Annotated in this window: 55 protein-coding genes, 4 tRNA genes and 2 pseudogenes (1 of these 61 running past the window's edge); 24 read left to right on the plus strand and 37 right to left on the minus strand. The window is 64.4% G+C overall.

What is annotated here, in order from left to right:
- From AC1DIO_RS12360 to AC1DIO_RS12405, 10 genes and pseudogenes are all read right to left on the minus strand, one after another.
- On the minus strand, positions 1 to 323 hold a 323-nt coding region (locus AC1DIO_RS12360), incomplete at its 3' end, for a GTP-binding protein (protein WP_476853460.1).
- 291 nt (positions 324 to 614) lie between these two features.
- Positions 615 to 1301, minus strand: coding sequence for a hypothetical protein (locus tag AC1DIO_RS12365; RefSeq protein ID WP_441506141.1), 687 nt, complete (start codon positions 1299 to 1301; stop codon positions 615 to 617).
- A gap of 126 nt (positions 1302 to 1427) precedes the next feature.
- Positions 1428 to 2720 (minus strand): nicotinate phosphoribosyltransferase, encoded by a 1293-nt coding sequence (gene pncB / locus AC1DIO_RS12370; RefSeq protein WP_441506142.1) that lies wholly within the window; start codon positions 2718 to 2720, stop codon positions 1428 to 1430.
- 923 nt (positions 2721 to 3643) lie between these two features.
- Positions 3644 to 5080 (minus strand): HlyD family type I secretion periplasmic adaptor subunit, encoded by a 1437-nt coding sequence (locus tag AC1DIO_RS12375; RefSeq protein ID WP_476853461.1) that lies wholly within the window; start codon positions 5078 to 5080, stop codon positions 3644 to 3646.
- A gap of 119 nt (positions 5081 to 5199) precedes the next feature.
- Entirely contained in the window at positions 5200 to 6912 is a 1713-nt protein-coding gene (locus AC1DIO_RS12380) for a type I secretion system permease/ATPase (protein WP_441506144.1), read from the minus strand.
- 600 nt (positions 6913 to 7512) lie between these two features.
- Complete coding sequence (locus AC1DIO_RS12385; protein WP_476853462.1) at positions 7513 to 9018, minus strand: hypothetical protein; 1506 nt, start codon at positions 9016 to 9018, stop codon at positions 7513 to 7515.
- Between the two features lie 174 nt (positions 9019 to 9192).
- Positions 9193 to 9682, minus strand: a pseudogene (locus AC1DIO_RS12390) (DDE-type integrase/transposase/recombinase); the annotation flags it as partial.
- Between the two features lie 82 nt (positions 9683 to 9764).
- Positions 9765 to 9838: transfer RNA gene (locus AC1DIO_RS12395), tRNA-Gly, on the minus strand.
- Positions 9839 to 9888: 50 nt separating this feature from the next.
- A tRNA-Tyr gene (locus tag AC1DIO_RS12400) sits at positions 9889 to 9973 on the minus strand.
- 186 nt (positions 9974 to 10159) lie between these two features.
- Positions 10160 to 10720, minus strand: coding sequence for an AAA family ATPase (locus tag AC1DIO_RS12405; protein WP_441506146.1), 561 nt, complete (start codon positions 10718 to 10720; stop codon positions 10160 to 10162).
- Positions 10721 to 10850: 130 nt separating this feature from the next.
- On the opposite strand from AC1DIO_RS12405, the gene rlmB reads away from it, so the two are divergent.
- The gene (rlmB, locus tag AC1DIO_RS12410) at positions 10851 to 11654 is read left to right on the plus strand and encodes a 23S rRNA (guanosine(2251)-2'-O)-methyltransferase RlmB (protein WP_441491377.1); all 804 of its coding nucleotides are present in this window, start codon (positions 10851 to 10853) and stop codon (positions 11652 to 11654) included.
- A gap of 3 nt (positions 11655 to 11657) precedes the next feature.
- On the opposite strand, the gene AC1DIO_RS12415 is transcribed toward rlmB, so the two are convergent.
- Entirely contained in the window at positions 11658 to 12143 is a 486-nt protein-coding gene (locus AC1DIO_RS12415) for a hypothetical protein (protein ID WP_441491378.1), read from the minus strand.
- 323 nt (positions 12144 to 12466) lie between these two features.
- Between AC1DIO_RS12415 and AC1DIO_RS12420 the strand changes: the two genes are divergently transcribed.
- From AC1DIO_RS12420 to AC1DIO_RS12440, 5 genes are all read left to right on the plus strand, one after another.
- Complete coding sequence (locus AC1DIO_RS12420) at positions 12467 to 14143, plus strand: MFS transporter (RefSeq protein ID WP_441491379.1); 1677 nt, start codon at positions 12467 to 12469, stop codon at positions 14141 to 14143.
- A 119-nt stretch (positions 14144 to 14262) separates the two neighbouring features.
- Positions 14263 to 14337: transfer RNA gene (locus AC1DIO_RS12425), tRNA-Thr, on the plus strand.
- Between the two features lie 86 nt (positions 14338 to 14423).
- Positions 14424 to 14900, plus strand: a complete 477-nt coding sequence (locus AC1DIO_RS12430; protein WP_441491380.1) for a hypothetical protein — start codon at positions 14424 to 14426, stop codon at positions 14898 to 14900.
- A gap of 202 nt (positions 14901 to 15102) precedes the next feature.
- Positions 15103 to 15972, plus strand: coding sequence for an MBL fold metallo-hydrolase (locus AC1DIO_RS12435; RefSeq protein WP_441506148.1), 870 nt, complete (start codon positions 15103 to 15105; stop codon positions 15970 to 15972).
- 136 nt (positions 15973 to 16108) lie between these two features.
- The gene (locus AC1DIO_RS12440; RefSeq protein WP_441506149.1) at positions 16109 to 16882 is read left to right on the plus strand and encodes an NAD kinase; all 774 of its coding nucleotides are present in this window, start codon (positions 16109 to 16111) and stop codon (positions 16880 to 16882) included.
- Between the two features lie 18 nt (positions 16883 to 16900).
- On the opposite strand, the gene AC1DIO_RS12445 is transcribed toward AC1DIO_RS12440, so the two are convergent.
- The gene (locus tag AC1DIO_RS12445) at positions 16901 to 18115 is read right to left on the minus strand and encodes a DUF2336 domain-containing protein (RefSeq protein ID WP_441506150.1); all 1215 of its coding nucleotides are present in this window, start codon (positions 18113 to 18115) and stop codon (positions 16901 to 16903) included.
- Positions 18112 to 19179: a lytic transglycosylase domain-containing protein gene (locus AC1DIO_RS12450; RefSeq protein ID WP_441506151.1), complete on the minus strand. Its 1068-nt coding sequence runs from the start codon at positions 19177 to 19179 to the stop codon at positions 18112 to 18114. The genes AC1DIO_RS12445 and AC1DIO_RS12450 overlap by 4 nt, the downstream gene beginning before the upstream one ends.
- 137 nt (positions 19180 to 19316) lie before the next feature.
- Between AC1DIO_RS12450 and AC1DIO_RS12455 the strand changes: the two genes are divergently transcribed.
- Together AC1DIO_RS12455 and AC1DIO_RS12460 are read left to right on the plus strand one after the other, a co-directional pair.
- Positions 19317 to 19814, plus strand: a complete 498-nt coding sequence (locus tag AC1DIO_RS12455) for a MaoC family dehydratase (protein ID WP_476853463.1) — start codon at positions 19317 to 19319, stop codon at positions 19812 to 19814.
- A gap of 4 nt (positions 19815 to 19818) precedes the next feature.
- On the plus strand, positions 19819 to 20697 hold the full coding sequence (locus tag AC1DIO_RS12460) for an HpcH/HpaI aldolase/citrate lyase family protein (RefSeq protein ID WP_441506152.1): 879 nt from the start codon (positions 19819 to 19821) through the stop codon (positions 20695 to 20697).
- A 42-nt stretch (positions 20698 to 20739) separates the two neighbouring features.
- Here AC1DIO_RS12460 and AC1DIO_RS12465 read toward each other — a convergent pair whose 3' ends face one another.
- From AC1DIO_RS12465 to AC1DIO_RS12475, 3 genes are read right to left on the minus strand one after another with little or no spacing between them, the layout of a single operon-like run.
- A complete protein-coding gene (locus AC1DIO_RS12465; protein ID WP_441491387.1) occupies positions 20740 to 20886 on the minus strand; it encodes a hypothetical protein in 147 nt (48 codons plus the stop codon).
- A 45-nt stretch (positions 20887 to 20931) separates the two neighbouring features.
- A complete protein-coding gene (locus AC1DIO_RS12470) occupies positions 20932 to 21537 on the minus strand; it encodes a flavin reductase family protein (RefSeq protein WP_441506153.1) in 606 nt (201 codons plus the stop codon).
- 4 nt (positions 21538 to 21541) lie between these two features.
- Entirely contained in the window at positions 21542 to 22111 is a 570-nt protein-coding gene (locus tag AC1DIO_RS12475; protein ID WP_441506154.1) for a nitroreductase family protein, read from the minus strand.
- A gap of 195 nt (positions 22112 to 22306) precedes the next feature.
- On the opposite strand from AC1DIO_RS12475, the gene AC1DIO_RS12480 reads away from it, so the two are divergent.
- Positions 22307 to 23203: a hypothetical protein gene (locus AC1DIO_RS12480; protein WP_441491390.1), complete on the plus strand. Its 897-nt coding sequence runs from the start codon at positions 22307 to 22309 to the stop codon at positions 23201 to 23203.
- A gap of 36 nt (positions 23204 to 23239) precedes the next feature.
- Here the strand turns inward: AC1DIO_RS12480 and AC1DIO_RS12485 are convergent, their stop codons facing one another.
- The 6 genes from AC1DIO_RS12485 to yidD form a co-directional block, all read right to left on the minus strand.
- Positions 23240 to 24085, minus strand: a complete 846-nt coding sequence (locus AC1DIO_RS12485) for an SGNH/GDSL hydrolase family protein (RefSeq protein WP_441506155.1) — start codon at positions 24083 to 24085, stop codon at positions 23240 to 23242.
- Entirely contained in the window at positions 24007 to 25212 is a 1206-nt protein-coding gene (locus tag AC1DIO_RS12490; RefSeq protein WP_441491392.1) for an OpgC family protein, read from the minus strand. Before AC1DIO_RS12490 ends, AC1DIO_RS12485 begins: the two co-directional genes overlap by 79 nt.
- Before the next feature lie 340 nt (positions 25213 to 25552).
- The gene (locus AC1DIO_RS12495; RefSeq protein WP_441506156.1) at positions 25553 to 26173 is read right to left on the minus strand and encodes a GDYXXLXY domain-containing protein; all 621 of its coding nucleotides are present in this window, start codon (positions 26171 to 26173) and stop codon (positions 25553 to 25555) included.
- Positions 26173 to 27459, minus strand: coding sequence for a DUF2157 domain-containing protein (locus AC1DIO_RS12500; RefSeq protein WP_441506157.1), 1287 nt, complete (start codon positions 27457 to 27459; stop codon positions 26173 to 26175). Before AC1DIO_RS12500 ends, AC1DIO_RS12495 begins: the two co-directional genes overlap by 1 nt.
- 58 nt (positions 27460 to 27517) lie before the next feature.
- Positions 27518 to 29518 carry a threonine--tRNA ligase gene (thrS, locus tag AC1DIO_RS12505; RefSeq protein ID WP_476853464.1) on the minus strand — a complete coding sequence of 667 codons (2001 nt, stop codon included), beginning with the start codon at positions 29516 to 29518 and terminating at the stop codon, positions 27518 to 27520.
- A gap of 189 nt (positions 29519 to 29707) precedes the next feature.
- Positions 29708 to 30046: a membrane protein insertion efficiency factor YidD gene (gene yidD, locus AC1DIO_RS12510; RefSeq protein WP_441506287.1), complete on the minus strand. Its 339-nt coding sequence runs from the start codon at positions 30044 to 30046 to the stop codon at positions 29708 to 29710.
- 44 nt (positions 30047 to 30090) lie between these two features.
- On the opposite strand from yidD, the gene AC1DIO_RS12515 reads away from it, so the two are divergent.
- The gene (locus AC1DIO_RS12515; RefSeq protein ID WP_441491396.1) at positions 30091 to 30840 is read left to right on the plus strand and encodes a phosphatase PAP2 family protein; all 750 of its coding nucleotides are present in this window, start codon (positions 30091 to 30093) and stop codon (positions 30838 to 30840) included.
- Here AC1DIO_RS12515 and AC1DIO_RS12520 read toward each other — a convergent pair.
- The gene (locus AC1DIO_RS12520) at positions 30833 to 31303 is read right to left on the minus strand and encodes an iron-sulfur cluster assembly scaffold protein (RefSeq protein WP_441491397.1); all 471 of its coding nucleotides are present in this window, start codon (positions 31301 to 31303) and stop codon (positions 30833 to 30835) included. The genes AC1DIO_RS12515 and AC1DIO_RS12520 overlap by 8 nt on opposite strands.
- Before the next feature lie 203 nt (positions 31304 to 31506).
- Between AC1DIO_RS12520 and folE the strand changes: the two genes are divergently transcribed.
- The 3 genes from folE to AC1DIO_RS12535 all read left to right on the plus strand — a co-directional run bounded on the left by folE (position 31507) and on the right by AC1DIO_RS12535 (position 33825).
- A complete protein-coding gene (gene folE, locus AC1DIO_RS12525; RefSeq protein WP_441491398.1) occupies positions 31507 to 32148 on the plus strand; it encodes a GTP cyclohydrolase I FolE in 642 nt (213 codons plus the stop codon).
- Positions 32149 to 32238: 90 nt separating this feature from the next.
- On the plus strand, positions 32239 to 32649 hold the full coding sequence (hisI, locus tag AC1DIO_RS12530) for a phosphoribosyl-AMP cyclohydrolase (RefSeq protein WP_441491399.1): 411 nt from the start codon (positions 32239 to 32241) through the stop codon (positions 32647 to 32649).
- Between the two features lie 198 nt (positions 32650 to 32847).
- A complete protein-coding gene (locus AC1DIO_RS12535) occupies positions 32848 to 33825 on the plus strand; it encodes a patatin-like phospholipase family protein (protein ID WP_441491400.1) in 978 nt (325 codons plus the stop codon).
- 33 nt (positions 33826 to 33858) lie between these two features.
- On the opposite strand, the gene AC1DIO_RS12540 is transcribed toward AC1DIO_RS12535, so the two are convergent.
- Complete coding sequence (locus tag AC1DIO_RS12540) at positions 33859 to 34290, minus strand: CBS domain-containing protein (RefSeq protein WP_441491401.1); 432 nt, start codon at positions 34288 to 34290, stop codon at positions 33859 to 33861.
- A gap of 196 nt (positions 34291 to 34486) precedes the next feature.
- Entirely contained in the window at positions 34487 to 35308 is an 822-nt protein-coding gene (locus AC1DIO_RS12545) for a rhomboid family intramembrane serine protease (RefSeq protein WP_476853465.1), read from the minus strand.
- Between the two features lie 439 nt (positions 35309 to 35747).
- On the opposite strand from AC1DIO_RS12545, the gene AC1DIO_RS12550 reads away from it, so the two are divergent.
- The 3 genes from AC1DIO_RS12550 (at position 35748) to AC1DIO_RS12560 (ending at position 38111) form a co-directional block, all read left to right on the plus strand.
- A complete protein-coding gene (locus tag AC1DIO_RS12550; RefSeq protein WP_441491403.1) occupies positions 35748 to 36311 on the plus strand; it encodes a PAS domain-containing protein in 564 nt (187 codons plus the stop codon).
- A 59-nt stretch (positions 36312 to 36370) separates the two neighbouring features.
- Positions 36371 to 36985 carry a PilZ domain-containing protein gene (locus AC1DIO_RS12555; RefSeq protein ID WP_476853466.1) on the plus strand — a complete coding sequence of 205 codons (615 nt, stop codon included), beginning with the start codon at positions 36371 to 36373 and terminating at the stop codon, positions 36983 to 36985.
- A gap of 502 nt (positions 36986 to 37487) precedes the next feature.
- The gene (locus AC1DIO_RS12560) at positions 37488 to 38111 is read left to right on the plus strand and encodes a transglutaminase-like cysteine peptidase (RefSeq protein ID WP_069880063.1); all 624 of its coding nucleotides are present in this window, start codon (positions 37488 to 37490) and stop codon (positions 38109 to 38111) included.
- Between the two features lie 264 nt (positions 38112 to 38375).
- On the opposite strand, the gene AC1DIO_RS12565 is transcribed toward AC1DIO_RS12560, so the two are convergent.
- On the minus strand, positions 38376 to 38906 hold the full coding sequence (locus tag AC1DIO_RS12565) for a gamma carbonic anhydrase family protein (RefSeq protein ID WP_441491405.1): 531 nt from the start codon (positions 38904 to 38906) through the stop codon (positions 38376 to 38378).
- A gap of 58 nt (positions 38907 to 38964) precedes the next feature.
- Positions 38965 to 39294: a DUF6949 family protein gene (locus AC1DIO_RS12570; RefSeq protein ID WP_069882633.1), complete on the minus strand. Its 330-nt coding sequence runs from the start codon at positions 39292 to 39294 to the stop codon at positions 38965 to 38967.
- Between the two features lie 184 nt (positions 39295 to 39478).
- Here AC1DIO_RS12570 and AC1DIO_RS12575 point away from each other — a divergent pair, with 184 nt between their 5' ends.
- Positions 39479 to 40192 carry a hypothetical protein gene (locus AC1DIO_RS12575; RefSeq protein ID WP_441491406.1) on the plus strand — a complete coding sequence of 238 codons (714 nt, stop codon included), beginning with the start codon at positions 39479 to 39481 and terminating at the stop codon, positions 40190 to 40192.
- A 14-nt stretch (positions 40193 to 40206) separates the two neighbouring features.
- Here AC1DIO_RS12575 and AC1DIO_RS12580 read toward each other — a convergent pair whose 3' ends face one another.
- Complete coding sequence (locus AC1DIO_RS12580) at positions 40207 to 40419, minus strand: DUF3126 family protein (protein ID WP_441491407.1); 213 nt, start codon at positions 40417 to 40419, stop codon at positions 40207 to 40209.
- A 204-nt stretch (positions 40420 to 40623) separates the two neighbouring features.
- Here AC1DIO_RS12580 and AC1DIO_RS12585 point away from each other — a divergent pair, with 204 nt between their 5' ends.
- Positions 40624 to 42000, plus strand: a complete 1377-nt coding sequence (locus tag AC1DIO_RS12585) for a serine hydrolase domain-containing protein (protein ID WP_441506160.1) — start codon at positions 40624 to 40626, stop codon at positions 41998 to 42000.
- Between the two features lie 137 nt (positions 42001 to 42137).
- On the opposite strand, the gene AC1DIO_RS12590 is transcribed toward AC1DIO_RS12585, so the two are convergent.
- Positions 42138 to 43460: a serine hydroxymethyltransferase gene (locus tag AC1DIO_RS12590; protein WP_441506161.1), complete on the minus strand. Its 1323-nt coding sequence runs from the start codon at positions 43458 to 43460 to the stop codon at positions 42138 to 42140.
- A gap of 127 nt (positions 43461 to 43587) precedes the next feature.
- On the opposite strand from AC1DIO_RS12590, the gene AC1DIO_RS12595 reads away from it, so the two are divergent.
- Complete coding sequence (locus AC1DIO_RS12595) at positions 43588 to 44490, plus strand: LysR family transcriptional regulator (protein ID WP_476853467.1); 903 nt, start codon at positions 43588 to 43590, stop codon at positions 44488 to 44490.
- On the opposite strand, the gene cysE is transcribed toward AC1DIO_RS12595, so the two are convergent.
- Positions 44481 to 45329: a serine O-acetyltransferase gene (gene cysE / locus AC1DIO_RS12600; RefSeq protein ID WP_476853468.1), complete on the minus strand. Its 849-nt coding sequence runs from the start codon at positions 45327 to 45329 to the stop codon at positions 44481 to 44483. The genes AC1DIO_RS12595 and cysE overlap by 10 nt on opposite strands.
- A gap of 184 nt (positions 45330 to 45513) precedes the next feature.
- On the minus strand, positions 45514 to 46281 hold the full coding sequence (locus AC1DIO_RS12605; RefSeq protein WP_476853469.1) for an alpha/beta fold hydrolase: 768 nt from the start codon (positions 46279 to 46281) through the stop codon (positions 45514 to 45516).
- A 92-nt stretch (positions 46282 to 46373) separates the two neighbouring features.
- On the opposite strand from AC1DIO_RS12605, the gene AC1DIO_RS12610 reads away from it, so the two are divergent.
- The 4 genes from AC1DIO_RS12610 (at position 46374) to AC1DIO_RS12625 (ending at position 49318) form a co-directional block, all read left to right on the plus strand.
- Entirely contained in the window at positions 46374 to 47339 is a 966-nt protein-coding gene (locus tag AC1DIO_RS12610; RefSeq protein WP_476853470.1) for a heparan-alpha-glucosaminide N-acetyltransferase, read from the plus strand.
- A gap of 73 nt (positions 47340 to 47412) precedes the next feature.
- Complete coding sequence (locus AC1DIO_RS12615; protein WP_069880056.1) at positions 47413 to 47664, plus strand: zinc-finger domain-containing protein; 252 nt, start codon at positions 47413 to 47415, stop codon at positions 47662 to 47664.
- A gap of 85 nt (positions 47665 to 47749) precedes the next feature.
- Positions 47750 to 48937 (plus strand): FAD-dependent monooxygenase, encoded by a 1188-nt coding sequence (locus AC1DIO_RS12620; protein WP_441506165.1) that lies wholly within the window; start codon positions 47750 to 47752, stop codon positions 48935 to 48937.
- Between the two features lie 63 nt (positions 48938 to 49000).
- Entirely contained in the window at positions 49001 to 49318 is a 318-nt protein-coding gene (locus AC1DIO_RS12625; RefSeq protein ID WP_441506166.1) for a hypothetical protein, read from the plus strand.
- Positions 49319 to 49618: 300 nt separating this feature from the next.
- Here the strand turns inward: AC1DIO_RS12625 and AC1DIO_RS12630 are convergent.
- Together AC1DIO_RS12630 and AC1DIO_RS12635 are read right to left on the minus strand one after the other, a co-directional pair.
- Positions 49619 to 50057: pseudogene (locus AC1DIO_RS12630) on the minus strand (chromate resistance protein ChrB domain-containing protein); the annotation flags it as partial.
- A 270-nt stretch (positions 50058 to 50327) separates the two neighbouring features.
- Complete coding sequence (locus AC1DIO_RS12635) at positions 50328 to 51590, minus strand: hemolysin family protein (protein WP_441491564.1); 1263 nt, start codon at positions 51588 to 51590, stop codon at positions 50328 to 50330.
- Between the two features lie 239 nt (positions 51591 to 51829).
- Between AC1DIO_RS12635 and AC1DIO_RS12640 the strand changes: the two genes are divergently transcribed.
- Positions 51830 to 52441 carry a DUF938 domain-containing protein gene (locus tag AC1DIO_RS12640; protein ID WP_441506167.1) on the plus strand — a complete coding sequence of 204 codons (612 nt, stop codon included), beginning with the start codon at positions 51830 to 51832 and terminating at the stop codon, positions 52439 to 52441.
- A 23-nt stretch (positions 52442 to 52464) separates the two neighbouring features.
- Here the strand turns inward: AC1DIO_RS12640 and AC1DIO_RS12645 are convergent.
- From AC1DIO_RS12645 to AC1DIO_RS12660, 4 genes are all read right to left on the minus strand, one after another.
- Positions 52465 to 52550 (minus strand) — tRNA-Leu (locus tag AC1DIO_RS12645).
- A gap of 43 nt (positions 52551 to 52593) precedes the next feature.
- Positions 52594 to 53250, minus strand: coding sequence for a DUF1190 domain-containing protein (locus AC1DIO_RS12650; protein ID WP_441506168.1), 657 nt, complete (start codon positions 53248 to 53250; stop codon positions 52594 to 52596).
- Between the two features lie 36 nt (positions 53251 to 53286).
- Positions 53287 to 54900 carry an AMP-binding protein gene (locus AC1DIO_RS12655; protein WP_441506169.1) on the minus strand — a complete coding sequence of 538 codons (1614 nt, stop codon included), beginning with the start codon at positions 54898 to 54900 and terminating at the stop codon, positions 53287 to 53289.
- 236 nt (positions 54901 to 55136) lie between these two features.
- Positions 55137 to 56144: the 3' portion of a hypothetical protein gene (locus AC1DIO_RS12660; protein WP_441506170.1), read on the minus strand. The gene runs 342 nt beyond the window's last position; only the last 1008 of its 1350 coding nucleotides appear in the window; its start codon lies off the right edge, out of view; the stop codon is at positions 55137 to 55139.

The following is a 56144-nucleotide window of genomic DNA, read 5'->3' on the forward strand; positions in this document are numbered from 1 at the left end:
GCCGACACGACCAGGATCGCGCCGTCCATCTGCRCCGCACCCGTGATCATGTTCTTCACGTAGTCGGCGTGGCCGGGGCAGTCGACATGCGCATAGTGACGGTTCGCAGTCTCGTACTCGACGTGAGCCGTCGAGATCGTGATGCCGCGGGCCTTCTCCTCAGGCGCCTTGTCGATCTGGTCATACGCCGTGAACGACGCACCGCCAGACTCGGCCAGAACCTTCGTGATCGCAGCCGTCAAAGACGTCTTGCCATGGTCAACGTGACCAATCGTTCCGATATTGCAGTGCGGCTTCGTCCGCGCAAACTTCTCTTTGGCCATGACACCTTTTCCTCGACGACGGCCATCCCCGGCCGGAAAACGGGGTCGCATTAGGGGGTTTTGCGCGTCGATGCAAGCTGTGGCGGGCGAGATGACGCCAGCCGCGCACCGCGTCACCCCAACCGCATGCGTCCTGCGCACAGGGCATCGTCACGAGACCGCCGCCCTCAGTGAGCCGGCACTGGAATCTGTTCGCGAGAAAGCTCCCCGTCCGTGGCCTTGGCGAGCAACCGCAAGCCGGCCAAGGCCGGAGCCCCTAAATGCCCCTCACGAACCACGCCCCCGCCACGGCTACTCGCGCAGGAGCCAGGCGGAAAACGACGCGGAGGCACTGTCGATCGCCTCATACGCTGGATCACCCCGGATCTGGTCGGCAATKGCGAGCGCAGCAAACCCGATGAGGATTCCCACGGGCGTGGCAGGCACKACCGCAGTCGATGCAGCCCTGACGCCAGTCAGGTTAGGGTATTGCGTCAGCGGCCGCCCCGTCACCCCATCGAGCACGATCACGTCCGCGCTGAAATTCGCCTGCCCACCGGGAGCTATCAGCGACCTCACCACGACCTTCAGCTTGGCCGCGTGCTTGCCCGAAGGCTGTTCGGTAAAGCGCTTTCGGAAGCTGTCGCGAGTGATCTGCGCCAGCGTGCTGTACATCTGCGTCCGAGCAGCCGCGCTCCGGCTGAGAGCCATGAATTTCTCATCCCACGCAGCCTCCTCCTGCGTCGGCCCATTGCCCGCTCCGGCAGGATCACGCCCCAGGGAAACGGGACGGGTCGATGCCGGCCTCTGCGTGCCGGCATAGGCCATTCCAGCCTTCGGCCAGACTATGGCTGTCTGGCCGTCGACGGGCTTTGGCGTTTCGACGATAACGTCGACGATCCTGAGATCGCGTATCTCCGAGAAGGTCAGTCCTCGGTCCGGCGTAACGCAGCCGGCAAGCGCCGTGCCCAGAACGGCTGCAAGCAGAAATCGAATCACGGCGTCGAAATGCCCCCTGCGCAAAATGCGACTGGCGGGCGTTAACGATCCCGAAATCATCGCGCCAGTTGAACCAAGGTATTGGGCACGCAGGAAAACCGCCCCCGTGCCGGCACTCGCCTCGCCCTATTGCGAAGATACGGCGTGCGCCCCGAACACCCGCCGATAGCGGCCGACTTCGCCTGGCTCGCCCGAAGCCTTGTCGGGATTGTCGGAGAGCTTCACCGCCGGTTGGCCGTTCACCCGCGTCACCTTGCAGACCAGCGACATCGGATCGAGCGCGCGCGAACCGTCCGGCGAGCATCCGACGAGATCGTTGGTGAGATCGGTGCCCCAGCCGAAGGCCATGCGCACCTTTCCATCGAAATGCTGGTAGACCCGTTCGATCGCGGCGACGTCGAGCCCATCCGAGAAAACCAGCAACTTTTCGCGCGGATCGCGCCCCTTCTCGCGCCACCAGGCGATGATCTGCTCGCCGGCGGCTATCGGCGGGGCACTATCGGGACGGAACCCAGTCCAGTCCGCAACCCAGTCGGGCGCACGCCGCAGGAAATCGGTGGTTCCGAAGGCGTCAGGCAATGCGATCAGCAGATTGCCACCATAGACCTTGCTCCATTCCTCGAGCACACGGTAGGGCGCACCCAGCATCGTCTCATCGCTGTCTGCCAGCGCCGCGAGCACCATCGGCAGCTCATGCGCGTTGGTGCCGATCGCCTCGAGATCATTGTCCATGGCGAGCAGCACATTCGATGTGCCCGTGAAGCGTGGGCCGAGCCCCTCCTTCAGCGCCTCCACGCACCAGCGCTGCCAGAGATGCCCATGGCGGCGCCGCGTGCCGAAATCCGAGAGGCGCAGTTCCGGCAACTGCTGCAGACGCTCGACCTTCGCCCACATCTTCGCTTTGGCGCGGGCATAGAGCACATCGAGCGAGAAGCGCTTCTGACCAACCATCACCCGGCGCGCACGCAACTCGTTGATGATCGCCAGGGCCGGCACCTCCCACATCGTGCTGTGCGTCCAGGGGCCGCTGAAATGCAGTTCGTACTGGCCGTCCACCCGCCTGAGCTCGTATTCCGGCAACTGGAATTCGGCGAGCCAGGCCAGGAAATCCGGCGAGAACATCTGCGTCCTGCCGTAGAAGCTGTTGCCCGCGAGCCAGATCAATTCCTTCTTGCTGAAGCGCAAACCGCGGGCATGATCGAGCTGCGCCCTGAGCTCGTTCTCATCGACAAGATCGGCAAGCCGGATATGGCGGGACCGGTTGATCAGCGAGAAGGTGACTTGCACATCCGGATGAAAGCTCCGGATCATCTGCAGCATCAGCAGCTTGTAGAAATCCGTATCGAGCAGGCTGCGAATGATCGGGTCGAGCCGCCAGCCGTGGTTGTAGGTTCTCGTCGCGATATCGGTCAGGGTCATGCGGCGCGCGTGTCCGTGCGGCTGAAGGGCCGAAAAGAACTAGGCGAGATCGCGAGCCTTGAACATCCACCCGAATTCGCGTCGGGGGCGAGCGGCGTGCAGGGCAAAGCCCGGCCGCAGGCAAACGCTCTGCACGCAAATGGTGATCCCGCAGAAGCCAAAACGGGGCGGCCGCGCCATCCTCGCGCTGACGCAAGTCTCGTCGAAGGCGAACCTGCCGCAGGCAGCAATGTGCGGGGTCAGGGCTAGGGGCACCACCAGACATGGCGGGCGGCGTGCGTCCKCCCCTCGGCTAGTTCCTAATAGCGCTTCGCATAATAGCCCGAGGACGAATAGACCGACTGGCATTCAAGCCAGTACATGGATTGAACTGTCCGATTGACCGGAATCGCGCAGACAGGAGCAAGCTGCGCAGCCCTCTCTTGCGTCACCTGGCAGCCCGACAACACAATCCCGCAGGCGATCAGCAGGCATGCCCGTTGAACCGTTCCCATCGTCMTGTCTCCTGTTGCGAGCTATATTCGACAGCTTCGCCGCCAACAGATCCAATTTGTCCTGTTACCCGGCAGTGCGATCTCGATAGCCATGCGAGGCACAGTAATTTCTTAGATAGACGTTTTCTCCGCCGAAGTTGAGGGATCTATCGTTCGATAACTCCACATTTTTTCGATATTCCACGCTGCGGCACCCGCCCGCGCGCCGAAACGTCATCGTGTCCTGTTATCGATAGAGAACAGGCCGGGACCTGACCATCCGGGCCGGACATGGTCCGGCTCGGCTGTCGACCCCGGGCAGACACCAGTCAACGATGACGATGCAGGGCGAACGGAAGGTTCTTCTGCTTGTCTTCTATCTTCTCGTCGAGAAGAGCATCAAACCGATCATAGTCGAGGCGAAGCTTTCCGAAAAACTCGCCCCCCGTGTCAGCGCTCGATAAAGGCACGTTGCAGTTGATCGGAGATCGGCTTCAGCAGGTAGCTCATCATTGTGCGGCTCCCTGTCTGCATGAAGACCTCCGCCGGCATCCCCGAAACGAGCGGCGAGTCGGCCAACCGGCGACGTTCATCGTTAGGAAGGGCGACCCTCACCGTGAAAAACGGAGCATTGGTCTGCTGGTCGCGGCTGATATCGGCAGAAACATACGATACGACACCCGTCAGCTGCGGTGTCACACGTTGGTTGAAGGCGGAAAAGCGGATGAACGCCTTCTGACCCGACCGCACCTGGTCGATGTCGTTGGGCTGGAGCCGCGCCTCGACCTGCAGATCGTCGGAATCCGGCACGACTTCCATGACCGTGTCGCCGGCGCGGACGACACCGCCGATCGTGTGCGCGGCAAGCTGGTGAATCACGCCCGAGGTCGGTGCACGAATATCGATCCGGTCGAGGAGGTCTCGCGCGGAAACGCCACGCTCGACGAGCTCGGCCTCCTTGCCCCTGGCCTCGCCGAGTTCCTTCACGACATCGGTCCGAAAGTCCTGATCGATCCTTACGATCTGAAGCTGTGCCTCGCCGATTTTTGCCTTTGTCTCGGCGATTGCCGAGATCAGTTGCCCCCGCTCGCCCTCGATACGTGCGGATTCTCGCTGCAGGGTCGTAAATCGCGTCAGCGGCACAAGCTTCTTGTCATACAGCGTCTTGATTCCAGAGAGTTCGCCCCCGATCAATTCCAGCTGGCTTGCCTTGGATTTGAGCTGGGCATCGAGGCCTGAAATCTCTTCGCCAAGCTGCGCGACACGACTTTGCAGCAAGTCCTTCTGGCTTTGCCGCGCATTCGCACGAGCCTTGAACAGCGACTCTTCCGACGCCAGGAGCGCGTTGACACCGGTCTCTGCCGATCGCGCGGCCATCTCGGGCGGCGTTTCGATCTGCGCGTGAGCGTCGCGCTCGGCCATCAGCCGTGCAATCCGAACCCGGAATTCATCAAGCTGCTTGCTCACCACCTGGAGACTCGCCCGCGCCTGGGTTGCATCCAGTTGCAGCAGCAGATCGCCAGCGTTCACCCGCATGCCATTATGGACCGGAATCTGCGCGACAATTCCGCCGGTCGGATGCTGGATCGCCTTGACGTTCGATTGAACGACCAGATTGCCGGGAACGGCGACCGCGCCGGCCAGCGGMATCAATGCACTCCACGCACCGATCAAGACTCCGCCACCGATCAAAACCCGAAGGCCAATCCTGAGCTCGCGGTTGAACGCGCGTTCGACCCGCGACGCCAGAGTATCATTCCGGGCATCCGCCGTGCCAGCCGTCAGCTCGGCGCGGCGCCTGTCGATCAATCGGTCACTTGCCGGCGTAGCCGCGGCGTCGCTTCCCCTGGGGGGAACAGTCGATCGGGATGTATCGATATGCAACATTTGCCGTTGAGCTCCATTGGCCGACGCGACATGGGCTGGCACGGGCGCCAACGGCGTCGGGTCGACAGGTGCGATGGGCGGGCTGAGATGCGCCGGAGGCTGCGTGGGGCCACTGCGGTTCACGAGGGAACGACCTCGGCAACCTGTGTCTGGCCAATCTGGTTCGCGCTTGACACTGTCGCAGGTCGGCGCGTTGCCACGGTCTTCTCTGTGTGAACGCGCGCAAAGATCTCGTCGCGGGGGCCGAATGCAACCGTCTTGCCCTCGTGGAGGACCATCGCCATGTTCAGTTCGGAGAGAGCGCTGGGACGATGCGAGATGACGATGACAATGGATTTGTCGCGACGCAGGATCTGAATGGCGCGCGCTAATGCGCCTTCCCCCTCCGCATCAAGATTGGCATTGGGCTCATCGAGCACGACGAGGAACGGATCACCGTAGACCGCGCGCGCCAATCCAATCCTCTGGCGCTGCCCCGCCGAGAGCGACATGCCGCCTTCGCCGATGCGCGTTGAATATCCCTCCGGCAAACGCAAGATGATGTCGTGCACGCCCGCTATCTGCGCGGCCTTCAAAATGGCCTCGGACGTCGCCTGATCTTCAAATCGGCAGATATTTTCTGCGACGGTGCCGTCGAACAAGGCCACATCCTGCGGGAGATAGCCGACATGACGCCCCAGGTCCTCATTGCGCCACTGATCGATCGCTGCGCCGTCAAGCCGCACCACGCCATTGCTGACCGGCCAAATTCCGACCAGGGCCTTCGACAGCGAGGTTTTTCCCGATGCGCTCGCGCCGAGAAGCGCCAATCCCATGCCCGCCGTGAGCGAAAATGAAATATGCGAGACGATCGCTTTATCCGTGCCTGGTGCGGTAACGGCGAGGTCCTGAACCAGGAGTTCGCGGTAAGGGCGCGGGAGCATCACCGGTGGCGCGGGAGGAGCAGCGGTCACCTTGAGGATTTCGCGCAAGCGGGCAATGCTCTGACGCGCAGCGACAAGTTGTTTCCAGGTGCCAAGCGCCACCTCGATGGGCGCAAGCGCCCGCCCCATCATGATCGACGAGGCAATCATGATGCCCCCCGACGCCTTGTCGGTCACGACGAGATAGGCGCCGATGCCCAACATCCCGGATTGCAGCACGTAGCGGAGAACCTTCGCAGCTGATCCGAGATTGGCATAGACGTCGCTGGCCCGGCCATTTTCGCGCAGACAGCGTTCATTGGCCTGCGACCAACGCGCCGTGAATCGGTCCTGCATTCCAAGCGCCCGGATCACTTCGGCATTTTGCCGGGTCGCATCCGCCAGGACCTGGCGCTGCGCGCTGCTGTCCATGGCGGCCCTGGCTGCCCCACGCGACACGCGCTCGGTCAACACTGTCATCGCAATGATGGCAACGGTCCCAAGCACGGCCGTGACGCCAATCGCCGGATGGAACAGAAACAAGGCGATGATGAAGATCGGGATCCACGGCATGTCCAGGAACGCCGTCGGCCCCATGCCCGACATGAACGCCCGAATCTGATCCAGATCGCGGAGCGGCTGCTGCATCAGGATGGGCTTCACGCCGCGCAGAGGGAGCGTGGCKAGCGCGGTGTGGATCGCTTCCTGCAGGCCGACATCGAACAGCGTTCCGACGCGGGAGAGCATGCGCGAGCGCAGCGCGTCGGCATAGCCTTGAATGAGATAGGCCAGCAGAACCACGAGCGAAAGACCAAGCAAGGTCGCGATGTTGCGGCTCGGGATCACCCGATCATAGACCTGCAGCATATAGAGTGAGCCAGACAGCATCAGCAGATTGATCACGCCGCTGAACACGGCGATTCCGGTCATGCGACGCGCACTGTCGCGCAACCCGCGTGCGACCGGATCGTCAGATGCCGGTATCGAGCGCCCCTCAGATATCGTGCCGGATTGAAATATCTCTGGTCCGTAGCTTTGAGCGAGACTCATGCCTCTTCTGCGCCTTTTTGTCCGGCCGATACGTGTCGGCGATCACATGTGCTTGACGGGCGATACCGCCCCATTTTCCGGCAAGAATGCGCCGGTTCCCGTCAAGCCGCGCGGCGCGATGAAGCGACCGCCATGAGCGAGACACAGAGCCGGCTCGGGCAATCCAAGGCAGGTCGGCTAAGTCGAGTTTGCCTGAACGCGGCAGGTTGGCCGTGAGCAGGAGAGGCCACGAAGCGCCGGACATGTCGGAACCACAGACCGGCTTTCAAGGCAAAGGTGTCGTTGCCGGCGCTGAAAGGCGACGGGACGCTTCCGGAGTTGGCGCGGCAGTTCGACGTCCGCGCCAATCAGATCACGCAATGGCGGGGGCAGCGCTGCTTTCGGGCGCCAACAATGACGTCCTCCCGTCTGCGGCCGCTCGGCCGAGTCGGCTTCCAACACCATGGATGAACCAGGAGTTGGAAGCCTGCCCGCGCGACGTCATCCCCACATGTGATGGAGATGATGTGCCGTATCGACAATCGGTGAATGATGGATGTCGGCTGTCGCGTGATCGTGTGACGAAGGCGGGGCAGCGTCAGCGACCGTACCCGGAGGTGTCGGCGTTGGTTTCGGATCAGCGGCTGCGGTCGCGGGCGCAGTGACCGCCGTCGACAGCACCTGGGCCACGGTCAGGCCATCCGGGTTGAAATGGCCGCCGGTTATCGGAATGTTGTTGCCACCCACGTCTGCGGCATTGTCGTGGATGACCTCGGCAGCTGCCGTGACCAGGGCAGCATCGCCGGTCTTGAGACCTTTGATCATCGCATCGACTTCGGCCCCGAGCGTGCTGCTCGGTGTCAATTCATTGTCGAAGCGTGCCCCGAAGATCCCACCCTGCGCCAGATCGAACTTGGTTGCGTTCTTTTCGAAGGTTTGAAACTCGCTGATCAGGGCATTGATCGCATGCGTATCGCCCGATCCGACAAGTTGTTCTGCCCGCTGGCCCAGCGAGTTGCCTTGCGCGATGAAGTTTGCCCAGAAAGCCGTTTGAGCGGCATTGTCCTGATATCTCGGGGTTGGATTGAGAGCGTCAGGAAATTGGGAAAAGCCCGATACGCCTCCCTGGCTGGCCAAACCAGCCAGATTTGCATCCCCCTGGATGATATCGATCATGTCCAGGATATTGTCGTTGCTGCCCCGGCCGGCGTCCGGGTCGATGCCAGCCTGGTTGATATAGGTGATTTCGAGTTGCGCCTGCCTCATGACGGTGTCGGCATKAATGCCGGTGAGACCCTCGAACTGCGCGGGCTGCGCGTCGATCAAATGCTTGAGGCCGCTGACGACGGCGTTCATGTCACTGGTGATGATCGCCTTGTTGTCCGAATTGACACCGCCGAGAATGCGATTGGCCGCATCGTTGAAGATGGCACCGATCTCGGCCAGGGTGGCATGAGGCGCAGTCGCCGCAGTCACGCCGTCGGGTAGCGTCTCCGGCGCCGCGAGAAATCCGGTCGCGCCATTCTGCGTGGCCAAGGTCGAAAGCGTGTGATCGTTATTGACGGTATCGAGGATTTCGAGATGGCTTGCACGCAGAGCAGCCTCGGCATTTGCGACGCTGCCGAATGATCCGCCGMCATTCACGGATGCTGTCGCGGCCGAAAGCGCGGTCGTGATATCGGACAAGACCGTCTGGATATGCGTGAGCGTGTCGCCGGAAAATTGACCTGCCTTTATCTCGGACTGGAGACCGCTCTCCACCGCTTTGAGGTCGTCCACATATCGCACCACGCTGCCATGGCCTTGGCCGCCTTCCTCGACTGCGTTTTGCCATAGGCCGCCAACGAGCGCGCGGGTCGCGTCGTTGAACGTGGCGCCGAGATCCGAAAATTCCGGAGCAGATGAGGTGGGGGGAGTGGGCGTCTCGGGCGGTTGGGGCGGATTGTGATCACCGTGCTGGTGATGGTTGTCGTGTCGTTGATGCGTATCATGCGCGAAGCGAGCCAAGGCGGTCTTCCCTCTCTCTGGGTGCCGTGAGCGATAGCCACGGGTGGGGGAGCGTCGTGTACCAAAACGGTACGAGGCGGCCGGAAGATTGTTTACCTTCATGGCGTCAATCAGCCGAGATCGAGGCTAATCTGCGCAGAAGCAAAGGCGATTGGCCGACGAACTTGTGGCGAGCCAGGTCAGATACCACCTGATCGAGGCGCGAGCCTCGGACACGCCGCCATGGGCGCGCAGATGGACCTCTTCAACTTTCATTGATCGCCGGAGGCGTTAGACGAAGACGTTGGCGCGCCAGGCGTCTCTGCCGTCCATGCTGATCTTGACGCTGGCGCCGATAAGCAGAGCGGTGAACTTCCGGCTGGTGAACCGCGGACCTGATGCGTGTTGGCGATGTCAGGCTTGCCATGGCGAGCCATCGCTTCTTCGACCGTCTCGATGCAGAACGCGACATCCATGGTGATCGACAACGCCCGGCCAGAACCCGGCGTCTGAACCAATCGACGACAGCCCTCAGGTAGACGAAGCCGCGCGCCATGGGGATGTAGGAGACATCCATTTCCCAGACCTGATTAGGCCGCGTAACCGGCTGCTTGCGCAGAAGGTGGGGGAAGATCTTGTATCCCGGCGCCGGCTTCGAGGTGTTCGGCCGGCGATGGAGCACCTCGCCGTGTTCAGGCAGGAGCTACACTTATCCGACCTGTCTGGATGCACCGAGCCGGCTCTTCGCCATTCTGAGGCGAGAGTGTTGGAGCGGGTGAAGGGAATCGAACCCTCGTATTCAGCTTGGAAGGCTGCTGCTCTACCATTGAGCTACACCCGCGCCGGGTGCGACACCGCCTGAACGGCGACATCAACATAGACAGGACACGGTGGTGGGGGAAGCAGGACTCGAACCTGCGAAGGCATAGCCAGCGGATTTACAGTCCGCCCCCTTTGCCGCTCGGGACATTCCCCCGCCGTGTCGTGGACGCGCGCCGTGAAGCAACGTTGTCCAAGCGCMTGTTTCACTTTCGTGACGGGCAACAGGTGCGGGCGGACTTATGGTGACCGGGCTCCGGCGTGTCAACGGCAAAAAGCCGGTTCACCCACGTTTCCTTGTATCCGTCCCCAGCCCCTTTCCGGGGCCGGCATGGCCAGAGCCTCAGAAACCAACTGTAATCCAAGCCTCGATGAAATCCGCGCGCGCCTCCACGCTCAACCGCGGTACCTCGCACAGCCGGTAGCCATAATCGTCATAGGCCGCGACCATCGCCTCGTAGGTTCGCTCAGCCTCGGCGAAATCCTGCTTGCGCTCCTCGTCCTGCCCAAAGATCTCGCGCCAGGGCGGCGCGACGAAGACCTCGCTTCGGTAGCGGAACCGTCTTGCCGCGTTGTCCACATGCGCGGGAACACCAAGTCCCGAGAGCCTCAGATAACCCGCGATATCGGGAACCCCTCGATCAAAAATGACCAGCCCGGCCTGCTCCCTCGCAGCCTGATGGGAACGCAGCTCCCAACTCAGCATCAGCTCGGCGAAGAGCTCGCGATCGGCCCAGGGCAATGCCTGTCCCTCGATCGCCACCTGATCGCGAATGATGGCGCGGCCGGCTTCCGGAGACGTCGCAAATCCTCGCTTTGAGAGCGCCTCGATCAACGTCGTCTTGCCGGAACCGGGCCCACCGGTAATCACGACGAAGCGCTGGATATCCTCGGTCCTAGCCATCCCGTTCCCTCTCAATCCCTCTTGCCTGCGACAGCGTCCGCTGCTGCTCGACACCGAAAATCCGTCGTCCGGGCTGGCAAAGCGCCGCCCGCCGTGGCAGGGCATGGGCCGTCACGCTTCGGAGGTCCCCATGCCCGCGCCGTTCCGCCCCAAGCCGGCCAGGCCCGGCGGCAAGCCCTTCGCACGCCGCGACCGCGATGCCGGCCCCCCGCCACACCGGCCCGGCGATATCGACGAGGCCGTGCTCTACGGCGTCCATCCGGTCATCGAGGCACTTCGCAATCCCAATCGACGCTTTCGACGCCTCCTCGCCACGGAGAACGCCCTGAAGCGGCTGAGCGAGGAGGTCGGCACGCTGCCGCTCGAACCCGAGCTGGTCCGCCCGTCCGAGATCGACCGCCTGCTCACTCCAGATGCCGTGCATCAGGGCCTCTATCTGGTCTGCGATCCCCTGCCCTCGCCTGATCTGGACAGCCTTCCCGACGATGCGATCGTGCTCGCGCTCGACCAGATCACCGACCCGCACAATGTCGGAGCGATCCTGCGATCGGCCGCCGCGTTCGGCGCTGCCGCGGTGATTGTCACGATTCGCCATTCTCCGGCAGCAACCGGCGTGCTGGCAAAATCGGCATCCGGCGCGCTCGAGCATGTTCCGCTGATCGCCGTGCGCAATCTCGGCGATGCGTTGGATCAGCTTGGCAAGCGCGGCTTCCAGCGAATCGGCTTTGATTCGGAAGGGGCGACTGCCTTCGACGAAATCGCCCTGCAGCGGCCACTCGTCATGGTGATGGGTGCGGAAGGGAAAGGCCTGCGTCAGCGCAGCCGCGATCTCTGCGACCATCTCGCAAGGCTGGAAGTGCCGGGTGCGATCACCAGCCTCAACGTCTCAAACGCCACCGCGATCGCGCTCTATGCGGCAAGCCGGCGGCGCTGACACTCAGCGCCGGGGCACATTGCGGATGCGGGCGCCGTCCTCGTCGCGGGCATAGCTCCCCTGCTCGCCGACACGGATGATGCGCACAATCGGCCGCTGCCGTGAACCTTCCAGCCGGTAGATCACCGGCTCGGGCGTCGGGGGCTGCGGAATCCCCACCATCACCGGCGTATAATCGCGCGAGCGATCGATAGTCCGCTCTGCCTCGCGCTCCTGCAGGATCACGGTGTCGCGGCCGAAATCGGAGGGGGAATACCAGGGGCCGCCGATGAACCCCGGGTTGCCCAGGAAACGTCGGGCACGATCATGCCGGAATATCGGTCCATTCTGGCGCGCCAAATGCCGAAAGCCAGGAGCCATTCGCGGCGCAAAGGACGGCGGCCCGGCCGGCGCGAAAGCCCTGCCTGACCCAGCTGCCACAACCTCGCTGACCGGGCTCAGGAAAACCAGGAATGCCAGCAGCGGCAACGTTGCATGGATGCGCGGCATCAGCGCGCTCCCCTTCCCCGCATCATGTCGGCCTCGCGCTGACTATAGGACAGTCAGCGCCGCACTGCCAATCCGGGAAAATCCGCCGCGTGCGGGAACGAGGGAAAGACCTCTACGCCTTAAGTCTTACGTCGAACGATGCAAGACCAAGTGCTTGATTGCACAACATTTCGCGTCAGCGCATTCCTGTGCAATTGCCGGATTGGTGCAAGCGAAACTTCACCCGGCAGGCAGTGGCATCGTGTCGCAAGAAATCGAGCCACAGGGAAACGGGCGGCCCGGGGGATAGTCCCGATGCCGGGCATTATTCAGGGGAGAACGCCATGAGCATGGCAGCACAGACATCGGGGGCTGCGGCGACGCGACGCCCCATGACGAAGGAAGAGAAGCGCGTCATTCTCGCTTCGTCGCTCGGCACCGTCTTTGAATGGTACGACTTCTATCTCTACGGTTCGCTCGCCGTGATGATCGGCGCGCATTTCTTCTCGGCCTTCGATCCGAATACGCGCGCCATCTTCGCGTTGCTCGCCTTCGCCGCCGGCTTCCTCGTCCGCCCCTTCGGTGCGCTGTTCTTCGGCCGCCTGGGTGATCTTATCGGCCGCAAATACACCTTCCTCGTCACGATCGTGATCATGGGCGCCTCGACCTTCCTGGTCGGCCTGCTGCCGAGCTACAACTCGATCGGCTGGATCGCACCGGTGATCCTGATCGCGTTGCGCATGCTGCAGGGCCTGGCGCTCGGCGGTGAATATGGCGGCGCAGCGGTCTATGTCGCCGAGCATGCGCCTCCGGGCCGTCGCGGCTTCTACACCTCCTGGATTCAGACCACGGCGACGCTCGGCCTGCTGCTTTCGCTGATCGTCATTCTCGGCATCCGCACCACCATGGGTGAGGCCGAATTTACTGCCTGGGGCTGGCGCATTCCATTCCTGGCCTCGATCTTCCTGCTGGCGATCTCGGTCTGGATCCGCCTGCAGATGCAGGAATCGCCGGCCTTCAAGAAGATGAAGGAAGAGGGCAGCGGCTCGAAAGCACCGCTTTCCGAGGCCTTTGGCCAGTGGAAGAATGCGAAGATCGCGCTGCTGGCGCTGTTCGGCCTCACCGCCGGCCAGGCCGTCGTCTGGTACACCGGTCAGTTCTACGCCCTGTTCTTCATCCAGAGCATCCTGAAGGTCGATCTCTATTCGGCCAACGTGCTGATCGCCTGGTCGCTGATCCTCGGCACCGGCGGCTTCATCCTGTTCGGCTCGCTTTCGGACAGGATCGGCCGCAAGCCCGTCATCCTGGCCGGCTGCCTGATCGCGGCGCTGACCTATTTCCCGCTCTTCGGCGCGCTCACCAAGGCAGCCAATCCCGGCCTCGCCGCAGCCCATGAGAACGTCAAGGTTCAGGTCGTCGCCGATCCTGCCAGCTGCGGCTCGGTCTTCGACCCGGTCGGCGTGCGCACCTTCACCCAGCCTTGCGATGTCGCCCGCCGCACGCTCGCCTCGCAGGCGATCCAGTACACCCAGGTCCCGGCCCCGGCCGGCACCGCGGCCAAGGTCACGGTCAACGGCAAGGATGTCGCGATCGATGCCGGCTTCGCCGCCAACATCGCCAAGGAAGCGGTCGCCGCCGGCTATCCCGCGGCGGGCGACGCCCGGATCGTCAAGACCGGCTTCATGAACGCGCTGTTCAACGCCCAGTCGCTGACCATCATCGGCATCCTGACGATCCTCGTCATCTATGTGACGATGGTCTACGGCCCGATCGCCGCCGCCCTGGTCGAGCTCTTCCCGACCCGTATCCGCTACACCGGCATGTCGCTGCCCTACCATATCGGCAACGGCTGGTTCGGTGGCCTGCTGCCGGCGACCTCCTTCGCCATGGTGGCTGGCACCGGCGACATCTTCTACGGCCTCTGGTACCCGATCGTGATCGCGATGATGACCTTCGTCATCGGCATGCTCTTCGTGCCCGAGACCAAGGATCGCGACATTCTCACCTACGACAACAACTGATCGGCCCATCACCGACAGGTACGAGCCCCGCCTCCCTGGAGGCGGGGCTTTTCTTTGGGCAAGCGGTAACCGATCTTGCCCTCGCCGCGCGCGGCTGGTAACCGCATCTGGCTGACCGGGCCGGATTAGCTCAGCGGTAGAGCAGCGGTTTTGTAAACCGAAGGTCGGGGGTTCAATCCCCTCATCCGGCACCACACATCTCTGGCTCGCTTCGCGCGACCGGTTAGCGGCACGAACGTGCAAGCGATGGTGTGAGAGCCTCCGGGCTGGGCGAACGGCCATGGACAGACGGGAACACTTGCTCGCGCTGGCCGAGCGTTGCGAGACGGCCGAAAAGCCCGATCGCGCGCTCGATGCCGATATCTATGAGGCGCTGGGCTTCACCGTACGGCGCAAGCCGAGCCATCTCGTCGGCCGCCGCACGCCCATGGGCGGCATCTATCAGCAGGGTTCGCTCTGGAAGGCGCTCGGCCTGGTCAGCGCTAATATCGACGTCGCGATCAACCTCCTGCGCCAGAAGGCTCCGGAGTGGAGCTGGAGCCTGCAATGCCTGGCCGAGGAGGATAGCGCTGCCTTCCAGGCCCTGGTCGCGGAATGTTCGGGCAACGCCATGCTCGGCTCATTGGCCCTTTGCGCGGCCATGCTGCGGGCCCTCGCACGTTATGACGGACTGCTGGCTGCCAGCGCCCCTTCGCACGACCAACGCATCCCCGCAGACGGCCAGCGCACCATAAACGCACCGCTCACGGAAAGTTGACCCCGCAACAATCCCGCGCGGTTGAAGCCCCCGAACCGGACGCTAGGCTGCTGCCCAGGCCGAAGACGCGCCTAGGGAGACTGCAATGCCGCCTTTTAGTCCGTCGCGCCGCACCGTGATTGCCGGTGCCGGCGCACTCGCTGTTGCCACCACGTTGGATTTACCCGCCGGGTTCACACCGGCTCAAGCGCAAGGAGCCCCCGTGAATCAGGCCCCCGGATACTATCGCTACAAGATCGGGGACATGGTCCTCACCGCGATCAATGACGGCTTCGCCCGTCGTCAGCTCGAGGGCTTCGTCCGCAATGCCGAACTCGCGGAGGTCAAGGCGGCGATGGCGCAGGCCTTCCTGCCAGCCGATGCCTTGAACATCACCTTTACGACGCTCGCCATCCAGAGCGGCGGAAAGCTCATCCTGATCGATACCGGCAATGGCGATTCGGGCGCGCCGACCTCCGGAACCTGGCTCGCCAATTTCCGTGCCGCCGGTTTCGATCCCAAGGATGTTTCGACGGTCGTCTTCAGCCATTTCCATGGCGATCATATCAACGGCTTCCGCCTGAAGGACGGCACGGCCGTTTTCCCCAATGCCGAGGTCATGGTCCCGGCGGCGGAATGGGCCTTCTGGATGGACGACGCCAAGATGAACGCCGCGCCCGAGGCCATGAAGGGGGCATTTGGCGGCGTGCGCCGCGTCTTCGGCCCTGTCTCCAAGGATGTGAAGCAGTTTGAGGCCGGCAAGGAGATCCTGCCGGGCATCACCGCCATCGCGGCGCCTGGCCATACGCCCGGCCACACCACCTTCGCGCTCAGCTCCGGCACGGCAAGGATGATGGTGATGTCGGACACGACCAACCACCCAGCCCTCTTCGCCCGCAATCCCGACTGGTCCGCGGTGTTCGATATGGATGGCCCGCAGGCTGCCGCCACGCGTCGCAGGCTGCTCGACATGGTCTCTGCCGACAAGATGCAGGTCGCGTTCTACCATGCGCCATTCCCGGCCACCGGCTACATCGCGAAATCGGGCAACGGCTTCGAGCTCGTGCCCGTGCAATGGACCACGTCCATCTGAGGCATGCGGCATCGTCGCGCATCGAGCCGGGGGCGACCCCGGCTCTTTTTATGCCTGCCCTGGCTCGCCCCTTCCGTCACCGCCGTGCTATGCCAACCGCTCCCTGCCCCTGAGCCTGGCTGATCCGGACCCCCTGATGACCGCGCGCTTCGCAGCCATCTCCTTCGTCGCCAGTGAGACGCCAGAGGCCGAAGCCGCGCTGGAGAAGCTCGTCGCGCGCTATGGCAATGCCGATTGCGACAGCGCCGATGTCATTGTGGCGCTTGGTGGCGACGGGCTGATGCTGCAGACGCTGCATCGCTTCATCGGCACAGGAAAGCCGATCTACGGCATGAATCGCGGCTCGGTCGGCTTCCTGATGAACGAGTTCCGCGAGCGAGGCCTGACCAAGCGATTGGAAGCCGCCCATCGCAGCATCGTCCACCCGCTTTCGATGCTCGCGATCGACGAGAATGGCCGGGAATACCGTGCCAAGGCGATCAATGAAGTGTCCCTGCTCCGGCGCTCCTACCAGGCGGCGAAGCTGCGCCTGTCCGTCGATGGCCAGGTGCGGCTGGAGGAACTGATTTCCGACGGTATCCTGCTCGCGACGCCTGCGGGCTCGACAGCCTACAATCTCTCGGCCAATGGCCCGATCCTGCCGCTCGATGCGCCTTTGCTGGCCTTGACTCCGATCGCCGCCTTTCGCCCGCGGCGCTGGCGCGGCGCCCTGCTTCCCGACCAGGCGCAGGTGATGATCGAGGTCCTGGAAGCGCCAAAACGCCCCGTCAGTGCGATGGCCGACCATATCCAGATCGACAATGTCGTCTCGGTCGCGATCGCGATCGACCGCAACATCGACCTCGTCATGCTGCACGATCCCGGCCACAGCCTGGATGAACGCATCCTGCGCGAGCAATTCGGCTACTGACCAGCCGGCGACGACGCCTCAGGCAGCGTTTCGAATATCCGCCTCGTCGAGTTCGACGAGCAGGGACGGATCGGCCTCGACCAGCAGGGCGAGCGCCGCATCATCTGCAAACGAATCCGCCATCAGCCGCGCTTCCTCGCGCGCCGCCTCGGCATCGAGCCGCCGCAGCAGACCGTTCAGCGAATCGGCCTCACTGCTTTCAAGGCTCTCGCAGCAGCTCATGACGCTGGCCATGATGGCGCGGTCGATGCCCTGCGTACCGCTCACCCGTTCGAAGCCGGACATGTTCAATGCGGCGATTGCTGCCGCAAAGGCCGGCAGCAACGAGCCCGGCATGCCGGCCTTCCGATACAGCCCCCGCAAGCTCGCGCCACTCCGGTCCCGGAGGATCGCCGACACGCGAGCGAGCGGCAGACCGGAAAGGGACGAGAACGCCGCCTCCGCCAGGGCCGGCTCTGCACTGAGGAGCGAGCGCAGCATCAACCCCGGCGTCAGCCGGCCGTTCTCGCGCAGGCACTCGACGATCGCAGGCGCATCGCTGTCTTCGCCGCCTGCTGCGAGAGCGACGGCAACCCGCTCGGTCGACTCGCGCGCCAGCCTTGCGCTGCGCTCCGGCGTCAGCCAGCCGCAGCCGGAGACGAAGCTCGCCAACGCATCCGACATCCGCCCTGCAATGGCCTGGCGTAGTCCTGCGGGCAGATCGTTTCGGGCAAGCAGCGCCTCGCGCAAGGCACCGGAGCCGCCCGCGCGCTCGAACATGCGCTCAAGCGAGAAACTCGGCATCCATGCGCTGCGATTGCCTGCCAGGGCCAGCAGCGCTTCCTCGCAGCCGACTTCGGCGAGTGCTGCCGCAACACTGGTCGGCAGGCACGGCCGCTGTGCAATCGCGCGTTGCGCCAGAGCATCCCCGACGGCAGCCGCATCGACCAGGTCCGCCTCGGACAGCACCGGTGAATGCGCCAGAACCAGTGCATTCACGTCGCTTTGCTCGGCGATGAGGTTGAGGATCAGCGCACGCGGCGCACGCGGCGAGGTCGCGACCTCCTCGGCGATGGCGCGGCGAACCAGGGGCGACGGATCGTCGATCAGGGCGATCAGCGCCGTTTCGGCCTCGCGGCGATCCTCGTCGGACATACCGGAGTGCAAATAGGCACCCGCAAGCGCGGCTGCGCCGGAGGCACGGGCTTCGGCATTGGCGGTCCGGGCCCAGAGCAGGAAACGGCGAACGATCATGTGCCGCTCCGCTCGACCATGAAGGCGGAAAGATCGAGCGGGGCACGACGCGGCTTCGCCGCGGACTTGGGTACGGTGTTCCCAGCCTGGGTCAGGTCGAGCGGGCGCGATGGCGGCAAGGGAGCAGTTGTAGCAGTCGGTGGGTTCGCGGGCACCGGTGAGGCGGACGGAGGAGACGGAGCGGCGTCGCTTGCGCCCTGCCGCGGGAAATAGCGGTCGGCCGGATCGAGCGCCGCCAGACGCGAAGCATCGCTACGCGGCGTCGTCCAGAGATTGGCCACCGCCTTGGAGACCGGCTGGCGCGAGCCCTCGGTCGAGAACAGCCCGATCAGCCCCTTGGCCCGGCCAGGCGCCAATGCGGCAGCAATCGGCACCGGCTGGTCAGTGCCGGCCGCGGAGTTGACGCTCCCGGTCGTGGTTGCTGCGGCAAGCTGCGTGTTGGCATGGCTCGCCGCCAGCACGCCGTAGACCTCCTGGGCCGTGCGGGCGCGGCCGGCCTTGTCGAAGAAGATGTTGCGATTGGCCGAAGCGGCCTCGGGAAAGTCCTTGGCTGCGACCCGCGTCGGATCGTTGCCGGCGGCGCGAATGAGGTCGCTCGCGCCACGCGAGCCGAGCACATGCGCCATGTAGAGTTCGCCGGCATTCGGCTGGCGACCGAGCGTCGAGGCAAGCTGGTCGCGGTTCTTCTGGGTCAGTGCCCCGGCCATGACGGCAGCCACCTGCGGATCATTGCGCAGTTGCAGGATCTTTTCTCGCGTCGCGGCGTCCGGCACGCTGAGCCGACCGGTCTCGTCGGCGCTGATCGCATTGGCGTAATTGGAAAGCCCCTGCTTCGGCCCCTCCTGCTTCACCATGGAAAGCCAGGTCTGCTCGATGAACTGGAACAGCCCGGTGGCGCTCGAGGTCTTGGCCTTCGCATCGGGATCAAGCGCCGATTCGCGCTGCGCCGTCTTCAGCAGGTAATCGAAACCGGCACCGCTCCGTTCGGCGCCGTCGCGAATGGCATTGACGACCGGATTGGCCGGTGCAGTCTCGCGCGTCGTAGGCGTAGTGAACAGGAACATGCAGACTCTCGGGCAGCCCGAGCGCAAGGTGCCGGAGCTCCTGTGGAGACTGCCCCGATTATGGTAAGCGAACCGTTAAACACGCGGAATCACCGAGCCGGCTTGAAGCGCCGGAATGCGGCATTGGAGGAGCGTTCATGACCKAGGTGAAACGGCACAAGCGCGGCGGGATCTATTTCGAGGATTTCCAGGTCGGCGCGGTCATCGAGCACGGGCTTACGCGCACCGTGACCCAGATGGACAACATGCTCTTCTCGAACATGACCTTGAATCCGCAACCTCTTCATATCGATGCGCATTTCTGCGCGACCGAGACGGAGTGGGGCAAGCCGCTGATGAACTCCCTGTTCACGCTGGGGCTGATGATCGGCATCTCCGTCAACGACACCACGGTCGGCACCACCATCGGCAATCTCGGCATGACCGACGTGACCTTCCCTGCCCCGCTCTTCGAGGGCGACACCGTGAACTGCGTCACCGAAATCGTCGGCAAGCGTGAGTCCCGCTCGCGACCCGATGCCGGGATCGTCGAGTTCCACCATCGCGCCTTTAAGCAGGACGGCACCCTGGTCGCCCAATGTCGCCGCCAGGCCTTCATGCGCAAACACCCCGAACCCACGACGATCGCGGTCTGACCGGATGCGTTCGCTCCTTTTCGTACCGGGCGACAGCCCGAAGAAGCTCCAGAAGGGCCTGGAGAGCGGCGCCGATGCGCTGATCCTGGACCTGGAGGATTCCGTCGCACTCGACGGTAAGGCCCAGGCCCGCACCATCAGCCTGGATTTCCTCAAGGCGGCTCGCCAGCAGGCGAAGCGGCCCCTCCTGATCGTGCGCATCAATGCACTCACGACCGGGCTCAGCGATGCCGACCTCGACATGATCATGCCGGGTGCCCCCGATGCGATCATGCTGCCGAAATCCGAGGGCGGCACCGATGTCTCGCATCTCGCCGCCAGGATCGCTGTTCGGGAGGCCGAATGCGAACTCCCGGACGGCGCGACGCGGATCATTCCGATCGCCACCGAGACCGGAAAGGGCATCTTCGGCCTCGGCAGCTATGCCGGCGCGACCCATCGGCTCGCGGCTCTGACCTGGGGAGCGGAAGACCTGTCCGCTGATCTCGGCGCCGAGACCAACCGGCTGAGCGACGGCTCCTATGCCGATCCCTACCGCCTTGCCCGATCGCTCACGCTCTTCGCCGCCGCATCCTCGCAGGTCGATGCGATCGACACCGTCTTCACAAACTTCCGTGATGCCGATGGCTTTCGCGCCGAATGCATCGCGGCTCGCCGGGACGGCTTCACCGGCAAGATGGCGATCCATCCCGCGCAGGTCCCGGTCATCAACGAGGTCTTCGCTCCAGCGCCCGAGGAGGTCGCCAAGGCCGAGGCCATCATCGCCCTGTTCGCGGCCAATCCGGGTGTGGGCGTGATCGGGCTCAACGGCGAGATGCTCGATCGCCCCCATCTTGTCAGGGCACAGCGCCTGAAGGGGCGGGCTGAGAAGCTGGGTCGATGAACCTGGGAAACCGATTCTGAAGAATCGGTTTCCCAGGTTCGATCAGGGAACGCGGATCTGGCGGCAGTTGCGCTGTGTCGAGGACAGGCAATCCTGCGCCTTCCGCGCGCGATCGAGTCCGAAGAGCAGCCAGATTCCGGCGCCAAGCAGCAGAAGCGTGGCGATGATCGCAAGCAGATTGACGGTCATTCGCCAGTCGTCATCCTCGTCCGGCGGCCGCGGCACGGGCCCTGCTCAGCCGCCGGTCGGGCGGATGATCGAGAACAGGTGGTCGACCTCGGCATAGTCCGCATAGCCGCAGCGGGCGATCGGATGGGCCGCCGCCGTGTCGAAACGTCCGTCCCGGACATAGGCGTCATCCATGAAGATCCCGACGACCTGACCCAGCACCATCCAGCGCGGCACCGGCTTGTCGTCGAGATCCTTGAGCTGCTGGATGGAGAGCAGCTTGCACTCGAGCGCGGCCGGGCTGCCGGCGACACGCGGAGCCTTGACGAATCTTGACTCGGCCATTGCGAGCCCGGAATGCTCGTATTCGCTCGCCCCGCGCGGCAGCGGCGCCGATGTCAGGTTCATCTGCTGCGCCAGTGCCTTGGTGACCAGCGAGCAGGTGAACTCGCCCGTCTCCTCGATGAAGGAAACCGCGTCCTTCTTGTCCTCGGAGGAGAACATCACGATGTGCGGCCGCGACGAGACGGCGTTGAAAAAACTGTAGGGCGAGAGATTGATCTCGCCCTTGGCACTCAGCGCCGTGATCCAGCCGATCGGACGCGGCGTCACGATCGCCTTGAACGGGTCGTGCGGCAGGCCGTGGTCCTGGAGCGCGGTCGAGTAGATCATCGGCTCAGGCCCCGTAATTGCTGACGATGTCGGCGAGCACCGGCCGGTCCCGGTCGGCGGGGACGGTTTCGGGCGTGCCGATATGGATGAAGCCTGCCATGCGCTCATCATCAGCGAGGCCGAACGCAGAGAGCACGTCGCGGTCGAACGAAAACCAGTTGGTCAGCCAGGAAGCACCGAAACCCATCGCGTGAGCAGCCACGAGGATGTTCATGCAGACGGCCCCGGCGGAAAGCTCCTGCTCCCATTCCGGAATTTTGACATGAGGCCGCGCACGCGAGACCACGCCGATGATCAGCGGCGCATGGGTCAGGCGCTTCCGCTCGAACGCCACCTTCTCGTCGTCGGCATCAGGATTCCTGGCGCGAAACACCTTTGCGACCACATCGGCGGCCGTCTCGCGGGCAGCGCCCTCGAACAGAACGAAGCGCCACGGCGCAAGCTTGCCGTGATCGGGCACACGCGTGCCAATGGTCAACAGGTCGCGGAGTTGGTCGGCGCTGGGGCCGGGAGCAGACAGGAATTGCGGCGGCACCGAACGGCGCAGCTTGAGCAGGGCGAGCGTATCGGTCATGAGACTTCCGGGCGAGAGAAACGGCCGGCAGAGCCTATGGGGCCGCCAGCGCTATTGGCATCTGAACTAGTGGTTTGCCATGAAGAGGACAAGCAAGCCTGCTCAGACGCGGGCGCAAGGGCGTCAAGGACCATGAGCATGTTTGAATTGGATCGTTTCCAGAGACGGGCCCCGACCAGCGCGCCGTGCGCGCGAATGCTCGCGCGCCTGTCATCGGCTGCCCTCGCGCTGCTCCTCTCCCTAACGGCTGCGATCGCACAGATCGTTCCGCTGTCACCCTCGCCACCGAATATCCCGGAGATCTCCCCCCCGCCGGCGCCGGGAAGCACCGCGACGGTCGGCTCGGCCAATCTCAGCGCCAGCGCGCAATTCGCTAATGACCGCAAGCCGATCCGCTCCGGCCTCGTCTGGCGCGTCCTCGTCGAGTCCGTCGACGGCTCGCCGCCACGCATCGTCGCCCGCTCGAATGATGCGGAACCGGTGTTCTCCCTCGAGCCTGGCTCCTATGTGCTGCACGCGGCCTATGGCTTCGCCAGCGGCACCAAGCGGGTGGTGCTCGGCCCGCAAGGAACGCGCGAACAGATTCCGATCAGCGCCGGCGGCCTCACCCTCGCAGGCTCGATCGGCGAGACACCGATCCAGGCGGCGCAGCTTTCATTCTCGATCTTCGTGCCGTTGCAGGGGAACTCGGAAGGTCGCCTCGTCGGCAATGCCAAGGCAGGCGAGCTGATCCGCTTGCCTGAAGGCACCTATCACGTGGTCTCGACTTACGGCGATTCCAACGCGATCCAGCGCGCGGATGTGACCGTGGAATCGGGGAAGGTCACCGACGCCACCCTGCACCACCGGGCCGCGCGGGTAACGCTGAAGCTCGTCGCGTCTCCCGGCGGCGAGGCCTTCGCCGGCACCGCCTTCAGCGTGCTTACACCCGGCGGCGACGTCATTCGCGAAGCCATCGGTGCCTTCCCGCAAGTGATCCTGGCCGAAGGCGACTACGTGCTGATTGCACGTCAGGAAGGCCAGATCTTCTCGAAGGACTTCAAGGTCGAGAGCGGACTCGATCGCGATATCGAGGTCATCGCCACGAAGTGAACCCGTCCTCCGCCGGGAGGACCGCAGCCGCAATGCTCAGTTGCTGGCGCTGGGAGCTTCCGCGAGGCCGAGCTTGGCCCCTGTCAGCTCGGCGGCAATCCCGTCCGCGATTCTGACGGCGAGGCAGCGATAGCCCGCATCGACCATATGGAGCCCGTCCATGCCAACGAGTTCCTCGGCCGTGAACTGCTTTGATCTCGCCCAGCTCTTCATGATGCCGTAGCGCGGGAACACCGCAGCACCCTGCTCCTCCGCGACCTTTGCCAGGACAGCCCGGTAGTCGTCATATTTCGGATAGCGCTCTTCGCGCGGCAGCCAAGGCAGATCGATCAGGACGGTGTCGACATCGGCATCGCGGAGCTTGCGAATTCCCTTCCGCAGGATTTTCGCCAGCTTCTCCTCGCCGATGTCGCGGACGGCGTCGTTGACCGCCGTCTGCCAGATCACCAGCGCCGGCTTCTCTTCCAGGACCTCAGTGTCTATCCGCTGCAGCATGTCATAGGCCGACTGGCCGCCAACACCCTTGTTGACGACCTTGACCTCGGCCTCGGGCAGCCGGCGCTTGAGCTCGGCCTCGAGAACCGCGGGGTAACTGTGGCTGATCTCGCTTGCCCCGGCTCCGGCGGTGGCCGACGAACCGAGCGCAACGATGGTGAGCTTGCCTGTGTCCCGAAGAACCCGCTTGGCGGCCGGCAGCATCGGTTGGAAGGGAAACTGGGCTGCTCCCGAACGGCAGCGCAGATCGGCCCGACCGGCAAGCGTCAGGGGCCCGGCCTGAACGGAACTGGTGACAAGTGCGGTCGTCAGGATTGCGGCGCAGAACTGTGCAGCCCGGAAGCCGGCTTCTCTGCGGAACCACGGAGCGCGTTGGACTGATACCACGACAGGAAATTTCCTAGCACTGTCAGTATCGTAATGCCACCGAGACAAACCAGCAACTGAATGCTCAAGGCGAAATAGGTTTCCGCCAGAATGATCTGTCCGATAATCGCGAGGACGATACCGGTGCAAAAGATCTCAAGGGAATGCCGGCCCAATACTGCAAGTCGCCGCCCAACCACTCCGCAAACCAGCGCCGACTGCGCCGGCACGAAACGCACGAAGAGCCAGGTGAGAGCCGCCAGATGCAGCAGGCGGGTCCAGGCCAGATTGGTCTTGTCACTGCCGATCTGCAGGTTCTCGATCCATTCGTTCAAGGCGGTAATGCCAAACGGATTTCCCGCTGAAACCTTGATGATCAGGGCGAGCCCGACAACAGCAAATGCGAGGGCATCGATGATGGCTGACCTCGGCATGACGACGCCCATCTGCACACCGCGGCCGACCACCACGCCGAGCGTGAAGACGAGCTGCCAGGCGAAGGGATTGAAGAACCAGCCCGGCGTACCCGTATTCGGCAGATTCACCTCGAAAGTGACCGCGACCTGCCAGATCAACACCGAACCCAGGAGCGCCAGCGCAGGATTGAAGCGCACGGCCCGATAGATCAGCGGAAAGGCGGCCAGCAGCACGATATAGAGCGGCAGGATGTCGAGATAATTCGGCTGGTAGGTCAGCGTCAGCGCATCCACCAGTGCCGAGAGCGTGTCGTTGAAGAAGGGCTGGATATTGATCGCCTCGATATAGAGCGGGTTCTGGGTGGTCGTTACAGCCCGCGCCACAACCCCGCAGACGATCACGAAAACTGCGATATGGGCGATGTAGAGCGTCCAGATACGGCCGCCGATACGGAGCGCTCCCATGCCGAGACCACGGCGCTCGATGACCGAGCCATAGGCGAGCGTGGCCGAGACGCCAGCCAGGAGAACAAAGATGTCGGCCGCATCCGAGAAGCCGAAATTATGCGGCATCACGGCAGCAACGACGTTTCCCGGCATGTGATTGATGAAGATGACCAGCAGGGCGAGCCCGCGGACGGCATCGATCCGCATGTCGCGTCCCACCGGTCTCGCAGCCAGCGCACCCGCGCCGCGAAGAAGGTAGTGCCCGAAGGACGGGAAATGCGACACCAGCAGCTTCTCCGGAACGCGAGGAACACGGCCATCGGTGTTTCAGGCCAACCACCCGGACCGCCAAGGCCGGGCCAAGCATGAACGGATTCTGCTGATTCCGTTCATCTCACGTTCATATAACGCTATCGATGCGGCCGCCATGGGGAAGCGGGATCACATCTATGTGTCTCCGGAATATGCGCGGAAGATGGCAGCCGTCGCGTGCCTGCTGGAAAGCCGGCGGATCGATCAATCACGACTCCGCGACCGAGCGGGGCTTCGCCGTGAACGCCTTGATTCTATTGATATTCGAACGCGGCCTCGCATTGCCCCAAGGCAATGCCGACGCGAGCCAGCCCTAGAAGGGTGGCTCGGCGTGGACCAGTCTGCCGTCGATCAGCAGCCGCTTGATCGCAGAACTGCCCGAGGGTGCGACGGCCGCAACGACTTCCAGCCTGCTGCGTTCCGTGCGCTCGATCGCGAGCCCGGTCCCTTGCGGCACGAAGTAGCTCTCGAGCCCATAGGCGACACGCATTCCGTTGCGGGTTCGTGAGCAATCAACGATCCCGTTCTCCGCTCGCGGGCACACGCCAGTGGTGAGCACATGGCCCTCGATCACCACATCCGACCCGCTTGTCGGCGGCCTGATCTTGTAGGCTCCGACCGGCCGGGCGAAGCCATCGGTGCCAGGGGTGAGCTGCACATGGATGGGATCGCCGCGGCTGAAGTCGCGGTCCCCCTGGAGGCCGGCAAGATCGAGCGTGCTGATATCGTAATTCAAGATGACGTAATCACCTCGAAACAGGTCACGCGGATCGACTGGCGCCGTCCTCAACCTCACCTCGCTGCCGGAACGCAGGATGCGGGCTCGGCCTTCGACAAGCATCCCGATCGCGCCGCAGAGCACGATCATCGAGACGAGGGCCCGCAAGGTCGCCGGCACGCGGGCAACGATCCGGTCGGCGACGAGCGCGCCCATCACGCCACCTCCCCCACCGGCCGGGCAAGGCGCGCGAAGAGCCGTCGCGCACCACTGGCAAGCAGCAGCAGCACCGCGCCTGCGATCAGGAAGAACAGCGACTGGTCGAGCAGGCTGCCGATGGTCTGCCAAAGCAGGATCAGGATGGCGACACCGAACAATGCCGCACCGGCAACGACCAGACGCCGGACTCCGCCGATCGCTCCGGCGGCAATCAACCCCACGGCGCTCGCAAGGACGAGGCTCGCCACCACGACCTTGCCGGACAGGCGCATCGCACCACCCATCCAGAAGATCGTCGGCACCAAAAGTGCAAACAGGAGAGCGATGCCCAGAGGAACAGCAAAACGCCGCTCGCGCGCCAACGCAACGAAGGCGCACACGCCAGGGACAACGACGGCATAGGCGAGATAGACCGGCCAGCTCGCGTGCCCGCCCCGCGACCAGCTGGAATCGAGGATGCGGATCAGCTCAACATTGAGCACCACCATCAGCCCGAGCAGCCCCCAGGGCAGGCAGGCGCTCAGAAGAGTCGGCCCGCCGCGATCCAGCGCCACCGCACCGAGCACGATATAGGAGGTCGAGAGCGCGAGCCCATAGGCCAGGAGCCAGTAGTCGAAGGAGCCACGCAGCCAGTCACCGGGCACGAGCGCCAGCCAGCACGCGAGCGAGAGGACGGCGACATGATGCACGAGCCGGGCCCGGCGCCCCAATGCCAACCACAGCGCCGGCAGATAGCCGAGCAGGAAATAGAACTGGAGCGAGCCGCCGCTATCCTGCCAGCGCCCCCAGCTCCAGCTTGCCAGAGCGATGAACGCAACGATCAGAGCACCGTCCGAGCGCTGCAGAAACGCGACGGCCAATGCGCCGAGCGCGATCAGGAGCGCCCCCCCCGGCCAATCCGTCGGCAAATGATACATCTGGCCKACCAGAGCGACACCGGCGGCAAAACAGAGGACACCGCAGGTCGAGGCGGCATCAGCACCAAGCTTGGAACCTCGGATCTCGAGGCTGGCTGAAATCCCGAGAGCGACCACGATACTGGCCAGGATCATTGCCAGCTTCGTCAGCCGCGGAATCTCCTCCCAGTTCGCCGCGACGAAGGCTGCAACGCTTGCCGCGATGAGCAACCCGCCCAGCATTCCGAGCAGCCCCGGAAGCCGAAAGCCCCCGTCGCGCCGCAGCGAGCCACGAATTGCGGTCGCACTGTCGGAGCTGACAAGCCCCTCAGCGACCCAGCGACTCAAATCGGCTTCGAGCCGCTTGCGATAAGATCCCGTCAGCATCCCCGGCACTCTGGCATGCGGGGCCCGGATTTGGCGAGCCCCGCATGAACGAGCGTCTTCAGGATGCTGCCATCTCGGCCCTGCGGCGAACCAGATCCGGAGGCATCGCCTCGGTCGTGAAGGCCACGAGTGCCTCGTCCAGGCTCATCACCGTCTGCTGCTGGCTGCCGAGACGGCGCACGGTCACCGTGCGCTCCTCGGCCTCGCGCTTGCCGACGGCCAGAATCACCGGGACCTTGGCAAGCGAGTGCTCCCGCACCTTGTAGCTGATCTTCTCGTTGCGAAGATCGGCACGTGCCCTGAGACCCTGGTTCATACAGGCAATCGTGACCTGCTCGGCATAGGCATCCGCCTCGGAGGTGATCGGACAGACCAGGATCTGTTCCGGCGCGAGCCAGAGCGGAAAATGGCCGGCATGATGTTCGATCAGGATGCCGGTGAAGCGCTCCAGCGAACCGCAGATCGCGCGGTGCACCATGCTCGGCGTCTTCTTCTCGCCATCGGAGCCGATATAGAAGGCGCMGAAGCGCTCCGGCAGGTTGAAGTCGACCTGTGTCGTGCCGCACTGCCAGTCGCGCCCGATCGCATCGCGAAGGACATACTCGAACTTGGGGCCGTAGAAGGCGCCCTCACCCGGGTTGATCTCCGTCTTGATCCGGTTGCCGGATTGCCGGGCGATCAGATCCAGCACCTTCGTCATCACGTCTTCGGCGTGGTCCCACATCGCATCGGTACCGACGCGCTTCTCCGGACGGGTCGAAAGCTTGATGACGAGATCGTCGGTAAAGCCGAAATCGGCATAGACCGAGAGGATCAGGTCATTGATCTTCAGACACTCCGCCGCCAGGTCGTTTTCAGCGCAGAAGATGTGCGCGTCGTCCTGCGTGAAGCCGCGCACACGCATCAGCCCATGCAGCGCGCCAGAGGGCTCATAGCGATGGACCGCGCCGAACTCGGCGAGCCGGATCGGCAGGTCGCGATAGCTCTTGAGCCCATGCTTGAAGATCTGGACATGGCCGGGGCAGTTCATCGGCTTCAGCGCGAACATGCGCTGGTCCTTCTCCGGATCATTCGGATGCTCGAGCGCGCCGGCCGATTTCACCGCGAACATGTTGTCCTGATACCAGCCCCAGTGGCCTGAGGTTTCCCAGAGCGACTTGTCGAGGATCTGCGGCGCATTGACCTCCTCGTAATCGGCGGCGAGCCGCCGGCGCATATAGGCGATGATCTCCTGGAACAGGCGCCAGCCCTTCGAGTGCCAGAAGACGACGCCCGGCCCTTCCTCCTGGAAATGGAACAGGTCCATTTCCCGGCCGAGCTTGCGGTGGTCGCGCTTCTCCGCCTCCTCGATCTGCTTGAGATGCGCGTCGAGCTCCTCCTGCTTGGCGAAGGCGGTGCCGTAGATCCGCGTCAGCATCGGATTGTTGCTGTCACCGCGCCAATAGGCGCCAGCCACCTTCATCAGTTTGAAGGCGTTGCCGACCTTGCCGACCGAGGTCATGTGCGGCCCGCGGCAGAGGTCGATCCAGTCACCCTGAGCGTACATCTTCAGGGTCTGGTCTTCCGGGATCGCATCGACGAGCTCGACCTTGAAGGCCTCACCCTTGTCGCGGAAGAATTGCTTGGCCCTGTCGCGGCTCCACTCTTCCTTGGTGAAGGCTTTGTCGCGCGCGATGATCTCGCGCATCTTCTTCTCGATCGGCGCGAAATCCTCTGGAGAGAACGGCTCGTTCCGGAAAAAATCGTAGAAGAAGCCGTTCTCGATCACCGGGCCGATGGTGACCTGCGTGCCGGGATAGAGTTCCTGCACGGCTTCGGCGAGCACGTGGGCGCAATCATGGCGGATCAACTCGAGCGCGCGCGGATCCTCGCGGTTGAGGAACTCGATCTTCGCATCGCGGTCGATTGCATCGCCGAGATCGACGACGGTGCCGTCGAGCGCCATGGCGACGGTGCGCTTCAGCAGAGAGGGGGAAATGCCGCCGGCAATCTCCTTTCCGGTGATGCCGGAAGGAAACTCGCGCGTGGCGCCATCAGGAAAGGTCAGGGAGATCGTCATCGATCGCGCTCCTGCTCACTCGGGGAAACGAACCCCGTAAGCCAAGGCCGGATACTGTTCGGGGAAACGCGTGAAGACCCGCATCCGGTTCAAGGGCTTCACGCTTTGCGAAGCGCCGAGTGGGATCGAGCCGATTTCGCCCGCCTCGCCTATACCAGCCGGCAGCCGCAGGCAATCGATGTAGCAGGATCACTCGTCGAGCGGAGGCGGGGCATTCACGCCGCGCCAGCGACCATAGGACCAGGGCTGGTACCAGGCGGAGTTCGGCGGCAATTCCTCGCAGACGAGATCGATGCCGCTGGTGCCGAGCGGCGTACAGCGGCAGATCCGCGCGGCACCGACCCAGCCACCGCGCCAGAGCCCGAAGCGCTGGATCGCCTCATCCGTGTAACTCGAGCAGCTCGGCCAATGCCGGCATTGGCGTCCAATCAGCATCGAGATGCTCAGCTGGTAACCGCGGATCAACCAATGCGCGCCAGAACGTGGTGCACGCGCAAAAAGACGTGACAACACGCGCACCGATGTCATTTCATCATTCTTCGTCATTACCTGTTTCATTTTGAGATTCGCTCATGCTTTGCTCCGCTCCGCGATCGGCCTCCCGTTTCCGCATCGGCGCGACCTCCATTCTGGTTCCCGCTGCCTTGCTTTTGTCGCTGACATCAGCGCCTGCCCAGCAGCGGAACAGCCTCCTCTGGCTTGAGCCCGGCAAGATCGATGTCGCCAAGATCATCGGCCTGCCCCCGGCAATGAACTCGCCCGAGCACAGGAAGGAGTTCGAAGAGGTTCTTCAGATCACGCTGAATCGGACGCCGGAGCGCGAGAAAGCCGCGATCGCGGATCAATATCAGACGCTCAATCGCTTTCTCGAAGGCATGGGAATCGACGCCCACCTCTCCGAGCACCGCGAGGTTCGCCTGCTTTTTCGCGAAGCGAATATCGAACTCGGCATCGTGCTCCTCAGCGTGCGCCGCCTGACGTCGCGGACGCGGCCCTTTGCGATGTGGAACAAGGTCAGGGTCAAGCCCTGCCCCGGCGGCAGGCCGGAAGGGACCTCCTTCCCCGCCGGCCATGCCGCGACTGCCGCACTCTATGCCGCACTGCTCAGCGATGCTGCCCCGGAGCTGAAGGACAAGTTCGCGGAGCGCGTCACAAGCTATGGCGAGAGCCGGCTGGTTTGCGGCTTCCATTATGCCAGCGACCTCGTGGCGGGCGAGAAGGTCGGCCGACACGTTGCCGATGCGCTTCTGGCGGACCGAGCCTTCAGGCAGCGCTTCGACGAAACACGTCCCGAAATCCGAAAGTCGCTGGGGCTCACCTGAGCGCCGCAACCTTGGCTGCCGGCGCCGCGGCCTCGCGCGCCGCCTCGATCTGACCGATCGCGTCGACCACGGCATCGAAGGTCAGCATGGTCGAGGCATGGCGTGCCTTATAGTCGCGCACCGGCACCAGAACGGCGAGATCGCTCCACTTGCCCGCGGGCGGCTCGGCATTCTCCTTCAGGATCGCACGCGCCTGCTCGCGAACCGCGCGAAGTTCGCCGGCCGTGGACCCGATGACCTGGCGCGCCATGATCGAGGAGGACGCCTGCCCAAGCGCGCAGGCTTTGACGTCATGCCCGAAGCCGGTGACGACATCGCCGTCCATCGTCAGATCGACGGTGACGGTGGAGCCGCACAGCCTGGAATGCGCGGTCGCAGTCGCGTCCGGCGTCGGCAATCGCTCGAGCAGCGGGATGTTTCCTGCCAGTTCCAGGATGCGTTTGTTGTAGACGTCGCTCAGCATGACTTGGTCCTCGCCGGCTCTGGAATGACCGGCGCGCGGTTCCAATATAGGGTGGAACGCCTGCGTGCGGGAGATGGGTGGCGCCCGATGATGCCGCAGGAGCAGAACTTGTCGCAATTCTTACGAGGCGACGCGATGTCACGGCGACCCGCCGAATCTGCATCGCTAGGCCTTGGGACACGAACCGTAACGGGAGGCACCACATGATCCCTGTGGTTAAGTCCTTGTCCGTCGAGAGGGCTCTCAGCCCCTCCGCTGACAAGTTTCCAGACAGGCGTCCGACCCAGGAGCAGGCCGAGGAGGCTGTGCGTACCCTCCTTCTGTGGGCGGGCGACGACCCCTCCCGCGAAGGCCTGCTTGAAACGCCGCAGCGCGTCGCCAAGGCCTACAAGGAATTCTACAGGGGCTACTCCGAAAATCCCGACGAGATCCTCGACCGGGTCTTCGAGGAGGTCGACAACTATCAGGACATGGTCCTCGTCCGCGACATCCCCTTCCATTCGCATTGCGAGCACCACATGGTGCCTTTCGTCGGCAAGGCGCATATCGGCTACTACCCCGCGAAGGGCGTTGTCGGCCTGTCGAAGCTGGCCCGCATCGTCGATGTCTACGCTCGGCGCCTCCAGACCCAGGAGGCCATGACGGCGCAGATTGCCCGGATCATCGACAAGGCGCTCGAACCGCGCGGCGTCGCCGTTCTGGTGGAGGCCGAGCACATGTGCATGTCGATGCGGGGCGTGCTGAAGCAAGGCTCATCGACGCTGACCACGCAATATACCGGCGTGTTCAAGGACCCTGCCGAACAGGTCCGCTTCTTCACCATGGTCAAGTCACCTGGCCTGTAGGATTGGCGCGACGCAGCATTGGCGATAACCACCGCCACCATGATAAGGGGCGCCTCGCGAGATGCGCCCTGTCCTGCTGCGGAGCCGCCAATGTCCAGCTTCCCCGTTTTGTCCGACAAGCATGCGCTCGAGGAAGGCACGACGCTGGCGCCGCGCTTCGACACCAGCGGCCTCGTCACCTGCGTGACGACCGACGCCGAGACGGGCGAACTCCTGATGGTCGCCCATATGAACGCCGAAGCCCTTCAACGCAGCATCGCGACGGGGGAAGCCTGGTACTGGTCGCGCTCGCGCAAGGAGCTCTGGCACAAGGGCGCCACCTCCGGACAGGTCCAGACCATCCTCGAGATGCGCGTCGACTGCGACCAGGATGCCATTTGGCTGAAGGTGAAGGTCGCGGGCGATGGCGGGTGCTGCCACACGGGCCGGCACTCGTGCTTTTACCGGGTGAAGCCGCTGCGCGATGCCGCAGTCGAACCTCTCACCTTGCTCGCCACGTGATGCAGGGCCGCGTTGGCAATCCTTTCACCAATCTAACATTTTTCTGTCAAATCCGCTTGTTAGGCGCAACCGTCGCGCGTGTGATTCAGGTTCTCCTCACTTTCTCGCGAGACGATGATCCACCCGCGGAGGGTCGGGATCATGTTATGGGATGGTATTGCTCGACGGGCCTTTGGAATGGGCGGCGGCGTGGCCTCTATGAATGACCTTAGTATCGAACCGCTGCTGCGGCGCAGCAGCAGACCAAGGATCGGCCTTGCTCTCGGTGGTGGAGCTGCGCGCGGCTGGGCCCATATCGGCGTAATCGAGGTCCTGACGGAAGCGGGCTTCGCCCCCGATGTCATTGCCGGAACATCGATCGGCGCCGTGGTCGGCGGCTGCTTTTCCGCGGGAAAGCTGCCGGCGCTGACCGAATTCGCGATGGGCCTGACCAAGCGCCGTGTCGTCGGACTGATGGACTTCCACATCGGTGGCGCGGGCCTCATCTCCGGTGGTCGCCTGAAGCGCCTGCTTGAACGCGACCTTGTCGGCATCCGCATCGAGGCCCTGCCGCAGCGCTTCGTCGCAGTGGCGACAGAACTCGGCACGGGCCACGAAATCTGGCTGACCCATGGCCCACTCGTCGAGGCCCTGCGTGCCTCCTACGCGCTGCCCGGCGTCTTCGATCCGGTGAAGCTCGGCGGGCGCTGGTTGATGGACGGCGCCCTGGTCAACCCTGTGCCAGTCACCGCCGCACGCGCGCTTGGCGCCGATGTCGTGATCTGCGTCAACCTCAACAGCGACCTCTCGGGACGCGGCACCACCATCCAGAACCACAGCTCGGATCCGGACCCCGAACCCCTGCCCGAGCTCGACATTCGCCCGACTTCGCGCTGGCTGGACGGCATCAGCGGTGCGGCACGGCGCATGCGCGGCTTCCTTGGCCGCGCCAGCAACGATCAGCCCGGGCTCGCCGGCGTGATGGTCGATGCCTTCAACATCACCCAGGATCGCATCTCGCGCTCGCGGCTGGCCGGCGATCCGCCCGACGTCATGATCGGGCCCAAGCTCGCCAAGGTCGGCCTGTTCGATTTCCATCGGGCCGATGAGGCCATGGAACTCGGCCGCGTCGCCGCACGGCGCGCGCTCGACGAGATCGCGGCCATGGTCGCGAGCAATCACATCGCGGCCGACTGATCCGGGCTGCTCGCTCTGCAGGGCAGACCGGCCTCAGGCCATCGCGATGTAATCCCGCATGGCCCGGCTCTCGGCCTCGATCTCGGCGACACGGTGCTTCACGACGTCCCCGATCGAGACGATCCCCGTGACCCGCCCGTTCTCAAGCACCGGAACATGGCGGAAGCGGCCCACCGTCATCAGCTCCATCAACTCATCAACGCTGGTCTCATGGCGGCAGGTAACGACCTTGGCCGTCATGATCCGCGAGACCGGGCTCTCCAATGCGGCCGTCCCAGTTTCGGCAAGAGCGCGGATGATGTCTCTTTCGGACAGGATTCCGAGCAAGCTGCCGTCGGCGCCAGCGACCACGACTGCGCCGATACGCTTCTCGCCAAGCGTGCGGATTGCCTCGGCGAGCGTACGATGCGGCTGCACCGAGATGACATCGTGCCCCTTGTTACCGAGAATCTGCGCGACGTTCATGAACGCGTTCCTCCTGTTTGGCGCACCATCGCCCTGGCGCGCGAAATCAACGGGAGCGTTGCCCGGCCGATGACGGGTCAAGTCGCCAAAGAGGCCGTCGCAAGCCCTTCGCAGAACCGGGAGTGTGGGCGAAGACCGGGGCGACGGCAAGGCGAATGGCGCGAAGCCGCGGGCAGATTGGCGGCTTCGGGCCCCCTCAGCGCCGTACCGCGCCGGGATCGAGCAGCGGGAACAGCAGCAGTCCGACGAGAAAGCCGCCGATATGCGCCTCCCAGGCAATGCTGGTGTCCTCGCCCAGGATCGGAACCAGCCCGGCGCCGAACAGGAAATTCGTGGCGAACCAGATCACGATGAAGATCAGGGCGCGTGGATTGCGCCAGAGATGCCCGAAAGGTTCCGCAGGAATCGAGCGCACCACGGCGTCATCCGCCAACCCACCAAAGCGCAAGCCAGGTGCGAAGACGAAGCGGATCGCGGCGGCAGTCGCCCCTGAAACGGCCGCCGAGGCGCCAACCAAAGGCAGCACATCGAGATCGCGTGACCACCAGTGCAGCAGAGCGCCGCCGATCGTCGAAAGCGCCATCAGATTGAGAAAGCGCCCGGTTCCGAGGCGACGCGCCACCGGACTGCCGAAGGCCGCAAGCCAGACGACATTTGATAGCAGATGCACCCAGGAGCCGTGCAGCAGACCATAGGTGAGCAAGGTCCAGAGGCGTGGGCCGCCATCGGCAATCAGCAACCGCACAAGCTGCAACCGGTCCGCCAGATCCTGCCCGGCCATCCTTTGCGTCAACTCGGCGAGCATGTCCTGCGCACGGCTGGGGTCGAGCCAGAGGCTCAGCCGTGCCGGCACGAAAGCGAGCCAGGACATCAGGACGAAGTCGTCATATTCCGACAGCACGGAGCGCCCGGCCTGGATCAGCGCGAGTGCGGCGATCAGCCAGACGACGGCGGATGGCAGGTTCAGGATCGGTTCGCGCTCTGGCGGGGCCGACGGGCCGGCAGGAATCTGGGACATGCTACGCAACCCTTGCCGAAGCTGCACCTGCGACGCAAGCCGGCCGATGCTTCCTTTTGCGCGGGCCGAATGAAAAAGGGGAGAGCCACCGGCCCTCCCCCTTCTCGGCTGTGGCCCTGCCGCTGCGCGAAGCATCGGCAGCACGGTCACGCCCCCCATTCACCCCGAATGACCCCAGGGCCCACCTCGCGGCCGGCCCTCGAATTGGCTTGCATTTGATAAGCATTTTAACGGGTTATCCACAATGCTAAGATTTCGTTAACCCTAACGAGCCTGCGCCCGTCGTCCTGTCCGCCCCCCATGGCAAGACGGCATGCCCACTGCGTCTCGCGATTCGGCAGGGACCGAAACGTCCCGCGCTCTGACGAATATGTGTCCTTACGACACGTATTCGGACTTGCGGCGTACGCAGACAGGACAGGATGTCAGAATGAAAAACATGAGCACCCGCCTTGTGTTCGATTACTGGGACGTGCTGCGCGGCGAGCGTTCCGCGCCGGAACGGGGCGAGATCGAGCCAGGTGCGCTGCGTCATGCCCTCGCCGACACGTTCGTTCTCGAGAATGAGCCGATCGGGCCCGTCTTTCGGCTGGCCGGCACGCGGCTCTGTGCGCTCTTCGGCAGCGAACTGCGCGGACGCGCCTTTGCCGCACTCTGGCCGGACGTGGAAGCCCAGGGCGAAATGCGCCGCCTCGTGCAAACCGTGATGGATGAATCCGCCGGCGCCGTCGCTGGCCTCTCGGCCGAGACCATGAACGGCTCTCCGGTCTATCTCGAACTGCTGTTGCTGCCGCTGCGCTATCGCGGTCGGACCCATGCACGCGTTCTCGGGGCGCTCTCGCCCGCCCTGACGCCGGAATGGCTTGGGCTCGACACCTTGGCCTCCATGCGCATGATCTCGCTCCGGATGCTGTGGCCGTCGGCCCATAGCCAGCGTGCGCCTGAACCCGTTGCACGCGTCATGCCGCCAAAATTCCTGGTCCTTCCGGGCGGCAGAAACTGAAGATCTAACGTATCGTTAACCCTCCCGCCGCTAGGGTCGGCCCAAATCAGGCTGATCCGATGCTTAGTGCGCAGCACACCTCCCGTCCGGCCATCCGCCCTGTCGAGCGCAGGCGGCATCAGCGTATGAAGGTCGTGCTGCTCGGACGCTACATGCTTCCGAACCGCATGGAATACCCTTGCCAGACGGTCGACATCTCCCCGGGCGGCCTGCATCTCGTCGCCCCCGCCAAGGCCCATCCCGGCGAGCGGGTCATCGTCTATCTCGAACATCTCGGCCGTATTGAGGGCATTGCCGTCCGCACCACGCTGGAAGGCTTCGCGATGACCATCACCGCGACCAGCCGCAAGCGCGAGAAATTCACCGCCCAGCTGACATGGCTGGCCAATCGCGATGAACTGGGACTGCCGGAGGATCGGCGTCACGAGCGCATCATTCCGCGCAATCCCCGCTCGATGCTGACGCTCGATGACGGTTCGGAGCACGTCGTGCGGGTGATCGACATCTCGTTGTCGGGCGTCGCCTTTTCAACCGAGCAGCAACTACCGATCAACACGCCGGTCAAGATCGGCGGCACGGCAGCCAAGGTCGTCCGCCGGTTCGATAGCGGCTACGCGGCGGAGTTCCGCTTCCCGCTCTCTGCCGATGTGCTCGACGAGAATCTCGAGCTCTGATCCGGGCGGCCCATCGCCCCCTCTCTCTTTCAAGACATCGTCTCATGCATGACGCCCGGGCGTCAGCGTGGTCTGGCTGTTTCGGGACCTAGGCCGGGGTGTCAGCCCGTCGATGTCTCAACGTGCGGCGTCGGGGCGACGCGCTGAAATCCAAGCGCCATGCCGGAGCGCCCCCCACATGGGCTCGTCTACGGATTCCGGCCGTACGCCTCGCCTGAGCGGAGTGTGACATGAGGGACAGCTCGCTGCCCTCAGTCGGGGGCGCGCCTCGTCGCGTTTCCCCACAGCGTTAATGAAACCTGCCCACAACATTCAGACCTGCCACAGTTAACGAATCGAGAACGCAGCGCTCACATTTCTTACTTCGGCATTTGGCGTTGATTTATACTGTCAGATGATCCGAATACGTAGCGCCTGATTACATAAAATTGCTTGTTTCCATTTCAAGCGACATCCATCTGCCTCACGCATCGTCTGCCCCAGGGACAGGAAAGGGGACGACATGCTTTCTATTCATCGGGGTACAGTTCTGGCTGCGCTGATCGCAGTTGCTGGAATTTCATCGGTTCAGGCCCAACAGGTTGCGGCTCTACCGGCCGCCGCCATGCCGATTGCAGCTTCGGGCGATGCCCGGGCGCCTTATGCCTGGACGGATTTCTGCAAGCGCAATCCGGTCGAATGCGCGGTCAATACTCAGGAGCCCGAGCGTGTCGAGATGACGCCAAAGCTCTGGAAGACGATTATTGCTCTCAACAACAAGACAAATCGGGAGATCGAAGCGATCACGGACCAGGACCACTGGGGCGTCGTCGATCGCTGGGACATCCCGACCGACGGCAAGGGCGACTGCGAGGATTACGCCCTGCTCAAGCGCAAGCGTCTTGCCGAAGCCGGTGTGCCCCGTCGCGCCATGTTGATGACCGTCGTGATCGACGAGGAAAATGCCGGCCACGCCGTGCTGATGATCCGTACGGATCGCGGTGATTATGTGCTCGACAACAAGCGCAACGCGATCCTGCCGTGGAGCCAGACCGGCTACGTCTACGTCAAGCGCGAGTCGCAGTATCAGACGGGTTGGACCTCGCTCGGCGGACTCTCGACGCCGACTGTCGCTTCGGCTCGCTGAAGACGAACAAGATTGGCCGCAGCACCAGGCTGCCGCGGCCACATGGACGGCGAGGCTCGGTCACGTCCCCACCCCACCCCGTCCCCAGGCCGGGTTTCGCCATAGGGCCGACGCTTCCCCCCGAGGCGTCGGCCCGTCTCGTTTCCGGCCCTGGCCGGTGCGGTTGGATGATCGGACCAGATATCGTACCCGGACCGAGGATCTGAACTTCTGCGTGTGCGCCGGCCTTCCTGAAAACCGCAATCCGCCCTTCGGGCCGCTGCTTCAGCCGATCTGCTTGAGCCCGACGGCAAACTGCTTCCAGCGCGCGACATAGGCACGGGCCGAGCCTGCAATGCCGGCAATCGCCGCCTCGTCGAGCGTGCGGATGGCGCGGGCGGGAGACCCGACGATCAGCGAGTTCTCCGGAAACTCCTTGCCCTCGGTCACGAGAGCATTGGCGCCGACCAGGCTGTTGCGGCCGATTTTCGCGCCGTTCAGTACCGTCGCGCCCATCCCGATCAGGCTGTTCTCTCCGATGATGCAGCCATGCAGGATCGCCCGGTGGCCGATGGTGCAGCCGGCTCCGACGCGCAGCGGCGAGCCCATATCGGTGTGCAGGACGCAGCCCTCCTGGATATTGCTGCCTTCGCCGATTTCGATCCATTCATTGTCGCCACGCAGCACTGCGCCGAACCAGATTCCGACGCCGGCTGCGAGCTTCACCCTGCCGATCACATGCGCATCGGGCGCAAGCCACCACTGGCCTGCGGCGGGGCATTCGGGGGCAGTCCCGTCGAGCGAATAGAGCGGCATGGGCGGATCATCCTTCTGCAAACCTGCCGCGAGGATTGCAGGTCGGCCGGCCGCCCCGTCAAGCGCCGCCGACGTAATGCAGCAGGTCGAGCACCACGCGCCCCGAGGCGACGCTCCAGAGAGACGCCGCCATGCTCGCCAGCATGACGAAGGCAAAGGGCCGGCCATCGCTGCGGCGGCCCCTCACGGTATTGCGAAGGATGAGAAACGGCGCGCTGAAGACGACGACCGGCACGCTCGCGACCGCGGCCAACCCTCCCGTCTGCAGCAGTTGAAAATCAGCACGCTTCTCGGTGAACAGCTCGAAGGCGCTCGCCATCAGCCCGGCAAAGGCAAAGCCGATGAACAGGGACTGGAGTGCCTCGACGGCAGCGGGTTCGATACGCAACGTCACGGCTCCGGGCGAGAACGCACCTGCACTGTGCCGCATGGTTTACGAAGTGTGAAGAAATCTCGTTAGCGATGGTTAACCCTTGCGCCGCGCGGCAATCCTCGCGCAATCCGCATGGTTTACGKAGCATTAAGGCGCGTCTGATTCAGTCACTGGCACCTGTTATCGAGGTGCTTGGATCTTGACCGCATACGCGCACCATTCGCCCCAACGCGCCGCCGGCCTCACGACCGTGGTCCGCGCACGCCTGAATCGGCCGCCGCCGCCCCTGCCTCGCGCTGACGGCGCGCTCTGGAAGGCGGCCGGCGCGATCCTGCTGGTTGCCGCCGCAGCAACCGGATACGCTCTCTACGGCCATCGCCTGGCGGCAGCTCCTGTGACCCAGCACCAGCCGGCGCGCGTCGGCCAGGTCTCGCTTCTGGTTCCCCAGGATCTGGCCGGCTCCGAACAGGAAGACAGCGAGCGGGTGGTCGGCATGACCCGGCTGCGTCTCGACTGGCCGAGTTTCGGTCCCGTGACCGCCCAAAGCCGACGCAAGCTACTGGTCACGTTGAGCCCGCCCGACAAGGTCAACGAGCCGGCGACACAGCTCTCGGTCTATGCCCGCTTCCTGACTCCGACGGTCTGGTCCAATCCGGGCGGGCTTGTCGTACGCGGGTTCCGCAAGGGCTCACCCTATGAGGGCGACGAGCTCTACGTTTCGGTCCCGGATGGGCGAGGCTTTGCAGCGCGCTGCCCGGTGAACACCGGCCCCGCCCCTCTCGACGAACTCTGCCGCGTCACCTTCCGGCATCGCGGACTTGACGTGAACATCCGCTTCCCGCGCGCCGTCATCGCCGACTGGGAGCTGATGGTCGGCGGCGTCAGGCGCACCATCGATGGGATGATGCGCTGAGCCGCTGATGGCCCTCAGCCTTCGAGATCGACGTCGAGGATCGCCATGGTGAAGTTGAACGAGCGGTCGCCATCCTCGTCGTCGACATGGATGATGCCGATGAACTCTTCACCCAGATAAACCTCGGCGGAATCGGTCTTCTTCATGCGCGCCCGCACGCTGATGCCATGATTGGCGAAGGTGCGCCGAAGATAGGCTTCGAGCTTGGCGAGTTCTGTCTTGTCCACTGGTTGGTCCTTTCAGAGTGGCGGGACGGATGCCATGGCCGGGCTGCGAGGGCAAGCGAAACGCTGTCACGCCCGCGTTCAACCTGAGATCCGGGCCTCGCGCTGCGTCACGCTCGCATGGCAGCGCTTGCTCCTGCATATCTGCCGCCCTCGCGGTGATCGTGCCATGTTCCATCCCCCACATCGCCAATGATGGATTGCCCGATGACGCCCTGGCTGCCCGCTGCCCTGAATTATGTCTCGAGCTGGCTCGAATTCCAGCGCCGCCATCACGATCAGCCGGGCTGCGCCGTGGCCATCGCGAGCGGCCAGAAGATCGTCCTGGAGGCTGCCTTCGGCAGCGCCGACATCGAGACCGGAGAAGCGTTGACGCCGCGCCACGGCTTTCGCATCGCCTCGCATTCCAAGACGTTCACGGCAGCCGGGATCCTGCGACTGGTCGAGGCGGGCCGCATCAGGCTCGATGACAAGGTCGGCAGCTTTGTCACCGGCCTGCATCCTGACGTCGCCGCCGTGACCCTGGCGCAACTGCTCTCGAACAGCGCCGGCCTGACCCGAGATGGCGCCGACAACGGCCAGTTCTTCGACCGCAAGCCCTATCTCAGCAAGGACGAGCTGCTCGCCGATCTCTCGGTTGCGCAGCCCTTTCCGCCCTCGCAGCGCTTCAAATACTCGAACCATGGCTTCGGCCTTCTCGGCCTCGTCATCGAAGCCGTGACGGGCCAGGCCTATCGTGACTGGATTGCCGCCGAGGTCGTCGCACCTGCGCAACTCAGCGAAACCCGCCCTGATATCGGGCTCTGGGCAGACCGCCCCATGGCCAAGGGTCATAGCCCCAGAATGCCTCTTGGGCGCAGGGTKGTCATTCCCGGAGACAACCCCGGACACGCCATGACCTCCGCCGCCGGCTTCGTGGCTACTGCCGCAGACGTCGCGCGTTACTTCGCGCAGCTTTCACCGCAGGCAGAGCGCAGCATCCTGTCTGCGCTCAGTCGCCGCGAGATGAGCCGCCGTCTCTGGCCCGACGACGAAGCCAGTCTTGGCCGCCATTACGGCCTTGGCACGATTTCCGGCGGACATGGCGACTGGAAATGGTTCGGCCATTCCGGTGGTTTCCAGGGCTTCATCACCCGTACCGTCGTCCTGCCGAAGCAGGACCTGACGATCTCGGTCCTGACCAATGCCATTGACGGGTTGGCCCATCAATGGCTCGACGGCATCCTCCACATCGTCCGGACATTTTCCGATGAAGGTGGCCCCTCACCCGAGACCGAAGGCTGGGTTGGGCGCTGGTGGAGCATCTGGGCCTGCGGCGATCTCGTCCCCGTCGGCAACAAGGTGCTCTGCGCCAGCCCGGCCCTCTTCACGCCCTTTCTCGACGCGGGAGAGATCGCGGTCGAGGCTCCTGACCAGGGTCGCCTGAGCAAGGCGTCGGGCTTCAACAGCCCGGGTGAGACAGCACGCCTGGTCCGCGACAGCACCGGCGCAATCGAGTCGATCTGGCTCGGCGGCGCGCATCTCGTCTCCGAGGCTGCGCTGCGCGCCGAGATGCTTGATCGCTATGCGAAGCGCAGCGGCTAGCTCATCGCCCCGGGTCTCGTATCCGGTCCGATGAGCTGATCCTCCGTGTTTGCATCGGTCCGAAACCGCGTTCGACGCTTCGGGCCGGCGCATGAGGTTTCGGCGCCGGTACGCACCTGCCCGCCGGCCGCCACTCGTCAGCGCATGAAGTGCAGCTTCGTGAAGCGGCTGCGCAAGGCCGTGACATCCCGTGCAACGGCCCCGGCGGGCCGAGCTCCGCTCAGACCTTCAGCGATATAGCCGGCGAGCTCCGGCATGTCGGCAGCTGTCATGCCGAAGCGCACGATCTCGGGCGTCCCGAGCCGCAGGCCGTTGACATCGCCTGCGACGGGCGCGATCGGCAGGCCGATCCCGCAACTCAGGATGTTGACCTCGCGCAGCCGTTTCGCGGCCGCCTGCCCGCCGCCGTAGGGGGCCGCCTCGATGGCGAACTGATGCGATGTCGTGATGCCGCGATCGCGCGCGAAGACCGGGACCTGCCGTTCGACAAGGGCATCGGCCAGCGCCTTCGCGGTCTGCGCCATCATCTGCGCATAGGCGCGGCCATGCGCCTTCCAGTCGAGCAGCGTAATGGCGAGAGATGCCGATTTTGCCGCGTCGAAATTGGCGGTCAGACCGGGATAGGCGATGGCATCGAGCTTCCTGGCAAGGTCGGCGTCATTGGTGACGATCAGGCCCGAAGGCGGACCGCCCAGGCTCTTGTAGGTGCTCATCGTCATCAGATGCGCTCCCTCCTGCAGTGGTTGCTGCCAGGCATGGCCGGCGATCATGCCGGACATATGGGCGGCATCGAACAGCACGATCGCTCCGACCTCGTCCGCGATGGCGCGGATCTCGCGGATCGGATGCGCGAACAGGTTGAGGCTGCCGCCGATGCTGATCAGCTTCGGGCGGAGACGCAATGCGTCCTCACGCAGCCTGCCGAGATCGACCGTGTAGTTCAGCGCGTCGACCGGCGCGGGATGGGTGATGACGCCGTAAAGCCCGGCCGCGCCAGCGCCATGATGAGTGACATGCCCGCCGATATCGCCCGGTGGAGCGATGATGCAGTCCCCCGCCTTCGCCACCGCCATGAAGGCATAGAGATTGGCGATGGCACCCGACGGCACCCGGATTTCTGCGTAGCGGGCACCAAAGACCTGTGCCGCGAGCTCCGCGGCAATGATCTCGATCTTCTCGATCGCCTCGAGCCCCATCTCATATTTGTCGCCGGGGTAACCGAGCGAAGGCCGCGCGCCCAGGCCGGCCGAGAGCGCCGCCTCCGCTTTCGGGTTCATGATATTGGTTGCGGGGTTGAGATTGACGCAATCGCGCTCGTGGATCGCGCGGTTCTCCGTCGTCAACGCCTGGATCGACCGCTCGGTCGCATCGAGATCCTGCAGGGCGACGGTCTCGGCGACCGTGAGCACGTAGTCCTCGCTTGCCGCTGGCACCCAGTCGCGCCTGCCCAACGCCGCCATGTCCGTTTCTCCATCCGGTCGAACCGCAACGCGCGGTACGCCGTGATTGGAGCCGTTTGCCGCAGGTGGCGCAAACGAGTTATCGTCGCCGCAAGACAGAGAAAATCTAAGGCTCCGACAGGTCGCCATGCCCGTGACGCCACCACGCCCCCGTCTGCCCCCACTCAACGCGCTACGTGCCTTCGAGGCCGCCGCGCGCTGCGAGAGTTTTGCCAAGGCAGCAGAGGAACTCGGAGTGACGGCTGGCGCGGTGACGCAGCAGATCCGACAGCTGGAGGCAGCGCTCGGGGTCCAGCTGTTCCGGCGGTTGCCACAAGGTGTCGCCTTGACGCCGGCTGCCCGTGCGGCGCTGCCGCGCCTCAGCCGCGGCTTTGATCTGCTGGCATCGTCGATGCTGGAACTGGGCGGAGGGCATGAGAGCCGCACGCTCACCATCGCCGCCCTGCCCTGCATCGCCCAGCTATGGCTCTCACCGCGTCTTGCCGGGCTTCAGCAAGCGTTCCCCGGATTGCAGGTCTCGGTCTCGGCCATGGAGCAACCACCGAACACAAGGCACGAGCTTTGCGACATCGCAATCTTCTATCTTGGGGATGGCAAGGCCGCTCCATCGGCGCTCGTGCTCGACCCTGATGCGATCACACCGGTCTGCTCTCCCKCCGTCGCATCCCGGCTCCAGACCGTTGCCGGCCTCGCTGATGAGACCCTGCTGCACGACGCGGTCTGGCGCGGCGACTGGGCGCGCTGGCTGGCCTCCATCGACGCCGGTGAGAGCGTCGATCCGGCGCGTGGCCCGTCATTCTCGCTCTACAGCGTCGCGCTCGATGCTGCGCTGTCGGGTGCTGGCGTGCTGATGGGCCGGCTCAGCCTGCTCCAGCCCTATCTTGCCGATGGTCGGCTGGTCGCGCCGCTTGGACCTGCGTTGACGACACCGGACCGGATGACCCTGCTGTTGCCGGCACAAGGTCACCCCCGCCGCCAGGAGGTCGCCGATTGGCTGCAGGCGTCAGGACGGATTGGTGCTCAGATGTGAGCGCCGCAGTCGCCGGCGAGAATCTGATCCATGGAGCGCGACGGCTCGGCGCAGCCCGCTTCCCCGACTACCTTTGCGGGTACGCCGGCAACGGTGGTGTTGCGCGGCACCGCAGTCAGCACGACTGAACCGGCTGCGACACGGGCGCATTTGCCGACTTCGATATTGCCGAGGATCTTGGCGCCGGCGCCGATCAGGACCCCCTTGCGGATCTTCGGATGGCGGTCGCCGCTCTCCTTGCCGGTGCCGCCCAGCGTCACGTCCTGCAGCATCGAGACGTCATCCTCGATCACAGTCGTTTCGCCGACCACGAGGCCCGTTGCATGGTCGAGGAAAATGCCCTTGCCGATGCGCGCCGCGGGATTGATGTCGGTCTGGAATACTTCGGAGGAACGGCTCTGCAGATAAAGCGCGAAATCGCGACGCCCCTGGTTGAGCAGCCAATGCGCCAGCCGGTGGCCCTGCAGGGCGTGGAAGCCCTTGAAGAACAGCACGGGCTCGATCAGCCGCTTGCAGGCCGGGTCACGGTCGAGCACCGCAAGAACATCGGCGCGCATGCCCTGGGCGATCTCGGGGTCGGCAGCGATGGCCTCGGCAAAGGCCTGCTCGATCAGATCCGCCCCGAGAGCGGGATGCGCGAGCCGCGCCGCCACGCGATGGCCGACCACCGCCTCGAAACTCGGCTGGTTGAGAATCGACGACAGAATCAGGCTGCCCAGCGCTGGCTCGATGCCGAGCGCCTGTTCGGCCTCGCGCCGCAGCCGAGTCCAAACCGGATCGACCCTGTCGAGCCCGGTGACCGGGTGGCGCGGTTCTACGACGGAGCGCCCTGACGGCATGATCGTTCTCCGKAATACGGTGTGTTTCAGAACCGCACTCTAGCACGGCGCCATGCTGCAATGCCAAACAAGAACGCTGCCTTGCCCTGCCTGGACCGCAGGGAAACCGGCATCAAACCTGGGATATCCGCCCCAAACCGTTGCATCCGCCGGCATGTCATCGCGAGGCGATGAAATCGTCGGCTCAGAGCCATCTGAGGAAATCGAGCACGGCCTGCTTGTGGGTCTTGTCCCCAACTGCGAGGTTGTGATCGCGCCCCTCGATCGCGAAAGCCTCCGCATTCGGAATGAGAGCCGCGAGTTCCTGCCCGGAGCCCGCGACATCGTCCTTGGTTCCGACGCTGACCAGGGCCGGCATCGCGATGCGGCCGACCTCGTCTGGCGTGAGCGTCTGCCGCGACCCGCGAATGCAGGCTGCGAGTGCCTTGAGATCGCTCTTGTTGGCGTCCGCAAAGGCACGGAACATCCGCTGCATCGGGTCGCTCAGGACATCGAGCGAGGGAGCCTCCATCGCATCCGCAATGCCGAGCGGCAGGCCGACGCCCTCGACAAGATGAATGCCGAGCCCGCCGAGCAGCAGCGAACGCAGGCGCTGCGGATGGGCAAGCGCGAGATGGGCCGAGATGCGCGCGCCCATCGAATAACCCATCACGTCCGCCCGCGCGATCTCGAGGTGATCCATCAGGCGGCGCACATCCTCCGCCATGATGTGCGAGGAATAGGCCTCCGGCTCATGCGGTTTGTCGCTCTGGCCGTGGCCGCGATTGTCGAGCGCAACGACACGGTAACCCGCATGGGTCAATGTCTTCGTCCACTGCGTATTGACCCAGTTGACCATGTGGCTGGAGGCAAAGCCATGGACCAGGATGATGCTCTCGCCGCGCGGCGCGTCATTGGTCGGGGCGAGGTCGATGAAGGCGAGATTGACGCCGTCCGAGGAGAATTTCTGCATGGCACGTCGCGGAAGCTGCGGGGGGTCTTCACCTGCCATGCAGGAGCGACTTTGTGTAGCTGTGTTTCCGCCGCTTGCCTATGAAGGCTGATATGAGCCACGCTGAGACGGCCCCGACATCGTCGCTTCCACGCCGCCGGATCGACCTTGTCGATCTTGCCCGCGGCCTCGCTCTGCTGGCGATGTTCGTCTACCACTTCGCCTATGATCTTTCCCATTTTGACCTGATTGCAACCGATGTCCCCGCCCATCCCGGCTGGAGCGCCTTCGCGCGCCTGATCGCAGGGTCCTTCCTGACCATCGTCGGCTTCAGCCTGGTGCTGGCGACGCGCAKGGGCGTKAACCTGTCCGCCTATTTCCGCCGGCTGGCCATGGTCGTAGGCGCCGCGGCGCTGGTCACGATCGCGACCTGGTTCGCCATGCCGGAGAGCTTCATCTACTTCGGCATCCTCCACAATATCGCGCTCTCCAGCGTGCTCGCCCTGCCCTTCCTGCGACTGCCGGCCGCTGTCCTGCTCCTGTTCAGCGCCCTGTTATTCGCGCTGCCACTGCTTCCTGCGCCGCAAATGCTCGATCAACCCTGGCTGCTCTGGCTCGGCTTCGCTCATGTCTCCGGGGCAACCGCCGATTTCGTACCGATCGTGCCCTGGTTCGGATGCGTGCTGGCAGGCATGGCTCTCGGAAAGATGGCGCTCGCCAGGCAGGGAAGCTGGAGCCACTGGCAGGCGCGCTCGCTGCCGGCCCGCGTCATCGCCTGGGGCGGGCGGCACAGCCTCAGCGTCTACCTGCTGCACCAGCCGATCTTCATCGGAGTGCTGCTCATCGTCATGCGGCTGGCCGTCGGCCCCGAGCAGGAAGCGCGCCCGTTTCTGATCTCCTGCCTGCGCAGCTGTGTCAGCGCCGAAACCTCGCTGCAAGTGTGCGAGAAGGCCTGCAATTGCGCGATCGATGGCCTCAAGCGCGACGGACTCTGGCAAAAAGTCCTGTCAAACACGCTCACCCGGGAGGAAAGCGCGCGCACCGGATCGATTGCAGGTGCCTGCTTCCGGGCGCCCTGAGGCGCTTGCGCACACTGGCGCGGGCCGGCGTGACGGGTTAGAGGTGGGGCAAATCAACGCAAGAGCATGATCCATGGCCGATACGGGCATCCCGCATTTCCATAACCAGCCCGGCGTTGCCGTCATTCATGTCGGCGCGAAGGAATTCATGTGCATCGGGGCCAAGCCGCCCTTCGATCACCCGCATGTTTTCCTCGACATGGGCTCAGACGGCGAGATCATCTGCCCTTATTGCTCGACCTTGTTCAAATACGAGCCCTCGCTGTCGGCAGGCGCCTGCACGCCGCCGGAATGCGCCCATCACGAGGCAGCCAAGGCAGCGTGACGGGCGCCGGCGTTCAAGGCGCCCGCCGCTTCCGATCGCGACCGGTCGTTCCGGTTTCTGGCGCATCCGATTGCCGAAGACAGCCGTGTCCGCTCCCCATATCCTGATCGCCGGCTCCGGCATCGGCGGACTTACAGCCGCCATTGCACTCGCGCGGCGCGGCTTCTCCGTGACGGTCGCGGAAAAGCGCACCGGCTTCGGGGAAACCGGTGCCGGCATCCAGCTTTCGCCAAATGCCGGGCATGTTCTCGAAGCTCTCGATCTCGGCCTCGCCGTCAAGCGCGCCTCTGTGGTTGCCGAACGCCTCGTTGTGCGACGCTGGCAGGATGGCTCTCCGCTGGCAGAAATGCCGATGACCGCCGTCGGCTCCGGAACACCCTTCCGCACCATACGCCGAACCGACCTGCACACTCTGCTGCTCGACGCCGCCCGTTCCCTGCGCGGCATCCGGCTCATCGTCGGCCGCGGCCTGCGCGACATCGCCCAGAACGCGGACGGCATCACCGCGACGCTCGCGACCGAAGCCGGCCAGTTGGAGACCATTTCGGCACTGGCGCTGGTCGGCGCCGACGGGCTCTGGTCGCGCAGCCGCGAACTCATCGGTGATAACGCTCCGCCGGTCTTCACCGGCTATGAGGCCTGGCGGACCCTGGTACCCAACGCCGGCGGCCGCGCCGCGCCCGGCGTCGTGACCCTGCATCTCGGCCCGGGCCGCCATGCCGTGCATTACCCTGTCTCCGGTGGTCGCGAGACCAATCTCGTCGTCATTCGCGAAGCGAAGGAGGCCCGTGAGGGTTGGTCCCGCGACGGTGAGCCCGGGCAACTCGCCGCTCATCTCACCAAGGCCGAGCCCGTGCTGCACAAGCTTGCGACAGCGGCGCCCCGCTGGCTGGTCTGGTCGCTCTTCGACCGGCCGCCCGCAGCGATGGCACAGGGGCGCATCGCCTTGCTCGGCGATGCCGCCCATCCGGTCCTGCCCTTCATGGCGCAGGGTGCCGCGCTGGCGATCGAGGATGCCGGCGTCCTGACGCAGGAACTGACGGTTCATCTCCAGCAGGGCGGCGCCGCAGCGCTACCGGCGGCGCTCGCGGCCTATGCGACAGCCCGGCAGGACCGTGCCCGGCGCGTCCAGGCCACGAGCCGCAGCAACGGTCGGGCCTATCATTTGGAATGGCCCTGGACTATCGCGCGCAACTTCGCAATGCGCCGCCTTGGGCCCGATGGCATGCGCCATCGTCTCGATTGGCTCTACGATTGGCGATTGCAAGCCTAGGGCATCTCGCCTTCGCCGCATTCACTTCCTATCTCTCATGTGGAACCATCGGATGGAGACCACATGATCCGCGTCAATCTCTACGAGCAGCTCGCCGGCCAGAGGACTCGCATGCCGCGCTGGGCCTCCTGGCTGACCGTGGCAGCAAGCCTCGTTCTTGGCGTGACGCTGTTCCTCCTCGCAGCGAGCCTCGCCCTGATCCTCATTCCCGTCGTGCTTGCTGCCGGCGCGATCGCGGCCTGGCGCCTGAAGAGCAAGCTGAAGGCTGCCGGGTTCGACCAGCGCGATCCGTTCGCTCCGGTCCGTCCGGGTGCTGCGCGCGTCGAGGTCATCGATGCCGAGTACCGCATCATCGAGCCTGGCGAGCAGCCGCGGCGCTGACACGATCGCCATGCGTCCGACCGGATGCATGGCGGCGAACGATCGCTTTGCGTAGCATCGGATGTCTCCGAAACGTGGTTTCCACTCTTCGGCGCGATGCTCTGGCCCCCCAGAAGGATAGCCTCTACAGCAGGAGGCCCGCAGCCGCGCAGGCGGCAAGCGTCGGGATCATCCCGACCTTGAAGCGCAGCATTGCAATCATCGCGGCCAGGCCCACACCCTCGTTGCTTCACCGAGCGTCGGCATGCCCGCCACTGCTGGCGCCGCCTTGTCCGTCGCTGCGATCGTCATGGCCGCCGCTCAGGTCCTACTCGTCGGGGACGGCCAGTTATGGGTTTCTTCGGTTGCATCCCGGCACCAGCGATAGAAAGGCGTGATAGAGCAGCATACCGGCATCGCGTTGTGCCAGATCGTCATTGAACATGCGCGATAGCCCCAGCGAGGCAGCCAGGAAACCGGCGGATTCCGGCACCAGGTCGAGCCGCGCCGTATCGGCGGCGCGCACGATCGTGGCGAGACGACCCAGCACCGCCGAGGCGAGGCCAAACTCCTCCAGCATGATGTCAAAGCTGCAACGCTCGCCGCGATCACTCCAGAATACGCCGTCGATATCGAAGGGAACGGCCTGGAAGCGATCGGCCACCGCCACGCCCCGAAGGGGCCACGAACAGGATCACCGCTTTCGGAGCGACGAAGCGACGAATCAGCCCGGGGGGCACGCGATGCGGTCGGCCTTTGGGACGTGAGCGCGTCACGCAGACGATCGCCTGGGCATCGGGCAGACCGATGAGCCGGTACAAGGGGGATGTGGCGATCTGTGTGCTGGAAGACGCGAGCGTCCATCCCCGAATGAGGAAAACAGACGCGATCCTTGGGCTGACGCCTCACGGGGTCGTCGCGAAAAACCCCTAGGCCGGGATCAGACCACGGCTACTCCGGCAGGATCAATTGCGATTTCGAGCTGGCTGCCMTTGCACCGGACATGCCGGTGCAAGGGCAAAGGGCGTGCTCAATCCAGCCGGCTCACCAGCACCTTGTCGATGCGGCGCCCGTCGAGATCGACCACCTCGAAGCGCCAATGCCCCTTCTCGAAGAACTCTCCGACATTGGGCAGATGGTTGAGTTCGGCCAGGATGAAGCCGGCGACCGTCTGGAAATCGGCATCGCGCGGAATGTGGATGCCGAGTTCGTGCGAGAACTCGTCCACCTGCATCCAGCCTGCAACGAGATAGGAGCCGTCGGCACGCGTGACGATCGGCGGCTCGTCCTCGTCCTCCTCCTGGAAGACGCCGGTGATCGCCTCCAGCACGTCGCCGGGTGTGATGATGCCTTCGAAATGGCCGTACTCGTCGAAGACCAGCGCCATGTGGACGCGCGAGGACTTGATCTCCCGCAGCACCAGCAGGGCGTTGGCGGTGTCCATCACCACGGGTGCTTCCTGCACCAGGGCGCGCAGATCCTCGGTGCTGCCGGCGGACAGGAAATCGACCATATCCTTGACCACAATGACGCCGACGATCGCGTCCGACTCGCCGTCCTGAACCGGGAGCCGGGAGCGTTTGGAGGCACGAACCTGCGCGCGGATCTCCTCAGCTGTATCGGAGAGATCGATGACCTCGACCTCGCGGCGCGGCGTCATCAGCGCACGGGCGGAGCGATCGGCAAGGCGCATCACACCCGAGATCATCTCGCGTTCGTCGCGCTCCAGCACGCCGGCTGTTTCGGCCTCGGCAATGATGGTGCGGACCTCTTCCTCGGTCACCCTTTCTTCCGACTCGCCCTTCTGGCCGAGCAGCGCCAGCACGGTCTTGCCGGAGAGGTCGAGCAGGAAAACCAACGGCGCACCGATGCGCGACAGCAGGGACATCATCGGCGCAACGCGCGCCGCCACCCGCTCGGGGTCGCGCAACGCGATCTGCTTCGGCACCAGTTCGCCGACGATCAGCGAGAGATAGGTAATGGCAACGACGACCGTCCCGACGCCAAGACCATCGGCGACACGATTGGAGAACCCTTGCCCTATCAACCATTCCGACAGACGCGCACCCAGCGTCGCACCGGAGAAGGCACCGGACAGGACACCGACCAGCGTGATGCCGATCTGCACCGTCGAAAGGAACCGGCCGGGATGCTCCGCGAGGCGTATCGCCGTCGCTGCACCCTTGCTGCCTTGATCGCTGAGAACCTTGAGCCGCGCCGGACGGGAGGAGACCACTGCGAGTTCGGACATGGCGAGAAGACCGTTAATGACGGTCAACGCGACGACAATCAGGATCTCGGTTAACAAAACCCGCCCGCAGCATGCAGGGCCGCGCTCAATATCGACCTGCTTTCGGGCTTCTTATAGCGCATCGCGACGACTTGGCGATGGGTAAGCTTGAAGTTTGTGATAGCGAAATTTTGGCGGGCGCGAAGAAGCTCCGTGCCTTAACTGTAAGGGGGACAGGTGAGATGAATGCTCTACCTGGCCTTCGATGACAGCGTCGATACTTCCGGAGCACGCCTCGAGCCATGACTGATCCACGTCTCTTCGCCCCCGCGACACTGCGCAATCGTGAGCCGATCCTCGCTATCCTGCGCTCGACCCTTCCAGCCACCGGCCTAGTCCTGGAGATCGCCAGCGGCTCGGGCGAGCATGTCAGCCATTTCGCCGCCGCCCTGCCCGCACTGACCTTCCAGCCCTCGGACCCTGATCAGGATGCGCTCATCAGTACTGCGGCCTGGATCAGGGAAAGCCGGCTCGCCAATATTCGTCCGCCCGTTCAGCTCGATGCCGCAGCGGCCGAATGGCCGGTCTCCGCCGCCGATGCCATCATCTGCATCAACATGATCCATATCTCGCCCTGGGCCGCGACGCGTGGGCTGATGATGCAGGCCGGCAAGCTGCTGCCGGAAGGCGCTCCACTCTATCTCTACGGGCCCTATCGCCGGCCTGGCCGCACCCTCGAACCGAGCAACCTCGCCTTCGATGAAAGCCTGCGCGCCCGCAACGCGGAATGGGGCTTGCGCGAACTCGGCAACGTCGTTGCACTGGCGAAACAGGCAGGGTTTGGTGAGCCGGACGTAACCGAGATGCCGGCGAACAATCTGAGCCTGGTGTTTCGGCACGGGCCGCGCGGCTGATCCGCGCAATCGCAAGGCAAGCTTGGTGCGGACGGCGGGACTCGAACCCGCAAGCCTTTAGGGCGCAAGATTTTAAGTCTCGTGCGTCTACCAGTTTCGCCACGTCCGCGTGGACGCAGCCCTAGCGACAGCAGACGGCGGGCGCAAGCGCCTCAATGACGGCGAGCGGGCTTGTACCACTCGACTCCATCGGGATCGACATAGAGCCCCGGCGCAACATCGGAGCCGATGCGCTTCTGCTCCATCGGCACGCGCACGGTGTCGTCGCGATCGCCGCGCTTTACATAGGGGCCGCTCTCCTGCGGATCGTGGCCGCGCCCGCCTCTCCCAATCGAGCTGGCCTGGCCGATGACGCCGCGCCGCCCACCAATCTTGTCCTCGAGTGTCGTGATCGAGCGGCCGGCGAAGGCGATCTTCGTCGCGCCCTCGACCACGGGCAGGGCGCGGCTCGCGGTTCCCTCTCCCGTGACGCGGACACCGGTGAAGCGCGGCACATAAGTCGCGCCCCCACGGCCAAAGGAGTCCCAGCCACCCGTCGAGGAAACCTGCGCACCACAGCGCTTGTGGCTGCGCTCGCACAGGGCGCGCGACGCATAGCGTGGCGCCTTCTCCTCGAATTCGGCCCGGGCATTGCGATAGGCGAAATCACATTGCGCAGCAGTGAGCCGTCCCGCCTCGATGCATTCGTCGCGCCGCTCGTAGGTCTGGCTCGGCGCCTGCGCCGCGAGATCGGCGGGGCCCGCGAAGGAAAGAGCCGGCAGGAGCGCTGCGACGCGCATTATTGCGGCGAGGGAAGAGGCGGCCGTCATGATCATGACTCGGGCAATAACCGTAGAATTATGGCGTCACAGCAGCGCCCGCATCGTCGACGCAAGCTCGCGCGTCGCACCATAGTCGATCTTGCCGTTGCCCAGCACCGGAATCGCGCGCGCGACCAAAATGGCGCGCGGCGTCCACAGTTCGGGAAAGCCCTGCTGCTTCGCCGCTACCTGCAACGCAGCCTTGTCGGCATCAGGCTTTTCGGTGACCAGCACGAGTTGCTCGCCCTTGCGCGCATCCGGTAGCGCGACAACGACATGATTGAACCCAGGCCAGAGGGCCGCCACCATTGTTTCCACCGCAGCCAGCGAGACCATCTCGCCGCCGAGCTTGGCGAATCGCTTGGCCCTGCCGCGGATGCTGACGAAGCCGTCCTCGATCACCACGATATCGCCGGTATCGTGCCAACCGCCTTCGGGCGGCACGATACGCCCGGGCTCGTCCGCGCTGAGATAGCCCAGCATCACATTCGGGCCGCGGACATTCAGCCGCCCACCTTCATGAATGCCCTCGACCGGATCGAGCCGCGCCTCGATACCGGGCAGGAGTTTTCCGACGCTGCCCTCGCGGGTCGCGACGGGAGTGTTGCAGGCGAGCACCGGCGAGCATTCGGTGCAGCCGTAGCCTTCGAGGATCGTGGTGCCGTAGGGCTGCCACATCGCGCGTGTCTCCGGCTTCACGCGCTCGGCTCCGGCCACGACATAGCGCACGCTCTTCAGATCGTCGGGATCGGCAGCGCGCGCATAGCCCTGGAGGAATGTGTCGGTCGAGAACAGGAAGGTGCAGCCCATCTCGCCGATCAGTTTCGGCACCTGCTTGTAATGGAGCGGGCTCGGATAGAGCACGACCTTCATGCCGTGGAGCAGCGGCATCAGCAGCCCTGCGGTCAGGCCGAAGGAATGGAAGGCGGGCAACGCGTTCATGACAATATCGCGCTCGGAGAGGAAGCCGGCCGCAAGCGCAAAGATCTGGCGGGTATTCGAGACGAGGTTGGCGTGACTCAGCACCACGCCCTTCGGCTTGCCCTCGGTGCCGGAGGTGAACAGCACCACAGCTGGATCATCCGGCCGCCCTTCATAGGCCCGCAGGGCAAATGCCGGTGCCAGGCTCTGCATCGCGGCAAGCATCTTGTCGAAACTGGTCAAATCCCGGCGGATATCCTCAAGATAGACGACCCGCCTGCCCTCGCCGAGTGCCGCGATCTCATCGTCGAGCTTGGCCTGGTTGACGAAGCGACGCGAGGTGACGATCGTCTTCAAGCCGGCCAGTTCGGCCGCCGCCCGCAGGTTCTTCACCCCTGCCGTGAAGTTCAGCAGTGCCGGCACGCGGCCAAAGGCCGAAAGCCCGAACAGCGTCACCGCCATGCCCTGGACATTGGGCAGCATCAGTCCGACGCGTTCCCCCAACTCCGTGCCTGAAGCGAGCTTTCGCCCCAGAACCAGCGCTCCCAGAACGAGCCGGCCGAAGGTMACCGGCTGACGCTCCGGATCCTCGAGCGCGACGCGGCCCTTGCCACGCCGCGCAACCGCCTGAAGCAGCCCCCGAAACAGCGTGATGCGCGCGTCCTTGGCGTCGAAATCCGACGCGTTCAATTCGGTGGCGGCCATATCCTGGCTCTGCTCCCGGCTGGCGTTTCCCATGGAGGTTCACCGTAGCGGGATACCGTCCGGTTTCAACGCGAATGCGACGGTTGAGCCCCTGCTCTCCGCTCAAGCTGCAATCGCATCCAGCCCGATCCGTGGCAACGGCATCGGCGCCATTGGTGACACAGCCCCGTCGAACGCAGAAGGGCGGTTGCTTGGTCATTCGCGACCAGGCAACCGCCCTTCGACTGTGGCCTGCGCACCGATCATGCGCGCAGGCCGTCATGCTGGCGTCAGAATGCGGGCTGCAGTTGGGGCTCCAGGCGACCGCGGCGCCGGATGGTGTCAACCATGCCATGGGTCGCAGCGATGGCGATGAGCAGGATCAGCGCATAGGCCACGAGCAGCCGCGGAGCGGGCACGATGAAGTTGAAATGCGGCATGGCGCCCAGGATCAGCGGCACATACCAGGATGTCGCCGAGACCGTGCCGAAGACCATCATCATCGTAATCTGCTTGCGCGACAGGCCTGCAAAGAGCGACCGTCCTATCTGCTTTTCCATCAACGGCAGTACCGTTTTGTGGATGAAGTAGCCGTTGATCGTGAGAACGCCGACGATCGCGATCTTGGCCCAGACCTTCTGGTTCCCGAGCTTGACCGGGTCAAACATCGCGTAATGCGCCAGGTACAGAATTCCGGAAACCCAGAGCACCGCGAGGCCAGCCGATACGATACCGGTCATGAATTTGACCATCGCAACCTGTTCAGCCTTGATCTTTCCGGAGACGAGGAATTTGACGATCACGAGATCGAGGACCGTCGCGGCGCCCAATCCCAGAATGATGCCGAGCAGATGCATCACCTTGATGGCCGATTTCAGCAGTTCCCCGGGTTTGGCGATCAGAAGGCTGAAAGTGATCGGCCGTAGCGCCGAGCTCATGAACTTGACGGCCGGCGCCGTGACACTGTCCGCGGCGATGCTTGAAACAGCATTGGTCGCTTCCGCGGGGGGATGATCGGCGCTGGCCTCTGCCGCGAGAGGGTGATCAGCAATGGTCTCTGCCACCAGAGGGCGCTCAGCACTGGCCTCTGCCGCAAGCGGATGGTCGGCAATCGTCTCTGCCGGAAGAGCACGACCGGCAATGGTCGCCGGTGCAGGAGGGCGACCGCGATTGGCCGCGACGGCAGGACGACGACCGGCATTGGTAGCTCCCGCAGTTGGGCGATCTACCGTGAGCCGAAGGCTGCTATCGCGCCGAGTCGGGGCCGTCTCCGGTAGATCGTAAGGCAGCCAATCGCG

It is taken from the genome of Allobosea sp. 05T439 (assembly GCF_056396005.1).

Bases quoted from the DNA above. Each gene is read 5' to 3' on its own strand.
- AC1DIO_RS12535 (WP_441491400.1), top strand. From the start codon at position 32,848: ATGAATGACCTTAGTATCGAACCGCTGCTGCGGCGCAGCAGCAGACCA.
- AC1DIO_RS12550 (WP_441491403.1), top strand. From the start codon at position 35,748: ATGAGCACCCGCCTTGTGTTCGATTACTGGGACGTGCTGCGCGGCGAG.
- AC1DIO_RS12540 (WP_441491401.1), bottom strand. From the start codon at position 34,290: ATGAACGTCGCGCAGATTCTCGGTAACAAGGGGCACGATGTCATCTCG.
- rlmB (WP_441491377.1), top strand. From the start codon at position 10,851: ATGCCCGCGCCGTTCCGCCCCAAGCCGGCCAGGCCCGGCGGCAAGCCC.
- AC1DIO_RS12460 (WP_441506152.1), top strand. From the start codon at position 19,819: ATGCGTTCGCTCCTTTTCGTACCGGGCGACAGCCCGAAGAAGCTCCAG.
- folE (WP_441491398.1), top strand. From the start codon at position 31,507: ATGATCCCTGTGGTTAAGTCCTTGTCCGTCGAGAGGGCTCTCAGCCCC.
- AC1DIO_RS12640 (WP_441506167.1), top strand. From the start codon at position 51,830: ATGACTGATCCACGTCTCTTCGCCCCCGCGACACTGCGCAATCGTGAG.
- AC1DIO_RS12420 (WP_441491379.1), top strand. From the start codon at position 12,467: ATGAGCATGGCAGCACAGACATCGGGGGCTGCGGCGACGCGACGCCCC.
- AC1DIO_RS12560 (WP_069880063.1), top strand. From the start codon at position 37,488: ATGCTTTCTATTCATCGGGGTACAGTTCTGGCTGCGCTGATCGCAGTT.
- cysE (WP_476853468.1), bottom strand. From the start codon at position 45,329: ATGCCGTCAGGGCGCTCCGTCGTAGAACCGCGCCACCCGGTCACCGGG.
- AC1DIO_RS12480 (WP_441491390.1), top strand. From the start codon at position 22,307: ATGCTCGCGCGCCTGTCATCGGCTGCCCTCGCGCTGCTCCTCTCCCTA.
- AC1DIO_RS12450 (WP_441506151.1), bottom strand. From the start codon at position 19,179: ATGTTCCTGTTCACTACGCCTACGACGCGCGAGACTGCACCGGCCAAT.
- AC1DIO_RS12415 (WP_441491378.1), bottom strand. From the start codon at position 12,143: ATGCCGCGCATCCATGCAACGTTGCCGCTGCTGGCATTCCTGGTTTTC.
- AC1DIO_RS12650 (WP_441506168.1), bottom strand. From the start codon at position 53,250: ATGACGGCCGCCTCTTCCCTCGCCGCAATAATGCGCGTCGCAGCGCTC.
- AC1DIO_RS12590 (WP_441506161.1), bottom strand. From the start codon at position 43,460: ATGGCGGCGTTGGGCAGGCGCGACTGGGTGCCAGCGGCAAGCGAGGAC.
- AC1DIO_RS12495 (WP_441506156.1), bottom strand. From the start codon at position 26,173: ATGGGCGCGCTCGTCGCCGACCGGATCGTTGCCCGCGTGCCGGCGACC.
- AC1DIO_RS12465 (WP_441491387.1), bottom strand. From the start codon at position 20,886: ATGACCGTCAATCTGCTTGCGATCATCGCCACGCTTCTGCTGCTTGGC.
- AC1DIO_RS12615 (WP_069880056.1), top strand. From the start codon at position 47,413: ATGGCCGATACGGGCATCCCGCATTTCCATAACCAGCCCGGCGTTGCC.
- AC1DIO_RS12430 (WP_441491380.1), top strand. From the start codon at position 14,424: ATGGACAGACGGGAACACTTGCTCGCGCTGGCCGAGCGTTGCGAGACG.
- AC1DIO_RS12625 (WP_441506166.1), top strand. From the start codon at position 49,001: ATGATCCGCGTCAATCTCTACGAGCAGCTCGCCGGCCAGAGGACTCGC.
- AC1DIO_RS12475 (WP_441506154.1), bottom strand. From the start codon at position 22,111: ATGACCGATACGCTCGCCCTGCTCAAGCTGCGCCGTTCGGTGCCGCCG.
- AC1DIO_RS12545 (WP_476853465.1), bottom strand. From the start codon at position 35,308: ATGTCCCAGATTCCTGCCGGCCCGTCGGCCCCGCCAGAGCGCGAACCG.
- AC1DIO_RS12440 (WP_441506149.1), top strand. From the start codon at position 16,109: ATGACCGCGCGCTTCGCAGCCATCTCCTTCGTCGCCAGTGAGACGCCA.
- AC1DIO_RS12515 (WP_441491396.1), top strand. From the start codon at position 30,091: ATGCTTTGCTCCGCTCCGCGATCGGCCTCCCGTTTCCGCATCGGCGCG.
- AC1DIO_RS12405 (WP_441506146.1), bottom strand. From the start codon at position 10,720: ATGGCTAGGACCGAGGATATCCAGCGCTTCGTCGTGATTACCGGTGGG.
- AC1DIO_RS12520 (WP_441491397.1), bottom strand. From the start codon at position 31,303: ATGCTGAGCGACGTCTACAACAAACGCATCCTGGAACTGGCAGGAAAC.
- AC1DIO_RS12445 (WP_441506150.1), bottom strand. From the start codon at position 18,115: ATGATCGTTCGCCGTTTCCTGCTCTGGGCCCGGACCGCCAATGCCGAA.
- AC1DIO_RS12565 (WP_441491405.1), bottom strand. From the start codon at position 38,906: ATGCCGCTCTATTCGCTCGACGGGACTGCCCCCGAATGCCCCGCCGCA.
- hisI (WP_441491399.1), top strand. From the start codon at position 32,239: ATGTCCAGCTTCCCCGTTTTGTCCGACAAGCATGCGCTCGAGGAAGGC.
- yidD (WP_441506287.1), bottom strand. From the start codon at position 30,046: ATGACATCGGTGCGCGTGTTGTCACGTCTTTTTGCGCGTGCACCACGT.
- AC1DIO_RS12555 (WP_476853466.1), top strand. From the start codon at position 36,371: ATGCTTAGTGCGCAGCACACCTCCCGTCCGGCCATCCGCCCTGTCGAG.
- AC1DIO_RS12470 (WP_441506153.1), bottom strand. From the start codon at position 21,537: ATGATCTACTCGACCGCGCTCCAGGACCACGGCCTGCCGCACGACCCG.
- pncB (WP_441506142.1), bottom strand. From the start codon at position 2,720: ATGACCCTGACCGATATCGCGACGAGAACCTACAACCACGGCTGGCGG.
- AC1DIO_RS12605 (WP_476853469.1), bottom strand. From the start codon at position 46,281: ATGCAGAAATTCTCCTCGGACGGCGTCAATCTCGCCTTCATCGACCTC.